The 57671-nt window shown below is 62.0% G+C and carries 46 protein-coding genes (2 of these 46 running past the window's edge); 35 read left to right on the top strand and 11 right to left on the bottom strand.

Annotated features, from left to right (window positions below; all coding sequences use genetic code 11):
• The 4 genes from QD208_RS05050 to QD208_RS05035 all read left to right on the top strand — a co-directional run.
• A protein-coding gene (locus QD208_RS05050) for an AI-2E family transporter (protein ID WP_043334110.1) crosses the window boundary here: on the top strand, positions 1 to 108 show its end. The gene continues 1002 nt to the left of window position 1, outside the view; the window shows 108 of its 1110 coding nt (coding positions 1003-1110); its start codon lies beyond the left edge, outside the window; the stop codon is at positions 106 to 108.
• A gap of 40 nt (positions 109 to 148) precedes the next feature.
• Positions 149 to 847, top strand: a complete 699-nt coding sequence (gene hda / locus QD208_RS05045; RefSeq protein ID WP_043334111.1) for a DnaA regulatory inactivator Hda — start codon at positions 149 to 151, stop codon at positions 845 to 847.
• Positions 848 to 949: 102 nt separating this feature from the next.
• Entirely contained in the window at positions 950 to 1423 is a 474-nt protein-coding gene (locus QD208_RS05040; protein WP_279835979.1) for a phosphate-starvation-inducible PsiE family protein, read from the top strand.
• A gap of 256 nt (positions 1424 to 1679) precedes the next feature.
• Positions 1680 to 2969 (top strand): hypothetical protein, encoded by a 1290-nt coding sequence (locus QD208_RS05035; RefSeq protein WP_279835978.1) that lies wholly within the window; start codon positions 1680 to 1682, stop codon positions 2967 to 2969.
• Between the two features lie 40 nt (positions 2970 to 3009).
• Here the strand turns inward: QD208_RS05035 and QD208_RS05030 are convergent, their stop codons facing one another.
• Positions 3010 to 3441 carry a secondary thiamine-phosphate synthase enzyme YjbQ gene (locus QD208_RS05030; protein ID WP_279835977.1) on the bottom strand — a complete coding sequence of 144 codons (432 nt, stop codon included), beginning with the start codon at positions 3439 to 3441 and terminating at the stop codon, positions 3010 to 3012.
• Positions 3442 to 3589: 148 nt separating this feature from the next.
• A complete protein-coding gene (locus QD208_RS05025) occupies positions 3590 to 4498 on the bottom strand; it encodes a LysR family transcriptional regulator (protein ID WP_043334115.1) in 909 nt (302 codons plus the stop codon).
• Positions 4499 to 5216: 718 nt separating this feature from the next.
• On the opposite strand from QD208_RS05025, the gene QD208_RS05020 reads away from it, so the two are divergent.
• From QD208_RS05020 to QD208_RS05010, 3 genes are all read left to right on the top strand, one after another.
• A complete protein-coding gene (locus QD208_RS05020; protein ID WP_279835976.1) occupies positions 5217 to 7238 on the top strand; it encodes a TonB-dependent receptor in 2022 nt (673 codons plus the stop codon).
• 365 nt (positions 7239 to 7603) lie between these two features.
• Positions 7604 to 8065: a flavodoxin domain-containing protein gene (locus QD208_RS05015; RefSeq protein WP_043334117.1), complete on the top strand. Its 462-nt coding sequence runs from the start codon at positions 7604 to 7606 to the stop codon at positions 8063 to 8065.
• 68 nt (positions 8066 to 8133) lie between these two features.
• Positions 8134 to 8550 (top strand): hypothetical protein, encoded by a 417-nt coding sequence (locus QD208_RS05010; protein ID WP_052384630.1) that lies wholly within the window; start codon positions 8134 to 8136, stop codon positions 8548 to 8550.
• Positions 8551 to 8704: 154 nt separating this feature from the next.
• Here QD208_RS05010 and ppnN read toward each other — a convergent pair whose 3' ends face one another.
• Together ppnN and QD208_RS05000 are read right to left on the bottom strand one after the other, a co-directional pair.
• A complete protein-coding gene (gene ppnN, locus QD208_RS05005; protein WP_277876238.1) occupies positions 8705 to 10117 on the bottom strand; it encodes a nucleotide 5'-monophosphate nucleosidase PpnN in 1413 nt (470 codons plus the stop codon).
• Positions 10118 to 10133: 16 nt separating this feature from the next.
• Complete coding sequence (locus tag QD208_RS05000) at positions 10134 to 10433, bottom strand: hypothetical protein (RefSeq protein WP_043334118.1); 300 nt, start codon at positions 10431 to 10433, stop codon at positions 10134 to 10136.
• A gap of 307 nt (positions 10434 to 10740) precedes the next feature.
• Here QD208_RS05000 and QD208_RS04995 point away from each other — a divergent pair, with 307 nt between their 5' ends.
• Both QD208_RS04995 and QD208_RS04990 read left to right on the top strand, forming a co-directional pair.
• A complete protein-coding gene (locus QD208_RS04995; protein WP_043334148.1) occupies positions 10741 to 11682 on the top strand; it encodes a LysR family transcriptional regulator in 942 nt (313 codons plus the stop codon).
• 462 nt (positions 11683 to 12144) lie between these two features.
• Positions 12145 to 13740, top strand: a complete 1596-nt coding sequence (locus QD208_RS04990) for an acetyl-CoA hydrolase/transferase family protein (RefSeq protein ID WP_347881990.1) — start codon at positions 12145 to 12147, stop codon at positions 13738 to 13740.
• A 72-nt stretch (positions 13741 to 13812) separates the two neighbouring features.
• Here QD208_RS04990 and QD208_RS04985 read toward each other — a convergent pair whose 3' ends face one another.
• From QD208_RS04985 to QD208_RS04965, 5 genes are all read right to left on the bottom strand, one after another.
• Positions 13813 to 14142, bottom strand: a complete 330-nt coding sequence (locus QD208_RS04985; protein WP_054556269.1) for a YkgJ family cysteine cluster protein — start codon at positions 14140 to 14142, stop codon at positions 13813 to 13815.
• 79 nt (positions 14143 to 14221) lie between these two features.
• Positions 14222 to 16696, bottom strand: coding sequence for a YjbH domain-containing protein (locus QD208_RS04980; protein WP_279835974.1), 2475 nt, complete (start codon positions 16694 to 16696; stop codon positions 14222 to 14224).
• A gap of 99 nt (positions 16697 to 16795) precedes the next feature.
• Complete coding sequence (locus QD208_RS04975; RefSeq protein ID WP_279835973.1) at positions 16796 to 17692, bottom strand: hypothetical protein; 897 nt, start codon at positions 17690 to 17692, stop codon at positions 16796 to 16798.
• A complete protein-coding gene (locus QD208_RS04970; protein WP_279835972.1) occupies positions 17686 to 18474 on the bottom strand; it encodes a YjbF family lipoprotein in 789 nt (262 codons plus the stop codon). Before QD208_RS04970 ends, QD208_RS04975 begins: the two co-directional genes overlap by 7 nt.
• Positions 18474 to 18914 (bottom strand): hypothetical protein, encoded by a 441-nt coding sequence (locus QD208_RS04965; protein ID WP_279835971.1) that lies wholly within the window; start codon positions 18912 to 18914, stop codon positions 18474 to 18476. The genes QD208_RS04970 and QD208_RS04965 overlap by 1 nt, the downstream gene beginning before the upstream one ends.
• Before the next feature lie 1457 nt (positions 18915 to 20371).
• Between QD208_RS04965 and QD208_RS04960 the strand changes: the two genes are divergently transcribed.
• From QD208_RS04960 to glmS, 11 genes are all read left to right on the top strand, one after another.
• Positions 20372 to 21571 (top strand): polysaccharide export protein, encoded by a 1200-nt coding sequence (locus tag QD208_RS04960; protein ID WP_279835968.1) that lies wholly within the window; start codon positions 20372 to 20374, stop codon positions 21569 to 21571.
• Positions 21572 to 21644: 73 nt separating this feature from the next.
• A complete protein-coding gene (locus QD208_RS04955) occupies positions 21645 to 24008 on the top strand; it encodes a GNVR domain-containing protein (protein ID WP_279835967.1) in 2364 nt (787 codons plus the stop codon).
• 198 nt (positions 24009 to 24206) lie between these two features.
• Positions 24207 to 25502 (top strand): sugar transferase, encoded by a 1296-nt coding sequence (locus tag QD208_RS04950; protein ID WP_279835966.1) that lies wholly within the window; start codon positions 24207 to 24209, stop codon positions 25500 to 25502.
• 2 nt (positions 25503 to 25504) lie between these two features.
• Complete coding sequence (locus tag QD208_RS04945; protein ID WP_279835965.1) at positions 25505 to 26572, top strand: EpsG family protein; 1068 nt, start codon at positions 25505 to 25507, stop codon at positions 26570 to 26572.
• Positions 26569 to 27975, top strand: coding sequence for a hypothetical protein (locus QD208_RS04940; RefSeq protein ID WP_279835964.1), 1407 nt, complete (start codon positions 26569 to 26571; stop codon positions 27973 to 27975). Before QD208_RS04945 ends, QD208_RS04940 begins: the two co-directional genes overlap by 4 nt.
• Positions 27976 to 28126: 151 nt before the next feature.
• Entirely contained in the window at positions 28127 to 29644 is a 1518-nt protein-coding gene (locus tag QD208_RS04935; protein ID WP_279835963.1) for a polysaccharide pyruvyl transferase family protein, read from the top strand.
• A 1-nt stretch (position 29645) separates the two neighbouring features.
• On the top strand, positions 29646 to 30920 hold the full coding sequence (locus QD208_RS04930; protein ID WP_279835961.1) for a glycosyltransferase: 1275 nt from the start codon (positions 29646 to 29648) through the stop codon (positions 30918 to 30920).
• Positions 30913 to 31668, top strand: coding sequence for a glycosyltransferase family 2 protein (locus QD208_RS04925; RefSeq protein ID WP_043334128.1), 756 nt, complete (start codon positions 30913 to 30915; stop codon positions 31666 to 31668). The genes QD208_RS04930 and QD208_RS04925 overlap by 8 nt, the downstream gene beginning before the upstream one ends.
• Positions 31652 to 32602 carry a glycosyltransferase family A protein gene (locus QD208_RS04920; protein ID WP_279835958.1) on the top strand — a complete coding sequence of 317 codons (951 nt, stop codon included), beginning with the start codon at positions 31652 to 31654 and terminating at the stop codon, positions 32600 to 32602. Before QD208_RS04925 ends, QD208_RS04920 begins: the two co-directional genes overlap by 17 nt.
• A 681-nt stretch (positions 32603 to 33283) precedes the next feature.
• Positions 33284 to 34630 (top strand): UDP-glucose/GDP-mannose dehydrogenase family protein, encoded by a 1347-nt coding sequence (locus QD208_RS04915; RefSeq protein ID WP_107336361.1) that lies wholly within the window; start codon positions 33284 to 33286, stop codon positions 34628 to 34630.
• 207 nt (positions 34631 to 34837) lie between these two features.
• Positions 34838 to 36784 (top strand): glutamine--fructose-6-phosphate transaminase (isomerizing), encoded by a 1947-nt coding sequence (gene glmS / locus QD208_RS04910; RefSeq protein ID WP_279835955.1) that lies wholly within the window; start codon positions 34838 to 34840, stop codon positions 36782 to 36784.
• Positions 36785 to 36909: 125 nt separating this feature from the next.
• Here the strand turns inward: glmS and QD208_RS04905 are convergent, their stop codons facing one another.
• A complete protein-coding gene (locus QD208_RS04905; protein ID WP_279835953.1) occupies positions 36910 to 37236 on the bottom strand; it encodes a hypothetical protein in 327 nt (108 codons plus the stop codon).
• Positions 37236 to 37997: a sulfite exporter TauE/SafE family protein gene (locus tag QD208_RS04900; protein ID WP_054556253.1), complete on the bottom strand. Its 762-nt coding sequence runs from the start codon at positions 37995 to 37997 to the stop codon at positions 37236 to 37238. Before QD208_RS04900 ends, QD208_RS04905 begins: the two co-directional genes overlap by 1 nt.
• A 688-nt stretch (positions 37998 to 38685) precedes the next feature.
• Between QD208_RS04900 and QD208_RS04895 the strand changes: the two genes are divergently transcribed.
• The 15 genes from QD208_RS04895 to QD208_RS04825 all read left to right on the top strand — a co-directional run.
• Positions 38686 to 39738 (top strand): glycosyltransferase family 2 protein, encoded by a 1053-nt coding sequence (locus tag QD208_RS04895; RefSeq protein ID WP_279835950.1) that lies wholly within the window; start codon positions 38686 to 38688, stop codon positions 39736 to 39738.
• Positions 39735 to 39881, top strand: coding sequence for a hypothetical protein (locus QD208_RS04890; protein WP_279835948.1), 147 nt, complete (start codon positions 39735 to 39737; stop codon positions 39879 to 39881). The genes QD208_RS04895 and QD208_RS04890 overlap by 4 nt, the downstream gene beginning before the upstream one ends.
• Before the next feature lie 222 nt (positions 39882 to 40103).
• Entirely contained in the window at positions 40104 to 41213 is a 1110-nt protein-coding gene (locus QD208_RS04885) for a glycosyltransferase family 4 protein (RefSeq protein WP_279835991.1), read from the top strand.
• Positions 41214 to 42833: 1620 nt separating this feature from the next.
• A complete protein-coding gene (locus QD208_RS04880) occupies positions 42834 to 43952 on the top strand; it encodes a polysaccharide export protein (protein WP_054556249.1) in 1119 nt (372 codons plus the stop codon).
• Between the two features lie 90 nt (positions 43953 to 44042).
• Positions 44043 to 46262: a polysaccharide biosynthesis tyrosine autokinase gene (locus QD208_RS04875; protein WP_279835945.1), complete on the top strand. Its 2220-nt coding sequence runs from the start codon at positions 44043 to 44045 to the stop codon at positions 46260 to 46262.
• Positions 46263 to 46317: 55 nt separating this feature from the next.
• The gene (locus QD208_RS04870; protein ID WP_279832778.1) at positions 46318 to 47628 is read left to right on the top strand and encodes an exopolysaccharide biosynthesis polyprenyl glycosylphosphotransferase; all 1311 of its coding nucleotides are present in this window, start codon (positions 46318 to 46320) and stop codon (positions 47626 to 47628) included.
• Positions 47629 to 47796: 168 nt separating this feature from the next.
• Positions 47797 to 48939: a DegT/DnrJ/EryC1/StrS family aminotransferase gene (locus tag QD208_RS04865; RefSeq protein WP_279835943.1), complete on the top strand. Its 1143-nt coding sequence runs from the start codon at positions 47797 to 47799 to the stop codon at positions 48937 to 48939.
• 2 nt (positions 48940 to 48941) lie between these two features.
• Positions 48942 to 49781, top strand: a complete 840-nt coding sequence (locus QD208_RS04860; RefSeq protein WP_279835941.1) for a WbqC family protein — start codon at positions 48942 to 48944, stop codon at positions 49779 to 49781.
• Positions 49772 to 51241 (top strand): lipopolysaccharide biosynthesis protein, encoded by a 1470-nt coding sequence (locus tag QD208_RS04855; protein WP_279835939.1) that lies wholly within the window; start codon positions 49772 to 49774, stop codon positions 51239 to 51241. The genes QD208_RS04860 and QD208_RS04855 overlap by 10 nt, the downstream gene beginning before the upstream one ends.
• A complete protein-coding gene (locus tag QD208_RS04850) occupies positions 51235 to 52359 on the top strand; it encodes a glycosyltransferase (RefSeq protein WP_279835937.1) in 1125 nt (374 codons plus the stop codon). Before QD208_RS04855 ends, QD208_RS04850 begins: the two co-directional genes overlap by 7 nt.
• Before the next feature lie 144 nt (positions 52360 to 52503).
• Positions 52504 to 53493 (top strand): phosphoribosyltransferase family protein, encoded by a 990-nt coding sequence (locus QD208_RS04845; protein WP_279835935.1) that lies wholly within the window; start codon positions 52504 to 52506, stop codon positions 53491 to 53493.
• Positions 53494 to 53607: 114 nt separating this feature from the next.
• Positions 53608 to 54405, top strand: a complete 798-nt coding sequence (locus QD208_RS04840) for a glycosyltransferase family 4 protein (RefSeq protein ID WP_279835933.1) — start codon at positions 53608 to 53610, stop codon at positions 54403 to 54405.
• 8 nt (positions 54406 to 54413) lie between these two features.
• Positions 54414 to 55532, top strand: a complete 1119-nt coding sequence (locus tag QD208_RS04835; RefSeq protein WP_279835931.1) for a hypothetical protein — start codon at positions 54414 to 54416, stop codon at positions 55530 to 55532.
• A gap of 192 nt (positions 55533 to 55724) precedes the next feature.
• Positions 55725 to 56891, top strand: a complete 1167-nt coding sequence (locus QD208_RS04830; RefSeq protein WP_279835929.1) for a glycosyltransferase family 4 protein — start codon at positions 55725 to 55727, stop codon at positions 56889 to 56891.
• Positions 56892 to 57591: 700 nt separating this feature from the next.
• Positions 57592 to 57671, top strand: partial view of a glycosyltransferase family 4 protein gene (locus QD208_RS04825; protein WP_279835927.1) — the 5' portion only. Its footprint extends 1027 nt past the window's final position; the window shows 80 of its 1107 coding nt (coding positions 1-80); its start codon is at positions 57592 to 57594; its stop codon lies off the right edge, out of view.

The following is a 57671-nucleotide window of genomic DNA, read 5'->3' as shown; positions in this document are numbered from 1 at the left end:
CTGCATGATCGCTATAAAAACAGTACTTTATATGACCAACAGCGTGATTCTCGCCCCGCGGTGGCAGCAGATCAGCCAGCGCCGCCGGCGGCAGAGGATACCCAGTGATCGAGAGACGAGATCACGGCAACAACAATCAGCATGACGGATGGCAATGACTCAGGGACAGATGGCACTCGGCGTCGGGGTACGTGACGCCGCGACCTTCGACAACTACCACTTCACCTCGACCTCGCTGGCGGAGGCCCTCAAGGGGCAGCTTGCCGACGGCGGGGAGCCCTTCGTCTATCTGTGGGGCGGCGAGCAGAGTGGGCGTAGCCACCTGTTGCAGGCGGCCTGTCATCTGGCGGGCGAGCAGGGCAAGCGTGCCTTCTATCTGCCGCTCAATGAGCTGGGTCACTTCCCGCCGCACATGCTCGAAGGGCTGGACGAGATGGACCTGGTCGCCATCGATGACCTCGATGTGGTGATCGGTCGGCAGCGCTGGGAAGAGGCGCTGTTCCACCTCTACAACCGCCTGCGCGACGGTGGGCGGCATCTGCTGGTCAGCGCCAGCTGCGCACCGCGGCTGCTGCCCGTCATCCTGCCGGATCTCGCCTCGCGGCTCTCCTGGGGCGTCACCTTCCACCTCTCGGGGCTGGATGACGCCCAGCGCCTCGAAGCGCTCAAATTGCGTGCACGTGACCACGGCCTTGCACTGCCCGACGAAGTCGCCCGCTACATCCTGCATCGCGGGCCGCGCAGCCTGCCGGGCCTGTTCGCGGCGATGAGCGAACTCGACAACGCCTCGCTCTCTGCCCAGCGCAAGCTGACCATTCCCTTCGTCAAGCAGACGCTCGGCTGGTAGGGCAGCGCCTGCGTGGGCCCAGTGGCCCAAACTTGCCTTCATCACGACCGCGGCACCGATATTGCAGTCTCTTTCCATCATCTCTGTCTGAGGACACGCGGCATGAACAGGTTAGACAAGCATCGGGAGCGCATGCACAAGCAAGCCAACTCGATCGGCAACTTCCTGGTTGAAGGCTTTCACTATCTCGGCCTGTTCGCCATCGGTGGCGCGATTGCCATCGCCTCGGTATCGGCCTTCTTCGAGATGTTCGCCAAGGGCTCGGCCAGCGTCGATGACATCCTGCTGCTGTTCATCTATCTCGAACTCGGCGCGATGGTCGGTATCTACTTCAAGACCAACCACCTGCCGATCCGCTTTCTGCTCTACATCGCCATCACTGCGCTAACGCGCTACCTCATCGGCGATGTCTCCCACCACAAGGCCCCCGATATCGGCCTGCTCTACCTCTGCGGCGGCATCTTCTTCCTCTCCCTCTCGGTACTCGCCGTGCGCTTCGCCTCCTACAAATACCCCTCCAGCAAAGCCATCGACCCGATGGGCGGCACGGTAGGGGACGAGGACTCTATGAAGTAAAATTATAAAAAAGAGGAGAGTTGTAGATATCTTTGCTTAGACTAAATATTGTTGTATTGATAGTGGCAGATTGTTTTGTAGAGGGGCTATAGTCTGCTCTACAGAGCTGCCATGGAGGAAGTTAATATTATTTCCTGTTCTGTGGAAAGTATGTTATTGAGTCTTGGCCTTTCTTTAAAGATGTATGCAGTATTTTGGTACTAATCCTTTGTTTTGGTGTCGATATAAACGATGTTACTATTTTTATGGAGGTTGTATGATCAGGTACGATCTTAAAGATGTTTTCACACCAACCAGTTCTGCTAAAGTTACTTTTGTCGAGCGAGTTAATCAGAATGTAGATACAAGACTGAGCAGAGCATTAAGGCTACCAGGTAATCAAGTGGTTATTTATGGGCATTCAGGTTCGGGGAAAAGCACTTTACTTGATAATGTTTTATTCAGGACGTATGAAAAGCATATAAGTACAAATTGTATGAGAGGAATGACCTTTGAACAGGTCGTTCTTGATGCATTTGACCAACTTAAAGAGTTTTACGTTCAAGAGGTAACAAGTAGTAATAGAGTTAAAGTGGATGCGACTGCTAAAGCTGATTACATGGCAATTAAAGCACAGATTGGAGCCGTTTATGAAAATTCAGAGGGACAAAAGCAGGTTCGCTTACTTCCACCTCAACTTACGCCACAAAACCTTGGTAGGCTATTAGGACAATCCGGTTATTGCTGGGTGTTGGAGGACTTCCATAAGATAGAAGGAGAGGAAAAAGAAAAGCTAGCACAGATGATGAAGGTCTTTGTCGATCTTTCGGCGAAATACCAAGACCTTAAGATCATAGCTTTAGGAGCCGTCAATACAGCAAGGCAAGTAGTTAAATCTGATAAAGAGATGCGTAAAAGGGTATCTGAAATTCATGTTGACCTAATGACGGATAGAGAGATTGAGGAGATAATCAGAAAAGGCTGTGTTGCACTGAATATAAAAATAGCAGATGACGTGCAAGAGGATATTATTAAATACTCAAATGGGCTGGCTTCAATATGTCATAAGATATGTTATTTTTTATGCGATTCTGCCTTAATTACTGAAACTGTTACTAGCCCAGTAGAGTTTATTTCAGAAGACCTCCAAAATGCTTTATCCGAATATATAAAGGATGAAGAGGATACTTTGAAAGACGCTTTTGATAGTGCCCTGAAGATAAAGGCTGTCGACCTAACATTAAGGGCTTTGATCGCTCAAGATCCGGAGGGCGCTCATATTGATGACATTTTTAGTTACACAAAAGATAATGGCATTCGTGTCACAAAGAAAAAGTTACAAGAAGATTTGCAGAATCTTGAAAAAGAAGAATTTGGTGAAATGGTTAAGCTAGAAGATAATTCTCAAAAATATTCATTCATCGATCCTTTTTATCGAAGCTTTGCTATGGCCTATTTTGAAGAGCGTGAAAATAGGCCTAAAAAATCAAAAGTTACTGATAAAGAGATGATCGAGTTGTTTAATGCTGTCATGAAAAATGTTAGAGCTAATTATAATATTGAGTAGAAGTCGTTTTTTATTGAACGGATGGCTCGTTAATATATAACTATGCTCCACTCAGTGTCAGACACAGCCTGCGGCTGCCGCCGTGATCGCGGTGTTCGCCGAGCCAGATGCCTTGCCAGGTGCCGAGGGCGAGGCGGTTGACGCCGCGGCGGGCTTCGACAGGCAGCGTGAGTTGGGTGCCGAGCAGGCTGGCGAGCACGTGGGCGGGCATGTCGTCATCGCCTTCCAGCGTGTGGCGGAAGTAGGGCAGGTTGCCAGGCACCAGGCGGCGCAGAAAGGCGTCCATGTCGTGGCGCACGTCGGGGTCGGCGTTCTCGTTGAGCGTCAGCGAGGCGGAGGTGTGCAGCAGCTGCACATGCAGCAGGCCGACACTGACCGGCGGCATTTCGGCCAATGCCTGTTCCACCTCGTCACTGATGAGGTGAAAACCGCGCTTGCGGGCGGAGAGGGTGAGCGTGTCGCGTTGCCACATGAGAAGCCCTGCCTGTCATTGATTCAGTACATGCTAAACATGACAAGCCAGAACGCAAAAGGCCAGCCCCTGAGGGCTGGCCTTTTTGCTGCGTACCGCGCTGATTCATGTCACCGCGAGGGTGAGAGTTAGCGTTGCACAGCTTGAATCAACCGGCAGTGGTAGCAGCTTCGCTGACGGTGCGGCGGGCGGCCTTGGCGGTGACGCGCTCCGGCTCTGACTTGCCGATTTCGCGGGCGAGCCAGTCGGCGAGCATGCGCACGCGGGTCGGGATCGGGCCACGCGGCAATAGCATGCCGATCTCGACCGGCGGGATCTCGCTGCATTCCAGACGCTTGAAGGACTGGCCGTTGCGCTCGCTGAGGGTGTTGACCCAGTCGGTCGGCAGCACGGCGCGAATCAGGCCATCGGCCACGTAGTCGGTGAGGACTTCGAGGTCATCTGACTGGATGTGATTCGGGCGCGGGTCTTCCGGGTGACGCGAGAGGGAGGTGCCGGACACCAGCGGTTCCAGCTCGCCCCACGGCAGTTCTTCCGGGTTCTCGACATGAGAGGCCGCGTAGGCCGCCTGATGCCAGTGGGTCAGCGGGCGGAAGACGTGGGTGCTGCCGGCCAGATGCGGGAAGCCGATCACCAGGTGCGGCTGATTCTCGAGAATCTCGCGGCCGTTGTGCCACAGCTTCAGCTTGATATCGACGCCTTCGTGCTCCGACAGGAAGCTGGTCAGCGCGTGACCCAGGAAGTGACGACCCAGCGACGGCGTGGCGTGGATACGGATGGTACCGGTGAGGTCTGACTGGCGGTCTTCGATGGCGCGGTGCGCTTCATCATCGAGATTGGCCATCGAGCGTGCGTAACGGTAAAGGGTCTCGCCGGCTTCTGACAGGCGAATGCCACGATGACCACGCTCGACCAGGCGAGTGCCGAAACGGCCCTCAAGGGCGTCGAGGCGACGGCTGACGGTGGACTTGGGCAGGCGCAGACGTTCTGCTGCGCGGGACAGGCTGCCGAGGTCTGCGACCATCAGGAAGGTGTTGTAGGCGTCGATATCGCTCATCGAATAGGTCCGGTTGTTCAGAGGGTCGGGGTGTGCCGTCAGGGAAACACCCACCTTGTACGGGCCAAACGGGCCCGTTGCAGCGCCAGTCGCTGCACAACGGATTGCCTGTCGATGACCGTGCCCCTCAGGCCGCAGGGGAATCCCCCGGGCAAAGACGCGCTCATCGATCAACAACCGTCACTGCCAGCCGAGCACCTCAGCGCGCGGCGACAGGTCTTGCATCTGCTGCAGATATCCTCAGGGCCGAGGCCATGAGAGGGCACTGCCTTGGCGTGACAGCAAGCGCCCTTAATCTGAGCACGCTAACTATATCACTCTGGATGTAGTGTTGCATCCAAAGTCGCATGCATTGCGCAAATCCGATCTCCGCAAGATGAAACCCTGCCGTGAAGCGAGAAATTTGCGTGGGCCAGGCACTTGTCGAGACACGTCGGCTAAGACGTCAGTGGCTGGCGATGGTTCCGTATCTGATGACAGACAGGTGATAAAAAAGTGAATTTGGTGACTACACGGGTGAAAAAGTGTGCAAATCGGGCCGTTTTTGGCAGTTGAGGCACAATCCGGCGCTGCAAGAGGCGAGAAATGACGCGGCCTGATTGCAGAAGTTGCGGAGCGGCGTTGCAGGAAGTGTTGATGACGCAAATGTGCAAACGCGTGCATTATCTCGTTCGCAAAGAGAATCATTATTATTATTAATCTTGGGAACCCTCCGCTCATGACCGATCGCCTCTCTCCGTGCGTGGCAGCCAGCGCTTCCCGCGCCACTGCTTTCACTCCGCGTCCGCTGGTGGCAGCCATTGCGCTGCTGTGTGCCAGTACTGCCAATGCAGAGACGCTGCAGATGGACACGCTGCAGATCGAGGACGATCGCCTCAACGCGACCGCGGTCATCGATAGCGAAGAGATCGCGCTGCATCAGGCGCATGACCTCAAGGATGTCTTCCGTGATACGCCGTCCGTCACCGTCGGCGGCACCACTGCCTCGTCGGAGATGATCTACGTGCGCGGTCTGGAAGACACCAACCTCAACATCAGCGTCGATGGTGCCAGCCAGAATGGCTACCTGTTCCACCACAGCTCCAGCTTCAACATCGAGCCGGAACTGCTCAAGCGCGCTGAAGTCCAGGCCGGACCGGGCGCCGCCGACAATGGTCCCAACGCCCTGGGCGGCAGCATCAAGTTCGTCACCAAGGATGCCCAGGACCTGCTCGAGCCGGGTGAGACCTTCGGCGGCATGGTCAAGGGCAGCACCGAGTCCGCGGCAGATGCCGTCAAGGGCACGCTGTCCGTCTACGGTGAAGTCGCGCCGAACGCGGGCCTGCTGTTCTCGACCAGCGCACGCAACAGCGATGACTACCGCACCGGCGGCGGTGATGAAGAGGAAGGTACCGGCGGCCATCAGCGCAGCTACTTCGGCAAGTTCAGCCTGCTCGACCAGGGCGCGCACAGCCTGCGCATCAGTGCCGAGCACAACGAGGACAGCGGCATCTACTGCACGCGTCCCAACATGGAATGTCAGCCGTTCAACAACGAGAAGGTCGACACCGAGCTGAGCCGCGACACCTATACCGCCAACTATGACTATGAGCCGGGCTCGCGACTGGTGGACGTGCACACCAACGTCTTCCACACCAAGACCGAGCTGGACCGCACCACCGTCTCCACCGGCGATGAGCTGAACGCCGATGTCGAGAGCTACGGCGGTGACCTGAACAACACCTTCCGTTTCGGCCCCGAGGACATGAACAACCGCCTGACGCTGGGTAGCGATTACGTCTACGACGAATCCAGCACCGGCAGCTTCGACGAGAAGGCGCGCAACCTCGCGCTCTACGCCCAACACCGCATGACGCTGGGCGCGGTGGACCTGTCCTTCGGCGCGCGTGTCGATGACTACAAGACCGAATATGCCAATGGCGAGACGCTGGATGACACCGATGTCAGCCCGAACGCGAGCCTCAACTGGCGTGTCGGCGGCGGTGTCGAGCTGTTCACCGGCTACTCCACGGCAGTGCGCGGCAACAAGGGCCGTGAAGCCATCCTGGCCGACGATGGCGTCGGTGTCGGCGAGACGCTGACCGTCGAACCGGGTCTCGAGGCCGAGACCTCGCGCAGCACCGAAGTCGGCGCGCGCTGGAAGGGCAATGACCTCCTCACCCAGCGTGACCGCGCTGGCCTGGAAGTCACCTACTTCGATACCCACTTCGACAACTACATCACCGATGAGACCGTCGGCAGCGAAACCACCATCTACAACATGGAAGGCATCGTCACCAGCAAGGGTGTCGAGGCGCGTGCCACCTACGGCATCGGCGGCTGGGACATGACGCTGGGCTACCTGACCATGGACCTGGAAGACAACCAGGGCGAGACCGTGGTCGATGACATGGGCCTGGGCAACCAGACCGGTGATCGCTGGAGCCTGGACAACCGCTACACCTTCGTTGACCCGCAGATGACGATCGGCTGGACCGTGACCGCCTATGAGCGCCTCACCGACCTGCCGGATGATCAGAGCGAGCGCGCCGGTTACGCCACGCACGATGTCTACGCCAGCTGGGTGCCGCGTGACATGCAGGACCTGACGCTGACGGCCGGTATCTACAACCTGTTCGACAAGGAATATACCGACCAGAACACCTACTTCCTGGAACCCAACAGCGCACGCGGCATCACGACGGGCGCCATCACCAGCCCGGGGCGTGACGTGCGTCTGTCAGTGGCGTATCGCTTCTGATCAGAAGGCTTTGAACCCGCAAGTTCGCACCTGACAGGGATTCATCGCCAGCGGTCGTGATCCAGGCTCGCAACGCAGGATGCTTCACTGGCAAGACCCTCGCAGCGCCATCGTGTTCTTCACGGTGGCGCTGTTCTCGTTTGTGGGGTGCTCAGAAGGGGGCTGCCAGCTCCTGCTGCCTGCTGCCTGCGTCTCGCGGCCACGCGGTGCTATCGATTCATCAGACCAGGCCCGCCTGCCGCCTGCGTCTCGCAGGCGGGCTGTGCTACCATCGCGACCAAATGTCGGAGAGCGTCTGCGCGACTCTTCGCACTGCACTCACGTTCCCGCCACTGGCGGGTGATCGTTCGAATAAGGAAGGATGCATGGCGCTTCTGAAGATTTTTGTCGGCACGATGTATGGCGGTTCACTGGATGTGGCCGAGCAGGTTCAGCCGTTGTTCGAGCAGGCCGGCTATACGGTCGAGGTGCTCGACCAGCCGACACTGGCTGACCTGACTGACGCGCGCCCTGATCTGGCGCTGTTCGTCACCTCCACCACCGGCAGTGGCGATGTGCCGGGCAATCTGACCGGCTTCCTCAATGCGCTGTCTGCCGAGTCCCCAGCGCTGGATTGGCTGCGTTACGGTCTGATCGCCCTGGGCGACAGCTCCTACGGCGAGACCTATTGTGGCGCGGGGCGTCATCTGGATGAGCGTCTGGCCGACCTGGGCGCCACGCGCCACGGCGAGCGCCTCGAGATCGACGCCATGGAAACCTTCATGGCCGACGACGCGGCGCTGCCGTGGGTCGAGAGCTGGATTCCGACCCTGCCGGCCACTGCCTGATTCTGCGGCGGTGGGCTGACCCGCCGCCTGCTTCTTCTGTTGTCCGTTCTTTCATCGAGACTGCTTCAATGCCGAAACTGAATCCTGATCATCCGCGTGCCCGCAACCTGACGCCGCAGCGCGTCTCCGTGCTGGCGGGTCTGGCGGTGGTAATGGTCGCCAATATTCCGCGTTTCCTGATGAGTGGCGAGAATACGCGTCTGATGCTGATCGTCGGCTTTGCCGTCGCCGTCAGCGCGCTGGGCATCTACATCTATCGCCAGCTGTCAGAGACCGCCAAGGCCAAGGTGCCGACGATGATGCGTCGTCTGCTGGTCTGGCTGGTGGTGGGGCTGGCGGCGATGGCAGCGTTCAACTTTGCCGCGCCGATGCTCAACCGCCCTCAGGAAGGTGCGCTTGAGGTGCTGGTCGATGGCCTGACGCTGGGTCTGCTGGCGCATGTGATCAGCATGTGGATGCAGCGCCGTCGTGGTGAGGAAGGCTGAGCCTCGATTCTTGCGGCTCATGAGATGCTGTCAGCAAGATCATCCCTATAAACAAGAACGCCCCGATCAGCGATGACCGGGGCGTTCTTGTGATGGCGCTCATGTGATGGCTGATGAGGTGACGACACGCCTCAGCGTGTCATCACCGGGCCATTTACTTGCACAGGGTGTAGCAGGGCACGTAATCGCTGCCTGGCAGCTTCATGCGGCCCTGGGCGACGAAGGAGGTGAGCAGGGCGTCGAGACGCTCCATCAGCTCGGCTTCGGCGGTCAGGCGGAAGGGGCCGTCGCGCTCGATCTCCTCGATGCCTTCCTTCTTGACGTTGCCGGCGACGATGCCCGAGAAGGCACGACGCAGGTTGGCCGCCAGTTCATGCACCGGCTGGTTGCGGTGCAGCGCCAGGCCCGACATGTTGGCGTGGGTCGGCGCGAAGGGCTGCTGGAAGTGCGGGGCGATATGCAGGCGCCAGTTGTAGTAGAAGGCATCCTGATGCTGGCGACGGAATTCCGCCACCTCGTCGATGCCACCGCGCATGGTGCGTGCCACCTCGACCGGATTGTCGATGATGATGGTGTAGCGCGAGCGCGCTTCCTCGCCCAGGGTGTAGGCGATGAACTCGTCGATCTGCTTGAAGTACTCGGCGCTGGACGCCGGGCCGGTGAAGATGACCGGGAACGGCAGCTCGCTGTTTTCCGGGTGCAGCAGAATGCCGAGCAGATAGAGAATCTCCTCGGCGGTGCCCACGCCGCCCGGGAAGACGATGATGCCATGTGCGGTACGCACGAAGGCTTCAAGGCGCTTCTCGATGTCCGGCATGATGATCAGTTCATTGACGATCGGGTTGGGCGATTCGGCGGCGATGATGCCCGGCTCCGAGATGCCCAGATAGCGACCTTCGGTGCGACGCTGCTTGGCGTGCGCGACGTTGGCGCCCTTCATCGGGCCCTTCATGGCGCCCGGGCCACACCCGGTGCAGATGTCGAGATCACGCAGGCCGAGGTGGTAACCCACGTCCTTGGTGTACTCGTATTCCTCGCGGTTGATGGAGTGCCCGCCCCAGCAGGTGACCAGACTCGGCTCACGCGAGGACTTCAGCGCCCCGGCGTTGCGCAGGATATGGAACACCGCATTGGTGGTGCCTTCGGTGGTCGTGAGATCGAAACGCGGAGTGTTCTGGATCTCGTTGGCCACATAGACGATGTCACGCAACACGCTGGAGAGATGCTCGCGAATGCCGCGGATCATCTTGCCGTCGACGAAGGCATCGCCGGGCGCATTGTCGAGCTTGAGGCGAATGCCGCGGTCCTGCTGCAGCACCTCGATCTCGAAATTCTTGTGTGCGTTGAGCACCGCGACGCTGTCATCGGTCTGGCTGCCGCAGTTGAGCACGGCCAGCGCACAGCGGCGCAGGATGTCGTGCAACCCGTTGGAGGAGGTATCGCGCAGGCGATTGACCTCATCCTGGGAGAGCACTTCCAGGCTGCCTTCCGGCGAGATGATGGTCGAGACCAGCATGGAGCTGGCATCACGTGAATAGGTCGTCGCTTCGCTGGTGACAGAATTCATGACTGTCTTCCTTGTGTCAGGCGCCCACGGTGGTCTGGGCGCGTTTCCGGGCTTCTGCCCAGAGTTCAGCAATGCGCTCGCGGTCGTCCACGCTCATGCTGTCCTGGGCAAAGGCGTGCTGCATCCACTCTTCAAAGGTGGCGTCAAAGTCTTCCGCGACCACATCCTCGGGATCGTAATCGGCGTTTTCCAGCACCAGTTCCACCTGGGGAATCATGTACCCCAGCGGGAACAGGTCATTTTCGGCACAGTCGCTTTCCATGGCGAGCAGCGCCTTGTGAATGGCTTCGCCGCGTGCAGCCAGAGCATCAGACATCTAGAGCATCTCGTGTTTCGGGCCAGTCCGAAGATTGGCCAGGACAGGGGTAAAGCGCCGGGCCCTGGCGCGTCGCCGTGGCGTTGAACACGGCAGACGCAGCCAAGGTGGCAGCTGGCATTGTCCATGATGCTAACACGCGAGAGTGGCGGGGCGCAGCGCTGCGCATGGCGGCCAGCTCTGGTAGAATCATGTGCTTTGCGGGTCGGTGACACCTGTGCTGACATGGCAGTTGCGTCATGCAGGTCGTCGCCGGCAACACGATGCGCCGAGTCGCGTCCCCCGTTCGTGAGTGGTCAGTGCCTTCATGTTCAACGCCCAGTATTTTCGTACCTTCATCACACTGGTGGAGACCGGCAGCTTTACCCATACCGCGCGCAAGCTGGAGATGACCCAGCCCGGCGTCAGCCAGCATATTCGCAAGCTGGAGCAGTATCTGGGCCGCTCGCTGCTCAATCGCCAGGGACGCAAGTTCTCGCTGACCGCAGCGGGGCGTCGCTGCTATGACTACTCCATCAAGCTGTTCGCCGAGCACACCCAGTTCATGCACTCGCTGGATGATGACTCCCCGGACAGCGGCGAATGTCGCGTGGCCAGCCCCTCAAGCGTCGGGCTGATGTTCTACCCGTTCACGCTGGGCTATCAGCAGCAGCACCCGGGGCTGACGGTCAGCTACAGCTTCGCCTTCAATTCCGAGATCGTGCAGGACGTGCTGGCGGGTCGCTTCGACCTGGGCATCGTCACCGAGCCGGTCAAGCATCCGGACCTGAACTTCGAGCTGTGGCATCAGGAGCCGCTGTGCCTGGTGGTGCCCGCCGATTTCGCCGGCAACAGCCTCAATGAGCTTATGGCGCTGGGCTTCATGAATTACGCCGATGGCGTCAACAATGCCAGTGCCTTGTTGCGTGAGAACTTCGCCGGCGAATTCCGCTCCATGAGCCACTTCCCGCAGCAGGGCTTCACCAACGATATCGGCATGGTGCTGGACGCCGTGGCGCGTGGTCTGGGCTTCACCGTCGTCTCGCGCACGGTGCTGGAGACCTCGCCGTGGCAGCGTCAGGTGCGCGAGATGCCGCTGACCGAAGCCGTCTACGAGAACCTCTACATCGTCACGCGTGACAATGCCGAGGTGCCGCGCCGCTACGAGCAGCTGCTGGGTGAATTCCGCCTGCAGCGTCGCAACACGCTCTACGGCTACGCCGATGCGCCGGAAAGCTTCGACAACATGGACTTCGACAGCATGGTGTAACGCCTCGCGTCATCATCTGCGCCTCCCGAAAGCCCGCTCTTCATGAGCGGGCTTTTTCGTGTCTCGCCGTCGCCATCTGCGCCGCGCGAGGCGTCGCCCTTTGTGCACCGCCTGGTTCCAGCCGCTGCCGCCGCCTTGCGACCAAGGCCTGATGCGGGGGCGGCGTACTGCGTGGGATGCTGAAAGCCAGCGCCTGGTTGTTACAGACCTGTTTATTACAGCCTTGGCTATTACAGACCTGGCTATTACAGCCATGGTTATTTCAGGCTTGGCTATGCTTGGCTCAGTCAGCGTCTTGCCAGCGCCTTGCTTGCTCATTTCGTGGTGTCTTGCCCATCAGGAGGTTCTGCCGTCGTGTCTTCATCCGGTTCTCGCTCCAGTGTCACGCCTCATGCTCCTTCAGCCTCCCCATCTCCCGAGGCGTCAGCTGCATCAAGCGAGGTCTTCTCGCTGCTGGCGCGCATGGAGGTCGGCGAGCTGACCCCGGAGCAGCACGCCGAGGTCGCGCGTCGCTGCCGCTGGCCTGACTGGCAGTCGCGCCAGATGAGCGCCAGCCAGGCCGCCGAATTGATTCACGATGGCATGACGGTGGGCATGAGTGGCTTCACGCGGGCGGGGGAGGCCAAGGCTCTGCCGCTGGCGCTGGTCGAGAAGGCGCGCCGCGAGCCGTTCTCCATCACGCTGATGACCGGTGCCTCGCTGGGCAATGACCTCGACGGCCAGATGGCGGACGCCCACATGCTGGCGCGGCGCATGCCGTTTCAGGTCGACCCGGTGCTGCGCCGTGCCATCAACGCCGGCGAAGTCATGTTCATGGACCAGCACCTGTCCGAGACGGTGGAGCTGCTGCGCAATCACCAGCTGAGTGACATGAATGTCGCGGTGATCGAGGCCAGCGCCATCACCGCCGATGGCGGCATCGTGCCGACCACCTCGGTGGGCAACTCGGCCAGCTATGCGATTCTCGCCGACAAGGTGATCATCGAGCTCAATCTCGAGTCGCCGGCGGCGCTTGAAGGGCTGCACGACATCTACATTCCGCAGATGCGCCCCAGCCGCCAGCCGATTCCGGTGGTCGCGCCGGACTCGCGCATCGGCACGCCGTATATCCCGATGGATCCCGCCAGAATCGCCGCCATCGTGCTGACCCGCGGCAGTGACAGCCCCTCGACCTGCACGCCGCCGGATGAGGGCACCCAGCGCATGGCGGGCCATCTGGTCGAACTGCTCAAGCAGGAAGTCGCGCTGGGGCGTCTGACACCGGCCATGCTGCCGCTGCAGGCGGGCATCGGCAGCATGGCCAACGCGGTGATGAGTGGTCTCAAGGAAGGGCCCTTCGAGCACCTGACCATGTACTCGGAGGTGCTGCAGGATTCCACCTTCGATCTGCTGGATGCCGGCAAGCTCGATTTCGCCTCCGGCTCCTCCATCACGGTCACCGAGGAGCGTGGCCGCACGCTGTGGAAGGACCTCGAGCGCTATCGTGACCGCCTGATCCTGCGCCCGCAGGAGCTGTCCAATCATCCGGGCATCGTGCGGCGCCTCGGCGTGATCGCGGTCAATACGGCGCTGGAATTCGATATCTACGGCAACGTCAATTCCACCCATGTTTGCGGCACGCGGATGATGAATGGTATCGGCGGTTCCGGCGATTTCGCGCGCAATGCCCAGCTGTCGGTGTTCATCACCAAGTCACTGGCCAAGGGCGGTGATATCTCGAGCGTGGTGCCGTTCGCCAGCCACGTGGACCACACCGAGCACGATGTCGACATCCTGGTCACCGAGCATGGGCTGGCGGATCTGCGCGGTCTGGCGCCACGCGAGCGGGCGGTGCAGGTGATCGAGAACTGCTCGGACCCGAGCTATCGCCCTGCGCTGCGCGCCTACTTCGAGGAGGCGTGCCAGCGTGGCGGCCATACGCCACATTGTCTGGAGCAGGCGCTGAGCTGGCATCGTGAGGTAGAGGTGAAGGGGCATATGCGCGCCATGCGCACGGCAGCCGAGCCAAGCCCGAACCTTGCAGGAGCGGCCCCGCCGCTGCCGGATGCCACTGCCTGATCGCACATTAGGCAGGGCGCTCTCAGGCAGGGTGTTTGGGAGAAACAACCAGGACGAGCGCTGGCAGGCGGACTACTGATCGAGGCCGTTTTCCAGGCGCTCGTCTTCGCATTCCGGGCTACCCATCTCGTAATCGCGGCACAGCTGCGGCCGGCGGTCGTAGATGGTGCACATCAGCGTCTCGCGGTCGACGGCGGCACACCAGCCATCGTCGAGGCGGCGCATGACTTCGCCGCCCCATTCATCCTCGTCGATCAGGTAGTCCGGCACGCCGGTATCGGTGAGCAGGATGACCTCAAGCCGGCAGCAGCAGGCCTGGCAGTTGCTGCAGGCGATCTCGTGATTGGCGGGTGTCGCAGCGCCGGCAGTGGCCGGCGAGACGTCGGTAATCGGAATATTCATCGGGACAGGGTCAGCCACAGTGAGTCAGGCACCAACATCGGCACGCTTCAGCCGGCAGTGAAACACACTCACGCGCGGATTACTTGTAGACCTTGTCGATGCCTTCCCAGTAAGTCTCGGGATCACGATCGCGCGTCATGTCATACAGCTGATAGCGGCGGTTGAGGCGTGCGCCACCATCGCGGGTCAGAGGTGCCCAGGCAAAGCCGGTGCTGCCCTTGCTGGAGGTGGTGAAGAAGGCATCCAGCGGGATGCTGACGTAGAGCCCCTTGTCGAAGCTACCCTCGCCGTAGTCATCGCCGGCATCGGTCAGGGTCGCCCAGGCGCCGACGCTGACCCCGTTGGAGAAGCTGCGCGACAGGTCCAGCGTCGCACCGACATCGCCGGCCAGATAGCGCCCCACCGAGCCCTTGACCAGCACATCGTGCCAGCCGGACTGCCAGTAGGCGGTGGCGTGACCGGTGGTGACCGAGTAGTCACGCAGGCCGAATTGCTGGTCGAACTCGCGCTGGCGGACGCGATTGATGTCCAGCCCCAGCGCCAGCGAGCTGTTCATCGGGCGATAGAGCAGCTCGGCACCGACCCCGGCATACATCATCTCGAGAATGCCGCCGTAGGCCTGGGCGTACCAGTCGCGCCCGAATTGATGGGTGCGGTTGTACTGCAGGCTGGTGATGCCCAGGTCGGTTTCCTTGATGTACTCCCCGACGTAGGTACGTACGCGCGGCAGCTCGGAATCGGCGATGTACTCGTAGCTGTCGAAGTTGTCGGCGAGCTGATAGGTCGCCACGCCGGTGAACCAGCCATTGCGGTCGGTGCGCCACAGGGCGTCCAGCTGCAGGTTGAGCTGATAGAGGTAGCCATCGGGACCGCCGAAGTTCTGCTTGAGGCTCGGCGAGAAGCCCCAGCTGAAGCCGAACGGCTCGCGTGCCAGCTTGACGCCATCCCCTGTCGCCTGGCGTGCCGCGTCATCGGCGCTATCGGACGAGGTGGCACGGGGCGAGGCGGCATGGGCGGTGATGGAGTGCTCGTATTCGGCGCCGAAGCGACGGTCATTGGCGGCGGCCACGAAGGGTTGGCGCGGATGCTCATCTTCGCGCAGCGCCAGACCATTGCTGCTCAGACGATAGCGGAAGGTGGTGATCTCGGCGGGCAGGCGGTTGTGCAGCACGCGGTTGGCGCGGCCTTCGGCCTGCAGGTCATCACGGAAGCGCGTCGCCTCGGCCTCGACGATCAGGGTGTCGCCCTCGACCCGCAGCTGTGACACCTCAAGTCCGCTCTGGGCACGCAGGGTATCGGCCAGCGCGTCCCAGTCGACGTCGGCAAGACGCGGGAGATCTTCTGCCTGCGGGCCATCAGTCGCGCCCGGCTCGAGCGGGGAGTCCGCGGGCGCGCCGCCGAACGAGTCGAGTGTCAGCAGACGGCCTTGCTGATCCTTATTCGCTGATGGCTCTCTGTTCGCTGACGGCTCTTCATGGGCTGACGGCTCTGCCGCCACGCCTGCCGGTTGGGCGGCGCTGGCGGCGCTGGCGGAGGGCGCTGTGCCCGAGGAGGCGTTCGCGTTGAGCGAGCGCACGCGGAAGGCTTCGGGTGTCTGGTCGTTGCGATAACGGCTGTGGGTGCTGGGGGTGACCGCTTCCGGCGTGCCGTCGTCCTTGGCCTGGGCGAGCCCGGCCAGATTGGTCGACAGCGACAGCCCCAGCATGGCGGTGTTGCCTCGCTCCCAGCCGCCATGCAGCGACAGGTTGTCATTGACCTTGACGGTCGCGCCCAGATTGACCGGCGAGTCCTGCTCGATCTCCACCGTCAGTGGCTCGTCGGAATAGTCGTTGCCTTCGTATTCCAGCATCAGGGTCAGCGGATCCCAGGGCGTCTGGTATTCGATGCCGCCGAAGACGGCCGGGCTGCCGCTGAACATGCTGCCGAGCTGGAAGTCGCCGCCGTCATCGCTGGTCGAGTCGCTGCGCGTCTCGAGACTGCTTCTCACCACTGCCAGCGGATTGCTGAAGTCGCCACGCGTGCCCAGATAGCCCCAGCCGAGGCCCAGGCTGAAGTCGAGGTCGCCGTAGCGCTTGCTGGCGACCAGGTACCCGGAACTGAACAGGCCCGTACCGCCGAGATCTCGCAGGCCCACCGCGACTTCGGGCTGATAGCGGCCTTCCTGCAGGAGGCGGAACTTGGTGTCGAAGGATTTATCCAGGTAGTCGCGGTCCGGGGCGGCCGCGCCATAGCTGACGGTTTCCACCGAGACATAGCGAAAGCCCAGCTCCATCCAGTCGAAGGGCGCCGCGTTGACGCTGAAGCGCTTGTAGGGCTGGGTGCGGCTGTAGGTGAAGCTCAATTCGCCCTGGGGCGCAAAACGCGCCGTGGGCGTCTGCATCAGGCCCACGCCACCGAAGTCGCTCTGGGATTCGCCGGTCGCCGCATGGGCGATCTGCGCACCCAGCAATCCGCCCGCCATGCCGAGTGCCAGCCAGCCATTGCGTGCCAGGGTAGGGCGCTGCTCGGGGCTTGAGTGCGTAACGTGATTGGCAGGGCGAAAAGGACTCGACATGGGCGTCTCGCATGCACGCAAGCCAGGGGCTCACGTACGTGAATAAGGGATTGGGTTCGCGGTCAGGCGCAGTGTGCTGCGCCGGGGCAGCCTCGACGGCTAGCGCGGGGGTGTCGGCAGCTTCGCGGCGTCCAGCTGCCAGCTCTGGCAGGCATGGCCCGGCAGGCGGCTGGCAAGCCAGGCCGGTAGCGCCTCGTTCACCCACTGCTGCGCGGTGTCGATGCCCGGCGTGCTGATCACTACGCTGGTGCCGGGGGCAACGGGCAGGTCGGCGTCGCCGCTGGTTAGACGATTCCAGCTCGCCACCGGGCGGGTCAGTACCTGGCCCTGCGGCGTCACCAGGCTGACCTCGACGGCTGGCCCGATACCGCCGGCAGCGGCGCGCTCGTCGATCAGCGCGTCAAGACTGAGATTCGGCGTCCACTTGCGCTCGTGAACGCCGGTGGCGTCCAGAATCACCACGCTGCGCGGCGCCTGACAGGCACCGACCACCATGCCCGGGGCGATGCGGATCGCCTGCGGGCCGTCGCGCATGTCGCGGCGCGGGTCGAGCTGACCCGGCAGGCGCGCCACCACGGCGTCAGTGTCCGGCGCGCGGCCCTGCTCGACATAGGCCTGCCAGGCCTGCAACGCCTCGGCGTAACGCGCCTGAGGGCTGTCGTCCTTCGCGCCGACGGCGTAGCGCGCCGCGATCAGCTCGAGCTCGGCGCTGACGCGGTTGGCCCGCGCGGCCATCTGCTGGCGAATCAGCGGCGTGCTGACGAAGCTGTAGCGCCAATCCAGCGCCTTTGACGGCGCCAGGCCATCCCATTGCGCCTGCAGCACCTGACTGGCCAGCGGCGTGCTCGCGGCGCTGAACGGCAGCGGGGTGTCATCGGCGCTCCCCAGGGGCGCGGCCAGCAGTGCGCTCAGTCCCAGTGGCAGCAGGAGGGCGGCACTGTTCAGGCGGGCCAGTGCTGACAGACGGGCCAGCGATGAGAAGACGGGGATCACCATGCCTTGGCGACCTCCCAACCGAACCGCGGGCCATCTGGCCAGGCCGTCATGTCGGCCGCCCAGACGCGATTCTCGTCGCGCCACAGGTCATTGCGCGTGGTGCTGCCGTCGTCCCAGCTCAGAATCTCGCGGCAGTGCTGCAGCGGCAGTTCTGCCAGCGGCAGCGAATAGGGGGCGGCGGCCTCGCATTCGAGTCGCGCCGTGGCCTCGTGTACCTGCATCACGGCGACGTCGTCCTGGCGCTGGCTGCCGGTGGAGGCGGCATCCTGACGCTCCAGCCGACGCGGGTAGGGGGACAGCGCACTGACACTGACCTGATAGGTCGTGCCACTGGCCATCAACCAGGCCGGACGCGCCAGAGCGCGCCCGGTAGTACTTTGCTCACGCCTGTCTGCCACATCACGCGCAAAGCCTGAAGTGGCGGACAGGACGCCATCGCGCAATTCGAGGATGCCGCGGTCGCGACTCTCGAAACGCGCGATGCGCCCATTGCCTTCCAGCGTCGCCAGAACCACCAGCGCGGTGCTGTTGGCATGCTTCAGCTTGAGAGAGGCATAGGGCAGCTCGCTGGCACGTGTGGCGTCAAACTCGTCCTTGCCCATCACGTCACCGAGCGAACTCGAGACGATCTGGGCGCAGCCGGAAAGCGACACCAGACACGCGAGGGTGCCGAATGCCGCCAACGACCTGCTGCGCAGAGCACGGGAGACCACCGAGGTAGCCGCCGTGCCCCGCGCAGGGCTTGAGAACGTGAAGCGTTGCGTCGCACGTGCCGTCTTCATCAGCGAGTCCCGGTCGAACCAGTGGTGCCGGTTGTCCCGGTGGTACCGGTCGTGCCGGTGCCGCCGCCGACGGTGCCGGTGGCCGCACCTGCAGCGACGCTGCCGCTGCTGGCGCTCGGCGTCACGCTGCCGGTGGCATTCTGGCTGGCAGTACCGGTGCCGGCTGCGCTACCTGTCGGCACAGTGCCGGTCGTGCCAGTGGTGCCGGTAGTTCCAGTCGTGCCGGTGGTGCCGGTGGTGCCGGTGGTGCCGGTGGTACCGGTCGTACCAGTCGTGCCGGTAGTCCCAGTCGTGCCGGTAGTCCCGGTAGTGCCAGTCGTGCCGGTCGTACCGGTGGTGCCAGTCGCACCCTGAGGCGCTTCTTCTTCCGCGATGGCATTGCCAGCGAGAAGCAGGGCACCTGTCAGGCCGATGATGGCTCCGAGATGTGTCTTGCGCATGGATAACTCTCCTTGATGAGCATTGTCGGCGGTCAGCCGACCAGGGAGGGATGTCAGACCACGGCGTGATGACTCAAGGACTGAGGCATCGGCGTCGAGGCTGCCAGCAGATGCTGGCGATCATCCAACCTGCTGCTGAAGATATCGATAGAGGAGAAGAGCGCCGTCCCTGACACCATCCCTGGCATCCTCCGTGGCGCGACCTCGTCCTGAGGTGTTCCTGTCATGACCGTATTCCCTGGTCATGCGCCTGCCGAAATTCATCGTTGCGCCTTGCTGTCTGCGTCTGACAGTCCTGTCAGGTGTCAGCCGTTGAGCGGTTGATGCAGGAAGTCCTTCTCCACACAGACACAAAGCCGATGAGTCGTGGCAAAGCGAGGCTCATGTTAACGAGAATATGTGAACTGTCTAGCGTGAAGCCTTGCGTATTATTCGCGTTGATCGCTTGAGGATTATTTATGTAAAAAAGAGTAATTGGGGTGTGGATGATTGGCGACGTGACTGTCGATGTTCCACCGGGCGCTACGCCAGACGGGGCCCGCGTGGCGACTGGAATCCTGCGCTTGAGTGTGTCGCATTGCCGACGAAATGGGACTTGGGGTGTCTGTCATCGGCAACGCGTCTTTCGTGGAAGTGGCGACATCGAGCGTACTTGCGGCGCTACAAACCAATGTTTTTATTGGATTTTTGTAACAGAGCGCTGATTGGCGGGAGACGTGTATCAGGTAAAATGCACGGCAGACAGGGTTTGGTCACCTTGCCAAAAACGCCACGAATGGCGTGATCCAATGCACGGCGATGCCACGGCATTGGCATTACTGATTCATCGGCAGATCCTCTGGCAGCTCCATGGGTCGTGGGCTGCGGTCGAAAGAGGTGTGCCGCATTTCGGTAAAAAAACTACAGAAAGTTCGCTCTGCAATGGCGCTGAAGATATTGCCCAAATGACAGCAAGAGTGGCATGAAGGCCGCCATGCAGAGAGTGGTGTCAGAGCCGCAAGTGGAAAGCACATTGAATGTACCTGCCGTCTGTGCATCGTCGGTTGCGGTTCAGGGTCGTGTTTCGTACATCTTGAGCGATGCGCCTACCCTTTGACTGGGGATGACGGCGGGATATGACAAGCCATGTGCATGATTCATATGGCGGAAATATCGCTGTAAGCGTTGCGGATCACACTGGCGCAGCGTGAATGAGATCGCAGCAGCCAGTCGAAAAACGCCAGTCGCAAGTCGCAAGACGCAAGACGCCGAGACCGCCAGGGTCCGGTACCTAAATGCACGAGGGCCCACCCTCGGCAGCCGCGTGACAGCCAGGCAAGGCCGGCGACACGCATGACGCAGCAGGAACTGAAGACGTTATCGAATCCATCCCGGCGGCCATGTGCGGCGGGGGAAGGCGCGATGATCATGGCACTGGGGTGCCGGGTCATCGGGCCTGTCGACTCAACGGACTTCAGATGAAAAATGCACTGATAGCACGACTTCTGGGCGCCAGCTTGAGCATCGGCGCCCTCACCGGGCTCGCCGGGTGCGTCTTCGCCCCCGGTGGCAACATCGACTACGACACCAGCGCTGCGCCGGTGGACGACATCGTCGATGTGGAACCGATCACCTTTGGCCTGATCAAGGCCCAGGCGCGCGCAGACGCCGAATCACGCCAGTCCAGTGGCGATGACAAGCAGCGTCGTGAGCTTGAAAAGGCGCTGGCCCAGGAGCTCAACAGCAGCACGCGCGCCAGTCTGGCACCGGACTATCAGTACCGTGTCGGCCCCGGCGACATCCTGACCATCATCGTCTATGACCATCCCGAGCTGACCTTGCCGACGGGTTCCGAGCGCAGTGCGCAGGAAGCCGGCAACGTCGTGCACGCCGATGGCACGCTGTTCTATCCCTATGTCGGTCGCGTCAAGGTCAGTGGCATGACGCTGGACCAGATTCGCCGTGATCTCGGCGAGAAGTTGCAGCCCTATCTCAACGCGCCGCAGATCGACGTCAAGGTCGCCGCCTTCCGCAGTCAGAAGGTGCGGATCACCGGCGAGGTCCTGTCTCCCGGCGTGCAACCGATCAGCGATGTGCCGCTGAGCCTGCTGGACGCCATCGCGGCGGCGGGCGGTCTGTCCGAAGACGCCGATTGGCACAACGTGGTGCTCAAGCGCAATGGCGAAGAGACCACCATCTCCCTCTATGAGCTGCTGGCCGAGCGCAATGGCGCCAACGATGAGGCAGGCAATGACCGCCTGCTCAAGGATGGCGACACCCTCTACGTGCCGGACGTCGGTACCCAGAAGGTGTTCGTGATGGGCGAGGTGGACAAGTCCATCAGCCTGCCGCTGGGCAGAAGCCCGATCTCGCTGACCGATGCCATCGCGCGTGCCGGCGGCATCAAGGAAAACTCCGCCGATGCGTCGGGCATCTTCGTCATCCGTCGTGATCGTGAAGACCCCGAGAAGCTGGCCACCGTCTATCAGCTGGATGCGCGCAATTCCACGGCGCTGATTCTGGGCGCGGACTTCGGCCTCAAGCCGCAGGACGTCGTCTATGTCACCGCCGCACCGGTCTCGCGCTGGAACCGTGTGATTACCCAGCTGCTGCCGACGGTGAGTTCCATCTACTACAGCACCGAAATCCAGGACAACCTCGATACCCTCGGCCAGTAAGGCGAGGGGTCGTCAAGGCGTCCCTGCCCGGCACCGCCGTGGCCGGGCAGGACACCAGGAGAGTGACCCAACGATGTCGAACCGCAATTCCCACACCACGCGTCAGGCCTCGGCCAGCGAGTCGTCAAGCGTGCCCGCGCGCACCAGTCTTGATCTCGGCCGCATGCTGGGCCAGCTGTATGACAGCCGTCTGACGCTGGCGCTGATCACCGGCACCTTCACCGTGCTGGCGGTGCTCTACGCGCTGCTGGCCACTCCGATCTACAAGGCCGATGCGCTGGTGCAGGTCGAGGAGGGCGGCGGCAACATGAACCCGCTGCGTGATGTCTCCAGCCTGCTGCGTGGCGAGGCGCCGCCGTCCGAGTCCGAGATCCAGATCATCACCTCACGCCTGGTGCTGGGCGAAACGGTCAAGAAGGAGCAGCTGGATCTGGTGGTCAAGCCGTATCAGTACCCGCTGATCGGCACCTTCCTGCGCACCCACGAATTCGCGCGTCCGAGCTGGCTTGCCGGCTCCAGCATGGTCTGGGCCGGCGAGTCGATCGACGTGGCCAGCCTCGAAGTGCCGGCGGCCTGGGACGATGTGCCGCTGACGCTGGTGTCGCTGGGAGAGGGCGGTGAGTACGAATTGCAGTACGACGGCGATGCGCTGGGCACCGGTGTGGTCGGCGAAGCCTCGCGCTTCGATGGCCCGCTGGGCGAGGTGACGCTCAAGGTCAGCGCACTGGACGCGGCCAGGGGCGCTGAATTCACGCTGATGCATCAGTCGACCCTGGAAGCGACCAACGCGCTGCGTTCGCGCTTCGCGGTGGCTGAGATGGGCAAGGAAACCGGTGTGCTGGGCCTGGCGCTGGTCGGCGAAGACCCGCTGCGCACCCAGCAGACCCTGCAGCGCATCACCGATACCTACCAGCAGCAGAACATCGAGCGTCAGTCCGCCGAAGCCGAGAAGTCGCTCGAGTTTCTCAAGAAGCAGGTGCCGACGGTGCGTGAGCGCCTCGAAGTGGCCGAGAACCGTCTCAATGCCTATCGCGGCAAGAGCGATAGCGTGAATCTGGATCTCGAGACCAAGTCGGTGCTCGAGCAGCTGGTCAATATCGACAATCAGATCAACGAGACCCAGCTGGAAGAAGCGGAGCTGTCCGGCAAGTTCAATCCCAGTCACCCCAACTACGTGGCGCTGCGCAAGAAGCGTGCGGACCTGCAGCAGACCCGCAAGGAGCTGGAGAAGCAGGTCGGTGACTTGCCGGACACCCAGCAGGAAATCCTGCGTCTGGAGCGTGAAGTCGAGGTCAATCAGCAGATCTACGTGCAGCTGCTCAACAAGACCCAGGAAATGAACATCGCCCAGGCCAGCACCATCGGCAATATCCGCATTCTGGACGAGGCCGTCGCACAGCCACATCCGATCAGCCCGCGCAAGGCGATGATCGTGGTGATCGCGACCCTGCTGGGCGGCATGCTCGGGGTGGTCTTCGTGCTGCTGCGCTCCATGCTGCATCGCGGTATCGAGACGCCGTCGGAGCTTTCTGACCTGGGCCTCAATGTCCACGCGACCCTGCCGCTCTCCGAAGAGCAGGCACGCCTCAACCGTCGTCTGGCGCGTGGCTTCAAGCGCTTCACCGGTCGCGGTGTCGCCACAGCGGCCAATGACAATGTCGCGCCGGGACTGTTGGCGATCCGCAATCCGGCGGATCTCTCCATCGAGGGTCTGCGTGGTCTGCGCACCAGCCTGCACTTCGCGATGATGGAAGCCCCCGACAATCGCCTGATGATCTGTGGCCCGAGCCCGGGCATCGGCAAGAGCTTCGTGTCCGCCAACCTGGCCGCCGTCTGTGCCCAGGCCGGCAATCGGGTGCTGGTCATCGATGCCGACATGCGCCGTGGCCATGTCCACCAGAGCATGGCGGGTGTCCAGCACAGCGACGCCGCGCCGGGCCTGAGCGACTTCCTGCTCGGCAAGGCCGACCGCGACAGCATCGTGCGTGGCATCACCGATCCGAGTCTGGCGATGTCCGAGACCGCCGCTGCGGCGCTTGGCGAAGTGGTGGCCGCCAATGGCGCGCCGAGCAACCTGTGCTACGTGGCGCGCGGTACTACGCCCTCCAATCCGTCGGAGCTGCTGCTGCAGTCACGCTTCAGCGACCTGCTGACGTGGGCCAGCGCCCACTTCGACATGGTCATCGTCGATACGCCGCCGATTCTGGCCGTCACCGATGCCGCCATCATCGGCAAGCAGTGCGGTGTCAGCGTGATGGTGACGCGCTTCATGCATAACTCGCCCAAGGAAATCGAAGCGGCGCTGGAGCGCTTCGCCTCCAGTGGCGTGCACGTCGATGGCGCGATTCTCAATGCCGTCGAGCGCAAGGCCACCACGACCTACAGCTACGGCTACAGCTATCACGATTATCAGTACCAGGGTGGCGCCAAGGGTTAGCGGCCACTTGCATCAGAGCCCGCGAACCCGATGTCCGAGACTGCGTGCCTCGTTGGCAGTGGGGATCGGCAGTCGAGGCGAGAGCCGAGGCAGTACGGGTGAAGCATCGGGTAGCACGCCGTCGAGCGACGGCACCAGCGGCTCCGAGCGTGATGAACGGAACCACAACACGAACGCAAGCCAAGGGGGTAACGGCATATGAATACCACGACGAACCATGCAAGCTCCGGGCTGGAAGGGCGTCAGCGCCACTCCCGCATGTACGAGCGACTGATGTTCAACTCGCTGTGTCAGGCCATCGTCGGTCTGATTCTGGCAGTGGGTGTCCCGCTGCTGCTGATCAATGGCCTGCGCCCGTGGGTCAGCGAGATGCGCATGCACAGTGTCATCGCCGCCAGCGGCGGCTTCCTGCTCGCATTGCAGGCGATTCGTCACATGTCGCGCTACCCCGGCGCCAAGGCCTTCGCCTACGTGCTGCCGGCCATCACCATCAGCTATCTGCTGGCGATGAGCGTGCTGATCGCGCTGGATCTGCGCTTCAGCCGCCTCGTGCTCGGCAGCTCGTGGCTGGCGGCGATGCTGATCTGCTCCATCGGCTTCTGGGCCGAGCAGCGCACCCGCATCCGCAAGCTGGCCGTGGTGCCCTTCGGTGACTATCGCAGCCTGTTCACCACCCGTGGGGCACGCTGGAACCTGATGCGCGCGCCGGACCTCGGCGAAGAGCGCTACAACGGCGTGGTCGCCGACCTGGAAGCCGAGATGCCGGCAGAATGGCAGCGTTTCCTGGCCAACTGCGTGCTGCATCGCATCCCGGTCTATGACGCCAGCGAAGTCCGCGAGTCGCTGACCGGTCGTGTCGAGCTCGATCAGGTGCGTGAGAACAGCTTCGGTCAGCTGGCCCCCAACAGTGAATATGAGCTGTTCAAGCGTCTGTTCGACATGCTGGCCGTGCTCGCCGTGGCACCGTTCGTGCTGCCGATCTGCCTGGTGACCGCCGTGCTGATCCGCCTCGATTCGCCGGGTGGCGTGTTCTTCGTCCAGGAACGTGTCGGCCAGGGTGGTCGTCCGTATCGCATGTTCAAGTTCCGCAGCATGTGCCACGACAGCGAGAAGACCGGCGCCCAGTTCGCCCAGGCCTATGACATGCGCGTGACCCGCATCGGTCGCGTGATCCGCAAGACCCGCATCGATGAGCTGCCGCAGTTCATCAACGTGCTCAAGGGCGAGATGAGCCTGATCGGCCCGCGTCCGGAGCAGGTCAAGTTCGTGAATGAATTCGCCGAACAGATTCCGTTCTACAACTACCGTCACGTGGTGCGTCCGGGCATCACCGGCTGGGCGCAGGTCACTCAGGGCTATGCCTCTGACGCCGACGAGACCCGCGAGAAGCTCGAGCACGACTTCTACTACATCAAGCGCTTCTCCGTGTGGCTCGACCTGCTGATCGTCGGCCGTACCATCAAGACCATGCTGACCGGCTTCGGGGCACGCTGAGCATGCTGACCGTCAGTGGCTATTACGTCGGCTTCATGGCCCTGCTGGTGGCAATCCTGCCGCTGGCCGCCAACGAGCGCACCCGCATGGTGGGTGCCTGGTTGGCCGGTGGGCTGTGTCTGGCGTTCATGGCATTGCGTTACGACGCAGGGTACGACTACTTCTCGTACCGCCAGATGGCCACCTGGCAGGTCGACCTGAGCTTTCTCGAGCCCGCACCTGCTGCCCTGGCACGCATGGCGCGGGCCTGGGGCGAGCCGCAGCTGTTCTTCATCATTACCGCCATCCTCTACGTGTCCTGTTTCGTCTCGGCACTGGTGATGAGCCGTCGCAATCTGGCCTGGTGCCTGCTGTTCTTCGTCTGTCTGCCGCTGATCTATCTGTCGGCCTTCGGGTTCGTGAAGCAGCACGTGGCGATTGCGCTGTTCATGCTGGCGATGGCGTGTCTGGAGCGCGGCATGCGGCTGCCCGCGCTGGTGCTGATGCTCGTCGGCACCAGCTTCCACTACACCCTGGCACTGTATCTGCCCCTGCTGGTGATCTATCCGCTGCTGCGTCGTGCCTACCCGTTCTGGCTCTACCTGGGGCTGCTGCCACTGTGTTTCGTGGCCGGGCCGCTGGCCAAGAGCGTACTCAGTGCGCTGGGCCTCTATGCGCATTATTTCGAGGATTTCTCCGGCGGTGGCGAGAAGCTCTACGTCATCTACCTGTTGATCTGCCTGGGCACCCTGGTGCTGTGGAAGCATTTCCGCCTGTCACTGGACCCCTGGGCCTTCAACCTGATGTTCATCGGCGTGGCGCTCTATACCCTGTTCATCACCTACGGTGAGCATGTGGCACGTGCCAGCTATTATTTCCTGCCGTTCGCCATCTTCGTCATCTGTGACGTGATCGAGCATTTCCGCGACAAGCTGTTGCCCAGCCTGATCAGCGGCGTGCTGATGATGGCGCTGTTTTTCATGTCGCTGAAGGTGGCGGCCGGCAATCAGGACCACGATTTCTTGAACAACTACGAGTTCTATTTCCTCAGCGATGAAGCCCTGGTCGTCGGCAACGGAGGCCAGTCATGAGCGAAGCGCTGATCTTCTCGCTGTTCAATCTGATGGCGCGCGGCCTGTCCTCCGCCGCGGGCCTGCTGCTGGCGCGTGCCGTGGCGCCGGAGGCCTTCGGTGAATACGCGCTGGCCCTCAACTACGCGGTATTGCTGGGCGTACTGGCGCGCATGGGCGGCAACGAGGTGTTGCTGGTCACCCGCGACGGCGCCAGCGCGTCGGCACTGCGCCGCTGGATGGGCGTCGGCATCTCGCTGTATGCCTTGCTGGCGATCGGCTTCGCCGTCGGCATCGCGCCGCTGCTGGGCCTGTCGGCCTTCATCTTCGCTTTCTGTGCGCTGCGCGCCGCGGCGGAGCAGGTCGGCCTGCAGATGATCAACTCGCGCTTGCAGCGTCAGGAGCGCCTGGGTCGCGTCAATCTGATGACGGTGCTGATCTCGCTGGCGGTGGCGATCGCCGTCGCCTGCGCCGCTGGGCCGGCGCTCTATCATCAGGGCGTCGAGCTTGTGACCGGCGCCGAGTTCAGCGCTGACCTGACCACCCCCGCTGGCATGTTCGGCCTGGCGCCGGTGCCGACCTTCGTGATGGTCAGCGCCATCGCGCTGGTCATCGTGATGGTGCTGGGCATGTGGCTGTCGCGTGATGCGCTAGCGGATGCCCGGGCCGAGGCCGACGCGGCGGCGGGCCATGAGGGCGCGGACCAAGAGGGCGCGGGCCAAGAGGGTGCAGGCCAGCGTCGCCTGCCGAGCAAGGCGGATTTCGCGCGCGGTCGCGGCTTTCTCTACAACAACCTGATGTCGTTCGCCTACCTGCAGGCCTGGGTGATTCTGGCCGGGCTCGCCTTTGCGCCCGCTCAGGTGGCCAGTGTCTCGGTGGTGACCTCCATCGTGTTCGCGCTCTATGTCTTCCCCACCAGCCTGTATCGCTACTACCTGCCCAAGCTGACCCACGGCGATGCGCGCCTCAAGGAGTACCTGGTCATCGCCAGTGGCTTCGCGCTGCCGGTGGCGGGGGGACTGGCGCTGATCGCGCCGTGGCTGGCGGAACACTTCCTGAGCGGCGCCTACCCGCGCCTGACCCTGACGCTGCGCGCCTTCGCGCTGGTCTATCTGGTGCACGCCTTCGTCACCTGCGCCTTCACGCGCCTGGCCGCGCTGCGCCTCAACGGCAAGCGCCTGCTGTGCCAGAGCACCGGCGCCACCCTGGTGGTCGGCGGGGGCCTTGCGATCGCGGCGCTCAATCACTCGCTGGGCAACGCGTCCGGCGACACCGGCAGCCTTCTGGGCGTCGATCTCTACAGCCTCTTCCTGTGTGTGCCGGTCGCCGCCGAAGTGGTGATGCTGGCGATGGCGATCCTCTTCCAGCCATCACTTTCCCGCGGTGGCAAGGCACACGAAGACAACGCTGCGGCGAGTGCCTGAGCCTGACCGGGCTTCACGAGCGCAGCAGGAATCGGAAGGTCAGCATCTGTGCCTTCCGGTTGATGACATGACGGCGATGCCGGGCATGTAGACACAGCCCTCAGGCATCGCGCGTTCGAATCGCGACATTACGGACAGAAGGACGAACAGCATGGCCAAGATATGCATGACGCACGGATGGCATGACGACAACAAGGGCGACTCCGCCATCCTGATGGGCACCATCGACTTCCTCGATCAGCTGATCGATGCCGAACAGGGCCGCAGCGATGTCTCCGGTGCCGGTGTGGCCAAGGCCGAAGGCCACCGCATCGACATCCTGCCCATCGATGATCAGGTGTTCGCCACCGAGCGCGGCCCGTTCCGCCATATCCGTCGCCGCTACCGTGAACGCGTCACCGTCGGCCAGCCGCTGATGCCGCCGATGCGTGACAAGCTGCGTTTCGTGACCTCGCTGCTCGGCCTGGGCGCCAAGATGATGTTCGGCAAGCAGGGCAAGAGTGGCAACGACATCATCGACGCCGCGGACCTGGTGGTCGTCAAGGGCGGCCATATCTTCCACAACGGCAGCTTCAAGAAGACGCTGTCCTCGTGGCTGGCGCTGATCGGCTATCTGGCGCCGGTGATGCTGGCCCGCAAGGCCGGCAAGCGCGTCTTGCTGCTGGGTCACTCCTTCGGCCCGTTCAAGACCCCGGCCCAGGAGCGCTTCTTCCTGCGCACCCTGAGCGATTGCCTGGTGGTCTCGCGTGAGGAAATCACCCACGCCATGACCCAGAAGGCCGACCCGAAGCTGCCGCACGCGCTGCTGGGCACTGACATGGCCTTCGCCATGGCACCGCGCGCCAGTGACGAGCATGCCGCGGTCAAGGCGCCGAATGGCGTGGCCTCGCCGTATGCCGTGATCACCCTGCGCGACTGGTGGGGCCTGGATCAGCAAGCCTTCGCCGAGCGTGTCGAGGTGCTGTCGCGCTCACTGCTGGAATCCCGCGAGCGTCTGGGCATCGAGCGCCTGCTGGTGGTGCCGCACGTGCTGGGCCCGACCGATATCGAGAATGACCAGCGCATCTCCCAGCTGGTGTTCGATCATCTGCAGAAGGCCTTGGCCACGGCGGACGGTGAAGACCTCGCCACGCGTATCGAGCTGGTGCAGGGCGACCCGAGCCCGGATGCGTTGGTCGATCTCTACCGCGATGCCCGGTTCCTGGTCGGCACCCGCTTCCACTCGGTCATCTTCGCGCTGATGTCCGGCACGCCGGTCTACGCGCTGTCCTACTGCGGGCCCAAGGCGCCGGGTATCATGCGTGACTTCGGTCTCGGCGACAGCGTTCAGGACATCGAGAACTTCGACCCGGCGCGCATCGTGGCCGATATCGAACAGTTGGTCGCCGACAAGGCCTTCCCGGCGCTGGCCGAGAAGGTCATCGCCGAGAAACTGGCCATCACCGCCGACATCACGCGCGACTTCCTGCGTCGTGCACCGGGACGTGCCGGCGTCTGGGGTCAGCGTGAGCTGAAGCTCAATGACACTGCCTTCCCGGCACCGGTGGCGCCCAAGCCAGCTGCTGCCGAGGCGGCCGCGCCGGACGCTGCCATGGCCGCGGATGCGCCTGCCGGCGACAACAGCGCGACTGCCGCTCATGACAGCGAGCCTGTCGTGCGAGGAGCCTGATATGGCACATGTCGCTCTGTTGATTCAGGACATCAGTGCCTGTGGTGGCGTCGAGAAGGTGATGCATGGTCTGGCGCGAGACCTGAGCGCCAGCCACCGGGTCACGCTGGTCTCGGTGCGCGAAGGCGAGCCCTACTGGGGGCGTCTGGAGGGTGTCGAATATCGCACCCTCGGGCTGCCCGCCACCGGCACGCGCCAGAACTTCCGCCATTGGGTGACGCATCTGCGTCGCCTGATGCTGGAGGAGCGGATCGAGGTGATGGTCAGCGGCTACTTCGCCTTCCATCTGGCGGCGCAGCTGGCGGCACGCGGCACCGGTGGCGTCGATGGCGAGGGGCGTCCGCGTCCGCGCACGCGCATCATCGCCCAGGAGCACAGCGCCTATCATCACGACCGCCGTGCCAAGCGCATCGTCAAGCAGCTGGCCTATCGCCACCTCGACGTGCTGCAGGTGCTCAATGAGGTCGATGCCGAATGCTGGCGTCGCCGCGGCCTCACGCCGACGGTGATTCCCAATTATCTGGATGACCAGCAGGCGGACGAGGCACGCAGCGGCTGCGAGCATCAGGTCGATGTGGTGATGGTCGGGCGTCTGGCGCCGATCAAGCGCCTCGATCTGGCGATTCGTGCCTTCGCGGATTCGGGCTATCGTCGCGGTCGCCTGGTGGTGGTCGGTGACGGCCCGGAGCGTGAACGCCTGCTGGCGCTATGCAACGAGCTGGGACTGCGCGTCTTCCAGGGCGCCAACGACAGCACAGTGCCTGCCGGCACTCAGGTGCTGTTCACCGGCGCGCTCAGGAACGTCTCCCACGAGCTGCGGCGTGCACGCCTGTTGCTGCTGACCTCGGAGCGCGAATGTCTGCCGATGAACGTGATCGAGGCCAAGCGTGAAGGGCTGCCGTGCCTGTCGCGCCCGGTGCGTTCCGGCCCGCTGGCGCTGATCGAGCATGGCCGTGACGGGATGCTCAGCGCGGAGCCGGATGGCAGTGAGGATGCCGCCATCATCGCGGAGCTGGCCCACGAGCTGGCGCGCCTCGAGTTCGATGACGAGCTTCTGCTGCGCCTCTCAAGCGGTGCCTGGCAGAGCTTTGATCGCTACAGCGCACACGCGGTGCTGCCGCAATATCAGCGTCTGATCTCGCGTCTTGCGCCGCCGACGCCCGGCGATGCGGCGACTACCGAGCAGGCGCGTCAGGACTCATCCGCAGACACGTGCCCAGACACACACTCGCGTCGCGTTCAGCGACAGCCGCTTGAGGAGAAGGCCCATGGCTGATGTCTCCGTCATCATGCCCAACTACGGCTATGACCGCCGCCTGCACGCCGCCGTCGACTCGGTACTGGCCCAGAGCGAGCCGGTACGCGAGATCCTGATCAGCGACGATGCCTCGCCGGATGGCGCCGCCAGTCGTCTGCGTGACGACTTCGCGGCGCTGGACACCGCTGGCGTCGAGATCCGCGTGCTGGAAACCGACACCAACGGTGGCCCGGGCCGGGCACGCAACCGTGCCATCGCCGAGGCCAAGGGCCGCTATATCGCCTTTCTGGATGCCGACGATGCCTGGCTGCCCGAGAAGATCGAACGCCAGATCGCCTTCATGCAGGACACCGGCGCCGGGCTTTCCTACACCGGCTACGAGATGGTCGACGAGCAGGGCGAGCACGTCTCGTACTTCGCGCCGCCCGAGCGCCTGACGCGTGACGACATGCTGCGCTCCAACTCCATCGGCTGCCTGACCGCCATCTATGACGCCGGTCGTTATGGGCGCTTCTACATGCCGACGATCCGCAAGCGTCAGGACCTGGCGCTGTGGCTGATCATCATCGGTCAGCTGGGCCCGGCGCAGGGCATGCCGGAACCGCTGGCGCGCTATACGCGTCGCGAGAGCAGCGTGTCGTCCAACAAGTTCAAGGCCGCCGCCTATCAGTGGCGCCTGTATCGTGAGGTGCTGGGGATGGATGTGATCAGCGCCAGTCGCAACTTTGTCCATTACGCGGTGAACGGTTATGCAAAACATCGTTGAACAGGGTGTCGCGGCGTCCGCGACACCTTCCACCGAGTCCACGGCGGCTTCCCGCCATGCCGATGCAAGCGCGCAGCCGACCCTCGGTTCGCGCCCGCGCGTGCTGGTCGGGGCACGTCAGGTGGATGACAGCGCGCGTCGTCAGGTGCCGGAGCTGACCTTCCTGATCTCGACCCTGGATGACGGCCTCTACAGCGTGCCGCGCCATGATGCGCTGCCCGGGGCGCGCTTTTTGATCGTGCATCAGCTGTCAGACCCTGCAAGCCGCGAGCAATATCGCGAGTACGCGCTGGCCAATTTCGATAGCCGTTTCGAGTACCTGGCGATCGACGGGCGGGGGCTGTCGAAGAGTCGCAACACGGCGCTGGCCGCCTGTGCCACGCGCTACGCCTATGTGCTGGATGACGACATCGAGCTGCATCCCCAGGCAGTCGCGCTGGTGATGGAAGCCTTCACCTGCACCGAAGCGGCCGCGATCAGCTTCCCCCACGTCAAGGCCTTCCCGCTGCATGAGCGAGACCCGGATCGGCCCGCGCCGCCGGTGTCCTTCAAGACCCACAGCCTGATGTCACTGGCGCGCGTGCGCTCGGTCGACATGGCGCTGGATCTCTGCCAGTTCCATGCACGCTTCGATGAGCAGTTCGGTCTGGGCACCGATCAACCCTCCGGCGAGGAGTTCATCGTGCTGAGCGATGCGCGTCGTCAGGGCGCGCGTCTGATGCGTGCCAATCTGGGCATCGTCGCTCATGCGGGGGTCACCTCCGGCAGCGACTTCTACAGCACGCCGGCCAAGGCGCGCACCAAGGGGCGCATGTTTGCCCGCGCCACCGGCAGTCGTTTCTCGCCGTTGTCATTGGCCTTTTTCCTGCGCAAGGCGCCGTTCGCCATGAAGCATGGCCACCTGGCGACCTTCGCGAAGCATTACTTTCGCTGATGGCAGCCGCGCCGCTGATGGCTCTCATTGACTGACGGTTCTGATTTGATGACGGCTCTAGCGCGAAGGAATGGCCGCCCATGAGGTGGCCATTGCCGCCCGGGTAGTCAATTGATCAAGCGGCATATCAGGGAAGTTGCGACAGGCAGGATCAGAAAGATAAGTCACAAGTTATATAGGGTCATGTTTTGGATCATATTGCGCCCGACAGGATGACTTTTCACGAAGTTGCTTTATAACAGAGCCACACTTCGGGCAGCGATGATTGCCCGTCACTGACTCAAGCGGCGCGTCTTTTCCCTGCGAGCTACCTGCAGTCTACCTGCAATCACCTGCGAGCCTTCTGGCCCGTGGGTTGGGTAACCTCGCGCCGCTGTCACGAAATATCGCTGTTCAATGGGGGGGATCCTCTTGCACAGGACATTGTCGGCATTTCTTTTTCGGCCAATGAAGGCGGGGAATTCCGCCTGCGAAGACATCTCTTGAGAGAGATCCGAGGGAAACCCGAGGGAGTCATGAGGGAGTCTTGAGGGAACAGAACTTCACGGCGAAATGCTCTGAAGTCCACCTCGATTGCCGCTGAAAAGCCGTCAGATGTGCACAGGATTCAGCCGTCATTGCCTCGTTTCACTTTGAGTATCACGACACGATCTGGCGACAAGGCCAGCAAGGATGACATCAATGAAGATCACGATTTTTGGAAGCGGTTATGTCGGTCTGGTCACGGGTACCTGCCTGGCCGACGTCGGCCACGACGTAGTGTGCATGGATGTGGACGCCGCCAAGATCGAGGGTCTCAAGCAGGGCGAGATTCCCATCTATGAGCCGGGCCTTGAAGGCATGCTGCTGCGCAACGTGGAAGCCGGTCGCCTGAGCTTCACCACCGACGCGCGTGAAGCCGTCGAGCATGGCGTGCTGCAGTTCATCGCCGTGGGCACGCCGCCGGATGAAGACGGCAGCGCCGACCTCAAGTATGTGCTGTCCGTTGCCACCACCATCGGCGAGCACATGAATGACTACAAGGTCATCATCGACAAGTCCACCGTGCCGGTGGGCACGGCAGACCGCGTCAAGGCGCGGGTCAACGACGTGCTCAAGGACCGTGGTGCAAGCGTCGATTTCGATGTCTGTTCCAACCCGGAATTCCTCAAGGAAGGCGCGGCGCTGGACGACTTCACGCGTGGCGCGCGCATCGTGGTCGGCACCGATTCCGAAGCGGTGCGTGAGCGCATGCGCGAATGCTACGCCCCCTACAACCGCAACCATGAAAAGCTGATGTTCATGGATGTGCGCGCCGCCGAGCTGACCAAGTACGCCGCCAACGCCATGCTGGCGACCAAGATCAGCTTCATGAACGAGATTTCCAACCTGGCCGAGCGTCTCGGCGCGGACATCGAGGAAGTGCGTCGCGGCATCGGCAGTGATCCGCGTATCGGCTACCACTTCATCTATCCGGGCTGTGGTTATGGTGGCTCCTGCTTCCCGAAGGATGTCCAGGCGCTGGCACGTACTGCCAGCCAGATCGGCTATGAAGCCGAGCTGCTGACCGCCGTGGAATCCGTCAACAAGCGCCAGAAGGTCACCCTGTTCGACAAGCTGTCACGGGCCTTCGATGGCGACCTCAAGGGCAAGACCATCGCCGTCTGGGGTCTGGCCTTCAAGCCCAATACCGATGACATGCGCGATGCGCCGAGTCGCACGCTGATGGAAGCGCTGTGGGCCGCTGGCGCGACCGTGCAGGCCTATGACCCGGAAGCGATGAAGGAATGCCGCCGCATCTACGGCGAGCGCGATGAGCTGGTACTGGTCGCGGACCGTCAGCAGGCGGTCAAGGGCGCCGATGCGCTGGTGATCTGCACCGAGTGGAAGGAATTCCGCACCCTGGATGGCGAGTGGCTGAAGTCTCAGCTCGGCTTCCCGGTGGTGGTCGATGGCCGCAACCTGTTCGAGCCCGCCGCCATGAAGGCCGCCGGCCTGATGTACTACGCGGTCGGCCGCGGTGACACCCTGCTGCTGAATCAGGCTTGAGCTTGCGGCTTGGCATCACAGCCCGGGCGTCAGTGCTCAAACGTCAGTGCTCAAGCGTCAATGCTCAGACATCAATGCTCAAGCAGGCATTGAACGTCGCTGAAAGATTCAGCACGCGTACCTGATCTGCGTACGCACTCCCTGATAGACATCCATTCAGTCGTGCCACGCTCCCCATGAGGGTGGCACGCAGTAGAGGAATTTCTCATGTGTGGCATCGTTGCCGGTCTGGCTCAGCGTGATATCAGCAAGATTCTGATCGAGGGGCTGCATCGCCTCGAATACCGTGGGTATGACTCCGCCGGCGTGGCGGTCATCGACCCTGCCGGAGAACTGCGTCGTGCGCGTGCCGTGGGCAAGGTGCGTGCGCTGGAAGACGAGCTGCGCGAGGCGCCGCTGTCCGGCGCCATCGGCGTGGCGCACACCCGTTGGGCGACCCACGGGCGTCCTGCCCAGCACAATGCGCACCCGCATCTCTCCAGTGAGCGGGTCGCCGTGGTGCACAACGGCATCATCGAGAACCACGAAGCGCTGCGCGGCGAGCTGGAAGGCGCCGGTTATGTCTTCACTTCCGAGACCGACACCGAGGTGGTCGCGCACCTGGTCGATCGCGAACTGTGCAGCGGCCTGGCACTGCCGGAGGCCGTCAATGCGGTCACCGCGCGTCTCGATGGCGCCTTCGCGCTGGCGGTGATGGAACAGCGCAACCCCGAGCTGCTGGTCGGTGCCCGTCAGGGCAGCCCGCTGGTGGTCGGCGTGGGGATCGATGAGCACTTCATCGCCTCTGACCCGCTGGCGCTGCTGCCGGTCACCGATCGCTTCATCTATCTCGATGAAGGTGACATGGTCGCCATCACGCCGGCGGGTATCCAGGTGCTGGAACGGACCGGCGACCGCGATGAGCTGACGCCGGTCACGCGTGAAGTGGTGCGTTACGAACACAGCGTCGAAGCCGCCGGCAAGGGCGAGTATCGCCACTTCATGATGAAAGAGATCATGGAGCAGCCGCGTGTGCTGTCGCGCACGCTGGCCGAGCGACTGGACCCGCAGGGCGTGCGTCTGGAGGCCTTCGATGTCTCGCGCCATTCCTTCCTAGCGGCAGACAATGGGGCTGAGAAAGGCAAGCAGGTCGTGGATGTGGCCCGCCTGACCCAGCTGTTCGCGGATGTGCGTCAGGTACAGATCATCGCCTGTGGTACCAGCTATCACGCCGGCATGGTGGCGCGTTACTGGCTGGAAGAGGTCGCCGGCATTCCGGCTCAGGTCGAGGTGGCCTCGGAATTCCGTTATCGCGAGCGGGTCGCGGCGCCGGGGACGCTGTTCCTGACTCTGTCCCAGTCCGGTGAGACCGCCGATACGCTGGCGGCGCTGCGCGACATCCAGAAGCTCAACCGTGAAGGCCCGCAGGCCGGTCACTATCTGGCAAGCCTTGCCATCTGCAACGTGGCGGGCAGCTCGCTGGTGCGTGAATCCGACCTGTCACTGCTGACCCACGCCGGGCCGGAAATCGGGGTTGCCTCCACCAAGGCCTTCACCACCCAGCTGGTAGCGCTGATGCTGACCACCCTGGCGCTGCGTCAGGCCAAGGGCGATGGTCAGACGGATGACCTGCTGAGCCGTCAGCTGCTGATGCGTCTCAAGGACCTGCCGCACGTGATCGAGCAATCCCTGGCGCTGGATGGGGAAATCGCGCAGCTGGCCGAGAAGTTCATGCACCGTCACCACACCCTGTTCCTCGGCCGTGGCAGCCAGTATCCCATCGCCATGGAAGGGGCGCTCAAGCTCAAGGAAATCTCCTACATCCACGCCGAAGCCTACGCGGCCGGTGAGCTCAAGCACGGCCCGCTGGCGTTGATCGATGAAGACATGCCGGTGGTGGCGGTCGCGCCGATGGATGACCTGATGGAGAAGCTGAAGTCCAACCTGCAGGAAGTTCGCGCCCGCGGCGGTCAGCTGTTCGTGTTCGCGGACCCGGAAGTCAGCCTCAAGGCCGGTGAAGGCGTTCACGTCGTCACCGTGCCGGGCGTCTGTCGCTTCCTCGCGCCGATCGTCTACGCGGTGCCGCTGCAGCTGCTCTCCTATCACGTCGCCGTGCTCAAGGGCACCGACGTCGATCAGCCGCGCAACCTGGCCAAGAGTGTCACGGTGGAGTGATCGACTGCGCTTGAGGCCATGAAGCAAACAAAAGGGACTGCCCATGGGCAGTCCCTTTTTTGTTGCAGGCTGTATGGAGGGCTTTATCGCGAGCTTTCTCGAGGGCTTGGCCTTGGGAAATCCCGTCAGCGCTTCACGCGCGCCAGCAGACGCTGCCAGCAGCGAATAACCAGTGACTGGCGATGCGTGTCAGCGTCTGGCTCACACTCGTCATCAGAGTCTTCGTCAGTCTCTTCATCAAGGGCTGGGCCGGAATGGCGAATGCAGAAGCGCTCCCCCGACGGTGCCATCATCCAGCGCGAGCTGCCCGCAGGAAGGCGTCCCGCCTGCACATCCTCATCGAGCTTTCTGCCCGCCGCCTTGATGGCGTCAATCGTGCTCTCCGACAACTCGATGAAGCCTTCATCGCCCGCTGGATCAGTCGCGTCCAGGGCTGGTGGAGTCTGAGTCATCAGATCAGGCCCTTGATGATCAGATTGACGCTCGAGACCAGCAGAATGGCATAGGCGACCTGACGCAGGCGATTGTCACTCAAGGGCGGTGGGAAGCGACGCGCCAGCTCGGTGAAGAGCATCACGACGAGGGCGCCCGACAGACCCACGAGCAGCAGCTGGGGCAGGGTGTCGCCGATACGCCCCGGGGCCGCGATGCTGAGGCCCATGCGCACGATGCCGGTGACGATGAAGACACCGAATAGCGTGCAGCGAATGGCGATCAGGGTCATCGGCTGACGATAGAGCACGACCACCAGAGGCGGGCCATTGGCCGCGAACAGCCCCCCCATCAGGCCTGACAGCACACCCGCGGTATGAAAGTGCCAGCGTGGCGATGTCGTGGCACGCGGGCCCGGTTGAGCCAGCAGGGCGAGACAGGCAATCAGGATGACGATGCCCAGCAACATGCCCAGCAGGGGGGCTCTTTCGCTGCCCAGCCAGACCGCCAGGAAATAGCCCACCGGCAGCATTGGCAGGCTGGTGACCAGCAGGCGGCGTGCCAGGCGCGGATTGATCTCTCGCCAGTGCCCGCGCATGGCCATCCCGTTGTTGAACAGGCCCAGCAGAGTACACAGCAATGCGGCGCTCTCGATGGGCAGCACATCGAGGGTCGCCAGCAGCCCCATCACGATCAATCCGAAGGCGAAACCGGTCAAGGTCTGGATATAGCTGGCGAGTGCCAGACTCATCATGATGGCGACAAGTTGCCAAGGCTCCATGAAGTCTCCGTGGGCAAGGGGGATAGAACAGAAAGGGCAGGGCGGCGCTGGCTTCAACATGCGCGAGGCCTGGCGCTGGCAGGCAAGGGAGCTTGAGAGCGGGCGCCGTGGGCGTGCGGGGAGGCCGACCAATGTCTGCCATCATAGCCTGCATCGCGCTCTGGCAGTATGACACTCGCGCAAAGTGCTCACGTTGATGTGCGTCACATAAGGCCGCGGGCATGACGGCTTTGATCGTGTTGGCTCAATTGGCTCAGTGGGCGGGGCGTATTTCAGTAGTCACTGATTCTCAGTATCTGGCATGAGTTGCCGGAGGATTGGCGCATAAGCGCTCATGATTTCGGCTTTTGGCGACAGCGCAGCTTGTTTGGGCTGAGGGGGATTATTAGTCTGTGGTCAACGGCGGGGCAGGAAGTGTCGCCATTTGCTGCCACTTTCTGCCACTACCTTTCTCACGAGCGGACATCCCTCCAGTGTCCACTCCTCAGGGTGACGTCGCTCACCTGTCATCTTCAGTCCAGGGTCAGCTTCTGGCGGATGAACGGGACTCAAGCACTAAAATATAAGAAATTGCGAATAAGAGTCAGTCGCAAGAACTGACCCACTCTTCAGTGCAGTGTGTGCTCTGCTTCGAGGGCGCTGGTCGGCTGTGCTGGTCAACGACAGTGAACAATAAAGAAGGCAGGGCATGGAACGCTATACAGGGAAGTCGCCTTACTTTTCCATCGTGACGCCAAATCACAATTCAGGGGATGGTCTTGCGCGCTGTATCAACAGCTTGCGTGACAACCAGGCATCCTATGAACACATCATCATTGATGATTGCTCGACGGATGATGGATTCCTGTGGGCTGAGCGACAGGCGCAGCAGCAAATGGAGCAGCAATCCTCAGTGTTCACGCCGCCCGGCGAGACGCCTGATATCCCCGGGCGGCTGGTTCTGCGCCGCAATCCTCACAACATGGGGCCGGGTGGCACGCGCAATCATGGTCTGAGCCTGGTCAGCGGCCGCTATGTGCTGTTCTGTGACGCCGATGATCATTTCGCGCCTGGCGCGCTGGATATTCTGCAGGCCCGCATCGAGACGTTCGACTCGCCCGAGGCGGTGGTCTTCCGCTACTGCCTGCAGGGCCCCAAGGGCGATCACGACAGCCTGGCATTCTGCCAGCAGGCCGAGGAGCGTCCGCTGGCCCGGGCCTTTCGTGACTTCATGCATGACACCATCGTGTCGTCTCCCTGGGGCAAGGCAATCCGCGCCGATCTGGCCTGCTCGCTGAGCTTCCCTGATCTGCCCGTGTCGCAGGATGGCCTCTATAACCTGGATCTGTTCGGACGCGCAGAGCGCGTGCTGTATCTGCCCGAGGTGCTGTATTACTTCGACAAGCGCAGTGACGGCTCTCTGACGCGCAAGCCGTTCAGCAACCAGGAACTGGACAAGTTCCACCGCAGCTGGCGGGTCTTCGCGGAGCATTATCGTGAGCATTTCGCCGCGACGCACGGCATGGCCCTGCTGGAAATCCGCGGCCTGCGTTTCGTCGGCGTCAGCTTCATCATGCGTCAGGCGATCAACAAGACGGCGGATGATTCGCGGGTGCGCAAGGTCGTGCTCGACCAGGTGCGACAAGCGTCCTGGTCATCTCTGCGCCAGCTCTCGCTGAAGGAGCAGGCGCTGTTGATGATCTATGCAGTGAGCCCGGCATTGTCCCGGCAACTTGTCCGCCGGAGCCAATACGCCTCATGAGCACTCATAAACATATCCTGTTCTATACCGGTGCCCAGTCACGCACCGGCGGCACCGAACGTGCCTGCGCCGATACCGCCAACATGCTGGCCGCCAGTGCTGGACGAACCTCGGAATCCCAGACGCCACGTCGCCTGAGGTGACGTGACCGTCGGCCGTCTTGATCTGCTGTTTGAGGTCCGCTCGACGCTTCCTGGGGCGAGCCGTGATGGCTGTGCCTTGTGTACCGGAGAGGGGGAGAGCGCGTGACGTGACGCGCTGACGGCGACTGATTGGTTGACTAGAAGAATGGTGAACTGACAAGTGAGGGCGGCCGCCCTCACTTTTTTGATGAACGAGAGCAGGAGGCTTTCGCCGTGAGAATCATGCATGTCATCTCGGCTCCCGCTTCTGGTGGCGCCGAGGTCTACGTGAAGGACCTGAGTCTTGGGATGGTGGCCGCAGGGCACAGTGTGCATATCACCTTTCTGGAAACCGCTGCGGAATGTGGCCGTGATCTCGAATACGAGCATCGCTTTCTGAACCAGCTGACTGCCGGCGGTGTCAGTTATTCGTTTCTGGGCACCGAGACGCGCCGGCGCCCGTGGCGAGGCGCGGCGAGGCTGCGCAGGGAAGTGATGCGTTTCGCGCCGGACGTGGTGCACTGCCACCTGTATTACGCGCTGATGTTCGCCTTCCGGCTGCCTAGCGCGCTTCCGGTGATCATGACGGTACACAACATCGAGCTAGGGGCGCCGAACTGGATGTTTCGGCTGTTTGATCGTCGCGTGACGGCCTACGTCGGCATCTGTCGCGCCTGCACCGACAAGCTTGCGCCGATTGCGGCGCGTCCGGTGGTGCAGATCGACAACGCCGCATCCGGGGCGCGCCTCAAGGCCAGTGGCTGGCGCGAGGCGAATCAGCAGGCCCCGGTACAGCTGGCGGCGATCGGTCGTCTGACCGATGCCAAGCAATACCCCCTGATGCTGGAAAGCTGCGCCAGACTCAAGGCGCAGGGCCTGGCCTTCACGCTCAGGATCGCCGGCGAGGGGCCGCACAAGGCACAACTGATTGCGCAGATCGAGGCGCTCGGACTCGCTGATGAGGTCAGCTTGCTGGGCAATATCTCGGATGTGGCGGGGCTGCTGGCCAGCGCCGATGCCTTCATCATGTCATCCGCCTGGGAAGGGTTGCCGATCTCGCTGCTGGAGGCGACGCTCAGTGGCCTGCCGGTGCTGGTCACCGATGTCGGCGGCTGTGCCGAGGTGGTGCATCGGGTCGGCAATGGCCTGGTGGTCGACCAGCACACGCCTGAGCGCTACGCCGAGGCGTTGGGGCGACTGGTGGGGGATGCTGAACTACGGCGTGCCTTCGCCCGCAACGCGCGCCGTTACGGGGCGAGTTACCACATCGATACCGCCCTGAGCGGGCATCTGGCACTGTATGGCAGCCACCAACCGGCGCAGGACGCCTCGGGGCTGGAGGTGACGCCCTGAGTGTCCCCAGCGAACACCGAAGTGACGGAAAGGCATGTTCAGGAAAGCCGGCCACGTTGCGTCGCTCATGATCGCTATTGGAAAGGCCAGGGGGTGTCGCTGACACCCCCTGGCCTTTTCGCCTTTGGGGCGTGTCCAGGCGTGGTCGAGGCATCTGCGCGGTATCTGCGGCGCGTTTGCGGGGCATATCCAGGGATCTGCGGAGCGTATGTGGGGCCTGTGCAAAGTGCAGTTGGGATTTCTCATTCTGCGAAGGTGAGTCAGATGATAAGTTGTTGCTAAATTAAAGTAGTTTTATTTCGCAATATGCATTAGATGCGCTAAGGGTAATCTGTCGTCTGTCAGGTACCTGACTGCCAATGATGAGGATTAGGGGAAACAGCTTAAAGTTACCACCGCCAGTACAATCGTCTCGACGACCCGACAATTCCTTGCTGTTGAAGTCAATTGATTTATTATCAGCCCTGTTGAAGAGGGGACAGTCATGTCGCTTATTGGCGAATCAGACGTCGCCGGTAAAGCGCCGGGTTCTCTTCGCTGCGACGTGCGTCATGTCACGGCCTATCGAGGTCGTCGGGCATGGCCAGGGCATGCAGACAGCATGTGCAGGAGTCGAGCGACACAAGCGCGATACAAGCACGAGACAAGAGCAGGCCGGGCCTCGCAGATGGGCAGTCAGGCGGGTAGAGGTACCGCTCCAGCGTGCGACACCGGGTACGGCGAAATGCCTCATGAGAAGGCATCAAGTCCCGGGGTCGAGTCTGGAGACGGGGTCATTGCCGCTGGGTGGTCAGTCAGACCCGAGCTTGCCACAGACGTACAGGATAGTGCGTCAGCTCAGGCAGAGAATGTCAGTAACACATTGTATTAAATGGATTTGATATATTGGACGTGATTGATGAAGCCGTCGGTGCCTTACGCGCCAGCGGCCGTGTCCCTTGCCTTGCGGGGCATTGGGCGGTCGCCTCATTCGAGGTCGCGCTACCTGCCAGGTCGGGCAGATGGCGCAGGCGCATCCGGGCGATCGAGCGTTGCACCTCAATCATCGCACCTCTCCATGGAATGCATGCGGGCATGAATTCTCATCCCGTTCTGACGCTGCCGTGCCAGTTGACTCACCAACGAGATGGACAGATCTCGCCTGCTTGAAGGGGCTGCACAAACCTTCCGTCGACAGTGGCTCCTGACAGGTTCAAGCAGCGAGTCGCTTGAACAGAAATGTCAATAAAAGTGCAAGAAAGAAGCAATCAGTAATGTTGGCGAGATCAATCTTATAAGTAGCGGTTAATCAAATTAGTCATGTTGTCTTGATTGATGAGAAAGTCGATCAATACAATATGTTTCATGTGTTAGATACCTGGTAATGAATTACTAAAATACTAATAAACGTTCCATTTCGGAGTTCGGTCATGGGCATGTGTCATGGACACATGCCTGACGTGTGTCCGGTGATATCGCAGGGGTATCGAAGGGCAGGCGTGACCACTCCATGACAGATGACATGTACGCCAACAGGGCGCCGCTATCGGCAGCAGGGGAGAACGCCAGTTCCTCGGGGCGGTAGCGTGCCGAAACAGCGCCTGGCGGTAGCGGTCAGGATCACAGGGGAAGAGACAGGATATGGATATACCGGTCAGAACGACGCTCCGGGCGTTCTCATTTGCCGCCGTGGTATTGGCGATGAGCGGGTGTGCCTTCGCGCCCGGTGGGCACATGGATTATGAAGCCGAGGTCGCGCCGCTGACCGACCAGGTGGAAGTCACGCCGATCACCCCCGGGCTGATCTCCAACTATCGCGCACGCCCCGCCCAGACCGCTCCCGCGCCGCCTGAGCTGGTCGATGACATCAAGCAGTACGTCTACCGCGTGGGCGGCGGCGACATTCTGGCCATCAATCTGAGCACGCCGCTGGACCTGGCTCAGGAAAGCGGTGTGCAGCGTCAGACGGTCGAGGCACTGACCTACATCGTCCAGCCGGATGGCACGCTGTTCTACCCCTATGTCGGGCGCATCAACATTCGCGACATGACGGTGGATGAAGTGCGCGCCGCGCTGGTCGCGGGGCTGTCCCGTTACATCACCGAGCCGCAGGTCAATGTCTCGGTGGCGCAATTCCGCTCCAAACGCGTCTATCTGAGTGGCGCCGTGACCGAGCCAGGCTTCGTGCCGGTCACGGATGTCCCGCTGACCCTGATCGATGCCATCAGTGCCAGCGGCGGGGTCACGGCACTGGCCAACACCCACAACATCACGCTGACGCGCGACGGCCAGCAGGAGCACCTGAGTCTCTATCAGCTGCTGCAGCAGGGCGACATGCGTCAGAACCGTCTGCTCAAGGATGGCGACGTGATCAATGTGCCGGTGGCGGAAGACCAGAATGTCTTCGTGCTCGGTCAGGTACTCAAGCCCGGCAACATGCCGGTGGGCAATGAACGTCTGAGCCTCACCGATGCGCTGTCTCGGGCCGGCGGGGTCGATGAAGACCGCGCCAATCCGTCAGGCGTCTTCGTGGTGCGTGAAAATTCGCCGGAGTCCGACAAGCTGGCCACGGTCTTCATTCTCGATATCTCGGATGCGACCTCGCTGATGCTGGGCGCGCGCTTCCCGCTGCAACCGCGTGATGTGGTCTACGTGACCGCCGCACCGGTCAGCCGCTGGAACCGTGTGCTGAGCCAGCTGCTGCCGTCCGTGACCAGTACCGGGGCCTTCGTCTCGGTCATCGATGACATCGAGGATTGAGGTCATGTCCCACTCCCGCATGGCAGGTCGCGTCGCGACCTGCCGTATCACCTGCCTGCCGGGCCTGAATCGTTTACTCAAGGCGGCGTCATGAATCAGTACACCTCTCCCATGCCATCCTCTTCTGCACAGCCTGGCAAGGACACCACGCGCCGACTCGATTTCAGCACCATTCTCGCCTTGCTCTGGCATCGACGCTGGTGGCTGATCGGCAGCACGCTGCTGTTCACCCTCCTGGGCATCTATCTCGTCGGTAGCCAGCAGCGCATCTACCTGGCCGATTCCCTGATCCAGATCGAGGACAAGGGCGGCAGCGCCAGCCTGCTGGGGCCGCTGGCCGGTCAGGCGACCGGCAGCGACGAGAGCAGCACCAGCGATGAGCTGGAAATTCTCGCCTCACGACTGGTACTGGGCCAGGCCGTGGATCGCGAGCGCCTCAATATCGTGGTCTCTCCGGTGCGTTACCCAGTCATCGGTGACTGGCTCTCCAACCGCCATCTGCGCCTGCCGGCAAGCCTGGGCGGGCAGGAGTACGCCTGGGGCGATGACACCCTCAAGGTCACCACGCTCGAGCTCAGTGGCCCGTGGCAACAGCAGACGCTGACCCTCGAGGCCCTGGGCGATGAGCGCTACCGCCTGCTGGATGCCGAGGGTCAGGCGATCGTCGATGGCAAGGTAGGCGAGAACGCGCTGGCGGAGGGCATCAAGGTCTTCGTGCGCGAGTTGTCAGCCGAGCCGGGGGCACGCTTCACGCTGACCAGCATCTCGGATCTGAGCGCCATCAACTCGCTCAAGTCGCGCTTCACCGCCGTGCGCAATGGCACCGACACCGGGGTGGTCACGCTGAGCCTGTCCGGTAGTGACCAGACCGCCATCGTCAACACCCTGGACACCATCACCAATGTCTTCCTGCAGCAGAACATCGAGCGGGAATCCGCCGAGGCGGACAATCAGCTCGGCTTTCTGGGCGACCAGATCCCGACGCTGCGTGGCCAGCTCGATGAGGCCGAATCGGCACTCAACGACTATCGCCGCCGTCGCGACTCGGTCGATCTGACCGCCGAGAGTCAGCAGGTGATGGAGAATCTCGTCGGGCTGGACAATCAGCTGACCGAGATCAAGCTGCGCCTGGCCGAGCTGTCCCGAGCCTACACCAGCGAGCACCCGGCCTATCGGGCGCTGGTGGCACGCCGTGATTCGCTCAATCAGGAGAAGGCGCGCGTGCAGAAGCAGGCCGAGCAACTGCCGGCCGCCCAGCGCGAGGCGCTCAACCTGAATCGCAATGTCACCGTCAGCCAGGAAATCTATGTCGCGCTGCTCAACAAGCGCGAGGAAGTGCGCCTCAAGAAGGCCGGCACCGTCGGCAACGTGCGCATCCTCGACTCGGCGGTACTTCAGCCAGTGCCCATCTCGCCGAAGACGTCCCTGATGCTGGCCGTGTTCTGCATGATCGGCCTGATGCTGGGCGCGCTGGTAGTTCTACTGCGTCATGCGATGCGCAAGGGCATCGACACCGCCGAGCAGATCGAGGCGCTGGACCTGCCTGTCTACGCCACGGTGCCGCTGTCGCCACTGCAGCAAGACATGATGCGTCGCGTGCGTCTCAAGGGAGAGAGGAGCGGTCGCGAGATCTATCAGGGGGTGCTGGCCACCTCCCAGCCGTCTGACATCAGTATCGAGGCCCTGCGCAGCCTGCGTACCAGCCTGCACTTCGCCCTGCTCGACAATCGTCGCAAGTCGGTGATGTTCACCGGACCGAGCCCGGGCATCGGCAAGAGCTTCGTCAGCCTCAATCTGGCGGCGGTGAGTGCCGAGGCCGGCCAGCGCGTGCTGCTGATGGATGCCGACATGCGCCGTGGCCACCTGCATCACGCCTTCCAGCGTACCTCCGAGCAGGGTGGCCTGTCGGACATTCTGAGTGCCAGCAAGTCACTGGATGAGGTGCTGTATCGCTCCAATATCGACAATCTTGATTTCCTGGGCCGTGGCGTCGCGCCACCCAACCCGTCGGAGCTGTTGATGCAGCCCAATTTCGCCGAACTGCTGGAGCAGCTCGGTGAGCGTTACGACCTGATCATCATCGACACGCCGCCGGTGCTGGCCGTGACCGAAGCGCTGATCATCGGTCGTCACGTCGGTGCCAGTCTGATGGTGGCGCGCTTTGGCATGAACCAGGTGCGCGAACTCGAGCATGCGCGCAAGAAACTCGAGAACAATGGCATTCACGTCAAGGGCGCCATCCTGAATGCCATCGAACCGCAAGCCGGCGACAAGCATGGCTACGGCTATTACAACTACAGCTACGCCTGACACCGTCTCGCTTGGCAGCTCTCAAGACGCTTGAATCACGGAGGAGGTAAGCACGATGAGCGGTATACCCTTGTCGATGGAGCACCAGCGGCGTTACTCCCATCACTACGAACGCTTGCTGGCCAGCAAGCGATTGCAGCTGATCTTCGGGATGCTGGTGGTGGTCATCGCACCGGCACTGTACCAGGCCGGGCTGAACCAGCTGATGCCGGGTGACACCCACTGGTGGCTGACCAGTGATGCCCAATGGCATGCCCTGTTGGGCACCGGCGCGGCATATACACTATCGGTAACGGCGGTCAATCGCCTATCTCGCCTGCCGGGCACGCGCTCCTACCTCTATGTCGTGCCGGCGATCGTCATCTCCTATCTGACCTTGATGATGGTGCTGGGGGTGCTGGGGCTTGAGTATTCGCGTCACCAGGTCGGCCTGTCCTTCCTGCTCGCGGTGAGCCTGTGCACGGTCTACTACTACATCGACACCCGGGTGCGCCGGATGCGCTTCGCGGTGGTGCCCTACGGCAAGGCGCCGAGTCTGTGCACCCGTCCGGGCGTCGAGTGGCTGTCGTTGCGCGGACCGGATCTGGTCGGCCTGCCACGCATCGATGGCGTGGTGGCGGACCTGCGCGGTGAACTGCCCAGCGAGTGGGAGAGCTTCCTGGCGGACTGCACCATCCACCGTATCCCGGTCTATCACGCGACCCATGCCCACGAGATGATCACCGGTCGAGTACTGTTGGATCACCTCTATTCCAACGAATTCGGCTCGCTGACGCCGCGGGAAGACTATGAGGTCATCAAGCGCTGGATGGACTTCACCGTCGCCGCGCTCATGCTGCCGCTGCTGGCGCCCGTCATGTTGCTGACGGCGCTGGCGATTCGCCTCGATAGCCCCGGGCCGGTGATCTTCCGCCAGCCGCGCATGGGCTTTCACTGCCGTCCCTTCACCGTCTACAAGTTCCGCAGCATGTATGACGGCATGAAGGGCGCAGGCTTCACCCAGGAAGGCAGTGATCCACGCATCACGCGAGTCGGGCGCTTCATCCGCAAGTGCCGTCTCGATGAGCTGCCCCAGCTGTTCAATGTGCTCAAGGGCGACATGAGCTTGATCGGCCCGCGCCCCGAGTCGATGAATCTGGCCGACTGGTATCGCAAGGACGTGCCGTTCTTCCACTACCGCCATGTCGTGCGCCCGGGCATCACCGGCTGGGCACAGGTCGAGCAGGGTTACGCCGCTGAAGTGGAAGGCATGATCCGCAAGCTGGAATACGACTTCTTCTACATCAAGCACTTTTCCTTCTGGCTCGATCTGCTGGTGGTGATCCGCACCATCAAGATCGTGATCAGCGGCAACGGCTCGCGCTGAGCGAGCCTTCACTATCTGTAGACGAGTGTCTCCGCAGGCGAGTGTGCGGCCATTCTCTGAAACGTGTAGCGAGTCGCTGCCAGAGGACCCCGGCAGCGAACGCACTGCACCGTCACTCGTCTGCTGTCAGAGCCAACCTTCATCTGATGTACGAAAGGAGTCGATATCATGATTACGGTGACGCGTCCCTACTTCCCGGAGCGGGAGAATTTCGACCGCTATGTGGATTCCATCTTCGAGGGGCGCTGGTTGACCAACCACGGCCCGCTCGAGCAGGAACTCACTCGGCGCCTGGAAACCTACCTGGGCGTCGAGAACCTGCTGCTGGTCAGCAATGGCACCCTGGCGCTGCAGATCGCCTATCGCGCGCTGGGCATCGCCCAGATGCCGGGCCAGTACGAATCGGCGGAGGTCATCACCACGCCCTTCACCTTCATCGCCACCGCCAGCAGCCTGAAGTGGGAGGGCATGCAGCCGGTGTTCACGGATATCGACCCCGACACCCTGTGTCTGGACCCGGCACGCATCGAGTCGGCCATCACGCCACGCACCCGTGCCATCGTGCCGGTGCACGTGTTCGGCAATGCCTGTGATGTCGAGGCCATCGATTCGCTGGGCGAGGCGCATGATCTGAAGGTCATCTATGACGGTGCCCACGCCTTCGGCGTGACCTATCGCGGCAACAGCCTGCTGTCACATGGCGATGCCAGCACCCTGAGCTTCCACGCCACCAAGCTGTTCCACAGCATCGAAGGCGGCGCGATCATCTTCAAGCGCAAGGAAGACCTGGAGCGTGCCCGCAAGTTGATCAACTTCGGCATCACCGGCCCGGAGTGCATCGAAGAGCTGGGCATCAATGCCAAGATGAATGAGTTCCAGGCGGCGATGGGGCTGTGCGTGCTGGATGAGATCGAAGGCAATCTGGAGAGCCGGGCGCTGGTCTGGCATGCCTATGCCCAGGCGCTGCGCGGCAATGTCCAGCTGCAGACCCGCCAGACCGGCGCCAGCCTGAATTACGCCTACTTCCCGATCATTCTCGAAAGCGAAAGCATGCTGCTCGAGGTGATGCAGCGTCTGCAGCAGGAAGGCTATCTGGCACGACGTTACTTCTGCCCGTCGCTGGAATCGCTGTCCTTCCTCGGGCGGCCCGCCGCCGAATTGCAGGATGAGGATGTCATCACCCCGCAGATCGTGCATTCCACCGATATCGCCAGTCGTATCCTGTGTCTGCCGCTCTACTCGGGGCTTGAGGTCAGCGAGATCCTCGGGGCGGTGCGCATCATCGTCAATCGCCACGTCAAGGCCGCCTGATCATGAACATCGCGATCATGCAGCCCTATCTGTTCCCGCATATCGGCTATTTCCAGCTGATGCATGCCTGTGACGAGTTTCTCGTCTATGACGATGTCGCCTTCATTCCGCGTGGCTATATCCATCGCAACAATGTGCTGCTGGGCGGCAAGGCACATCGCTTCACGCTGTCGGTACCCAAGGCGTCGCCCAACCGTTTGATCAGCGAGCTCGTCTTCGGTCCGACACCGGACAGCCTGCTGACAATGCTGCATCACGCCTATGCCAAGGCACCGTATTACGCAGAGGTCATGCTGCTGCTGCAGGCGGTGTTCCAGCATGAAGATCGCCGCATCGGGGCGCTGTGCAAGTACAGCTTCGAGCGGGTGTGTGACTACCTGGGGCTGGAGTGCCGCTTTCTGCTCACCAGTGAGCTTGAGCACGATCGCAGTCTCAAGGCCCAGGACCGTCTGATCGAGATGTCACTGATGCGCGGGGCCGAGGGTTACATCAACAGCATCGGTGGCCGCAAGCTCTACCAGGCGGCCCCCTTTGTGGCCAATGGCATCACGCTGTCATTCCTCGCAAGTCAGCCGAGTGACTACTGCCAGACTCCGCTTGATTCGCGTCGCTCAGGGCGTCAGGCGGAGTTCGTCGCCGGCCTGTCGATCATCGATGTGCTGATGTGGTGCTCACCGGGCGAGGTGCGCGCAAGACTCGCCGAGTACCAGCTGTTGACGGAAGACCGGGAGCTGCTGCGCGCCGCGGGCAATGCCACTGGTAACACGGCTGCTGTGCCGGGACAGTTGGCGCGCGATGTCACGGCCCACTCGGTTCAGGGAGGCCTCGCCTCGTGTCACTGAGCAACAAGACCACCATCGGCATTCTGTGGAATTTCATGGATCAATTATTGCGGCGTGGCATGGCCAGTCTGGTCACGCTGCTGCTGGCGCGGTTGCTGGTACCGGAAGATTTCGGACTGATGGCGATGGTGCTGGTCTTTCTGACCATTGCCTCGGCCATGATGGATTCCGGTCTTCAGCAGGCCATTCTGCGCATGCCGACCCTCGGTCCGCGCGATGCCAGCACCGCCTTCTTCAGCAATATCGCCTTCGGGGTGCTGGCCTACGGCCTGTTGTATGCCAGTGCTCCCCTGATCGCCGACTTCTATACCGAACCACGCCTGATCGCGCTGGTGCGTATCGGCGGCATCGTGGTGCTGATCAATTCCTTCGAGGTCATTCAGGGCGCGATGCTCAACCGTGCGCTGGATTTTCGCACGCGCATGAAGGCTGGCATTCCCGGCAGCGTGGTGTCGGGCGGGGTGGCAGTGCTGGTCGGATGGCTGGGCTTCGGTGTCTGGGCGTTGGCTGGGCAGATGCTGACGGCAGCGCTGGTCACTACCGCCTTGATGTGGTGGTGGGGCAGCTGGCGCCCGCGGCTGGAATTCGATGTGGTGTCGTTCAAGGCGATGTTCCGCTTCGGCTACAAGATGTTCCTGTCACGCATGCTGGATGTGGTGTTCGTCAATCTCTACGTGTTGGTGATCGCCAAGCTGTTCTCTGCCTCGGTGGCGGGGCTGTTCTTCTTCGCCGAGCGACTCAAGGAGCTGGTGATCAACCAGTTGGTGACTGCCATCCAGAACGTGACCTTCCCGGCCTTGGCGAGTATCCAGCACGACTCGATACGCCTGAAGGGAGCCTATCGTCGCATCCTGCAGGTCATGGTCTTTCTGCTGTTTCCAGGGGTGCTGCTGTTGGCAGCCCTGGCGGAGCCACTGTTCCTGACATTGTTCCCCAGCCGTTGGCTGGACGCCGTACCGTATCTGCAATTGATGTGCATCGCGGCCGTCATGCATCCGCTGAGTGTGCTCAATCTCAACGTGCTGCAGGTCAAGGGGCGTTCGGACCTGTTTCTCGGACTCGAGATCGTCAAGAAGGTATTGATCTGTGCGGTACTGGCGGTGACCTGGCGCCATGGCGTGATGGCGATCCTGTTCGGCCAGATCGTGGTGGCGGTGGTGTCCTACATCCCCAATGCCTGGTTCTCGCGGGAATTGATCAACTACAGCATCCGCGAGCAGCTGGGCGATTTCCTGCCGGCTCTGTTGCTGGCCAGTGCGGTGGCGGGCATGACCTGGTGGGCCGTGCCAGCGCTATTGGCCATCTGGCCGGCACCGATGGTACTGGTGGTGTCAGGTCTGCTGGCAGGGGCGGCCTATCTGGTGCTGTCCTGCTGGCTGCGCTTCGCAGCCTGGCAGTACGGCGCAGGCTGGATCCAGGAGCGTCTTTCACAACGGAAAGTGGGGAATACTGCATGTTAGAGCTGAGTTATGCCCGGGCACTCGCGACGCCCCTCATGAATGGCATCCCGCAGACGGGGCCCTTGCTTGTACCGCCGGCACCCGCCGAGGAAGCCGCCATCATGGCGGAGTGGGAGGGCGATCTCAGCGCCCCGCGCGTCTCGGTGATGTGCTTCGCCTTCAATCATGGCGACTACATTCGCATGGCGCTGGATGGCTTTCTGATGCAGCGCACGCGTTTTCCGTTCGAGATCGTCGTGCATGACGATGTCTCGACGGATGGCACGCGGGAAATCATCGAGGAATATGCGGCCCGTTACCCGAACATCGTGCGGCCGATCCTGCAGGACGTGAACCAGTACTCACAACATATCTGGCCGATCACCTTCTGCATGCCGGTGATGCGCGGCGACATCATTGCCTACTGCGAAGGCGATGATTACTGGATCAAACCCGACAAGCTGGCCCGTCAGGTCGCCTTGTTCGACGCCAATCCCGAGGCGACGGTCTGCTTCCATCCGGCGCTGGAATTCAATGAAGCCACCGACGAGCATTCGCTCATCTGCCGTTATGCCGATAGCGTGAAGAAGATCTCTGCCGAGGCAGTGATCGGGCTGCGCGGTGCCTCCATTCCATCACCGGCCTTCAGCTTCCGACGCATCGACACCACCGTCGACGCGATGATGGCGTCCTGTCGCGGCGCCCCGATCATGGACTTCTTCCTGCAGTCCTACATGGCACTGCAAGGCGAGACTCTCTATTACGAAGATGCTGCCTGTGTCTATCGCCGCAATGCCAAGGGTTCCTGGACATCGCAGCAGCAGGAAAGCGAGGTCGAACTGCGCTATCAACGCGACATGATCTCGGCCATCGACGTCTTTCATGCCCATACTCGGCATATGCCGCATTCCGACAGCCTGTATATCCCGCTCTATCACTATTTCAAGCAATATGTGATGGCGCCCGCGAGCGCCATGCAGCGCCTGGCCAACTTCCGCCAGGGGGTCGCGCTGCTCTCGCACATGGACCGTAGTCGGCTGCTGCGCCTCGTGCGCCAGGATGTAATGACCAGATTGACAGGGGCTCGTCGCCGTCGTGTGCCAAACGACAGCGCAGCGCAGAAGCGTAAAAGCGCCTGAATGCCCCCGGCTATCAGGGTGTGATGAGGGCGATTGAAGCATTTGATGACAGGGCGTCGTCAAGATCACCAGAAAGCGCTGCAACACACAAAAGCGCGAAGGATATCGGCCTGGGGCCGTCATGAGTCGCAAGGGGACCGCAACATGAATTATCGCAGTTATGCCGACCTGAGTTCGGATATCGCCAGGCAGTTGTCGCGCCTGCAGGCCGGGAATTTCGATCTGATCGTCGGGATCCCGCGCAGTGGAATGGTTCCGGCCTACATGATCAGCGCCATGCTCAATCGGGCCTGCACGGATCTCGACACCTTCATCGCCAACGGCTCGCCCGGCAAGGGAATGACGCGCAAGCTCCGGGGTACGGCGCAGAGAGCCTGGGAAAATCAGCGCGTGCTGCTGGTCGATGACAGTTTCAACAGTGGAGCCTCGCTCAAGGTCTCCCTGGCGCGTATTCCGACAGAGTGTCCCTGCGAGATCACCACCTGCGTCATCTATGCCAACCCGGCACCGGTGGTGGGGGTGGACATGTATCTGGTCGAGTTGGAGCATCCACGCGCCTTCCAGTGGAATCTGTTTCATCATCCGGCGCTGGCCGATAGCTGCCTGGATATCGATGGCGTGCTGTGCCTCGACCCGACGCCTGAGCAGAACGATGATGGCCCACGCTATCGCGACTTCCTGACCAGCGCAGCGCCTCTGCATATCCCGACCTACCGGGTGCACTCGCTGGTCACCAACCGGCTGGAAAAATATCGTCCCGAGACGACCGCCTGGCTGGCCCGTCACGGTGTCGAGTATGACCACCTGATCATGCTTGACCTGCCCAGCAAGGAAGAGCGGCTGCGCCAGAATCGCCATTCGAGTCACAAGGCGGATTACTACCGTGACTCCGGCTGTCGCCTGTTCATCGAAAGCGAGGTGGGGCAGGCCACCAACATCACGCGCATGACCGGCAGGCCCGTCTATTGCGTGGACGCCCACCAGATGATGACCCCCGAGTGGGCCTCGATGTCAGCGCAGAAGAAGGGTCAGGTGCTGGTGTGCACGTTCAAGCGCATGGCGCGCCGGGTCGTGACCTGGTTGCCGGCGCCGCTGGCCCGCCAGGCGCGCAGTGTCTATCAGCGCCTGGCCTGAACGCACCGAAGGAAGTGGGGCTGACGTTGATCGCCATGTGCAGATGGCATGGCGGTCATCGTGAACTGACTCGATCGAGCCTGGCTCAAGGCAAACAATGGCGAAGGAGTGGCAATGAAGACGCATCGGATGGCGCTTTTGGTCATGGCACGGCAGATGACCCCCGAGACTCGCCAGATGCTGGCGTTGGCGGCAGGGCTTACGCGCCTGGGTCACGAGGTGGACCTCATCGTGCCCCAGGCCCATGAGGAGTTGATCGAAGGTCTGGCACATGGGGTGCGGCTGGTAGAGCTGGGCGTGCACAGTGAGTTGACGGGCGTGCTGGCCCTGACGCGCTATCTGGCGCGTCATCGTCCGTGTGTACTGTTGTCCAGCGGTCTGGAAGCCAACCTCAATGCGCTCAAGGCGCGCCGTCTGGATCGCTGGCGCGTGCCGGTGATTGCGCATCATGCCGTGGCGCCGGCCAGTGAACTGGTGGCCGCGGGCAGCAAGGCGCGGGGCCTGAGACGCAGAATGGCGCTCAAGTATCCGCATGCGGCACTGGTGCTGGTCGAAAGCGATGAAGCCGGCTGCCAGGCACGCTACGAGGGCGGCATCGAGGCAGCGCGCGTCGTGACGTTGCCGTTGGCCCCTGATGAGGAGACGGGCGCGCTGAGCGAGCATCAATTGATGCAGTGCCTGTCGCTGATGCTGTCAGCAGCCGAGGTCGAGGGCGCATCACCCTTCTCGTCCCAACGCTGGCAGGTCAGCAGTGGGGGAGCTGCGGCTGGCCTCGCGCAGTCCTCATCAACGCTTGACACCCCTGGCGTGGTGAGTCGGCAGGCCACCAGCGCTGATACCGGCGCGTCCGCGTCCCTCATGCCATCCGCCGAACTGCAGGCCGAACTGGCCAACAGCGGCGCACGAGAATAAGTCTTTCCATGGATGCCATACTGCTCGACCTGCCCAATCTGCTTTTCTGCCTGCTACTGGTAATGGTCGGCTTCGTGCGCGGCTGGGTGACGCGCAATGTCGCGATCATCCTGGGCCTGAGCAGCCTCGTGCCGTACCTGCTCAACAATGTGCTGTTCTCACCGGAATACATGCCTGACCAGTTTCGCTACTGGAAGCAGGTCATGGCATTTCGCGCCATGGATTGGGACACGATAGACCATGCACTGACCGTCTCATCTTCTTCGGGGCTGCTGGCGCTGCTGCCGTTGCCGTTGGTTGAGACAATTTCCAGTCTGGGTTTCTTCAACAAGTTCCTCTACATCGGCGGCCTGATGGTCATGTTGCGTCGCGGCATCATCTCCCACGCGGTGTTGCTGTTCTTGCTGTGCTACCCGAGTCTGGTGCTCTACAGCTCGCTGAGCCTGCGCGATACTCTGGTGACGGGGTTCATGCTCACCAGCTTCCTGCTGGCCATCGAGCGTCGGCCGGGTTGGGCGCTGTTGATGCTGATGCCGCTTTGGCTGATCAAGTTCCAGAATATGCTGATCATGCTGATCTTCCTGAGCGTCTACGTGGTTTATGACGTAAGCCGCCGTGGCCTGTCCACCAAGCGCTTCTGCTGGTTGCTGGTCGGGTTGGTCGCCAGTGTGATGATCATCTACCCACTGGCGGTGGATCAGATCAACTTCTTCCGTGCGGCCATGTACATCGAGGATGGCGGCAAGAAGGAAGATATCGAAATCATCCAGGGCTTCGGGGATTTCCTGGTTACCGGCATACAAGGGGCACTGTACTTCCTGATCAAGCCGCTGCCCTGGGAAGCCGCCAATGCGCTGCAGCTGATTCAGGCGGGTGAGAATCTGTTGGTGGTCGCCTTCCTCGTCTGGCTGACCCTCAAATGCTGGCAGGTCCAGCGCGAGAAGACGCTCTTCTGGCTGCTGTATCTGATCGGCGCCTTCACCATCTATGGGCTGGTCGTCTTCAACTACGGCACCGCGGTGCGCTATCGCTTCCCGTTCCTGGTCATCTATGTGGTGTGCATGGCGCATGACACAGGGCTGGTACGTCTGTGGCAGCAGCAACGCCGGCCGGCGTTGCTGGACTGACCTGCTGGACTGAGTTGCCGGCCTGAGCTGCTGGACTGAGCCACGACGTCTTTCCTTTCGTGCTGGTGTCGCTTCTCGGTCGTTTCTCTTGTTGTTTGTTTCTCTTATCGAAGGTCTCTCTTCCGGATGCTTCCGGTCGCGCGCTCAAGCTCGCGCGATGTTCTTCTTCGCATGACACGCAAGGAATGCCCCATGCCAACACGTGACGCCCAGCCCTCCACGGTGGTGCTGGTTTCCAACTCGTCGTTCTTTCTCTACAACTTCCATCGCGGTGTCATCGAAGGGCTACGTGATTCGGGCTATCGCGTGGTGTGTCTTGCGCCCACCGATGCCCATAGTGAACGCCTGGTGGACGAGCTCAAGGTCGAGCATCGTGCGCTGGGCATGGAAGGCAAGGGCACCTCGCTGATCGGAGAGGGCAAGAGCCTGCTGGCACTGCTGGGGACATTGCTGAAACTCAAGCCGCGCTATGTTCTCAACTTCACCATCAAGGCCAATGTCTATTCGGGACTGGCCTGTCGTCTGCTCAAGATTCCCTATACCAACAACGTCTCGGGGTTGGGCACCGCCTTCATACACGACAGCTGGCTGTTTCGTCGCGTGCGTGCGCTGTATGGCTTCGCCAATCGTGGCGCACGTTGCGTGCTCTTCGAGAACCGCGATGACCAACGCCTGTTCATGCGCCTCGGGCTGCAGAAGTCCACGCCGTCTGTCGTGCTGCCCGGCGCCGGTATCGACCCGCAACGCTTCGTCTTTGCGCCGCAGCCGCAGACGCCACCGCTGACCTTCGTGATGGTCGCACGCCTGATCGGCGACAAGGGGGTGCGGGAATACGTGACGGCGGCCGAGCGTCTGCATGAGCGTTATCCGCAGGCACGCTTCTGGTTGATCGGCCCGTCGGGAATCAGCAACCGCACCGCGATCAGCGATGAGGAAATCGCTGCCTGGCGCGAGCGCGGCATATTGCACTACCTGGGCGAACAGCGGGATGTACGCCCCTTCCTGGCCGAGGCCAATGTGCTGGTGCTGCCGTCGTACCGGGAAGGCATGCCGCGCACGGTACTGGAGGCGGCCTCGATGGGGCGTCCGGCGATCGTCAGTGATGTGCCGGGCTGTCGCAGCTCGGTCAATCCCGGCGTCACTGGCTGGCTGTGCGAAGCGGCCAATGTCGAGTCTCTTGAGCAGCAGATGCAGGGCTGTCTGGACATGCCACATGCGGCGTTGATCGAGATGGGGCAGGCGGCGCGCTTGCGTATCGAGCGTGAATTTGATCAGCAGATCGTGGTGCGTGCCTATCTGGGCTGTCTGCAGCACACACTGGATATCGAGTCACGTAAGTCAGTACTCGCTACTGCGTGAAGAGTGTCTGTAAGATGGTGAATTAATAGTGTTTTCTTGATGATAATGAAGAAATTCGTCATCGACAGTTGGGTGAATATCAGAAATTCCCCAATAGGCAAGCGTGCATACTAGCCCCACCAGGGAATAGTGATCATGGTGCATGGCTCGCTGTCTTGCGCGGTCAACAGCGATACAGCGATGAGTTTGTATCTTCCAGCACGACCCCAGCCTTTTCTCCCTCATCATTTCACTCGTATGAGAGCATCTTGATATGCCTCGAGTGATGCCAGTGAAGATAGTCGACAAACAACAGAGAGCCGGCATGAACGGATATCGCTTTTGTGTCCAATGTGGAGGTGCCAGCGTCCATCGCGTCAAGCGACATTGGTGGCAACGATTGCTCAAGAGCTCGCCTAGGTACCGGTGTGAGGATTGCGGCATCATCAATGAGGTGTCGACTGAAGCATTGCGGCCGACTGGTAAAGCCGGTCAGGACACGATCGAAACTATACGTTAGCGCTATCAGAGCCGAAATCAGAACCTTTCGGCCGAACGCTTCCCTCCCGTTTTTTGATATCCCCCCCTTTCTCCCGCCATTGACTCCTGTCGGTGGCGGTTTTTCTGCGCCGCAGTTGTGCATCGCGACGATGCAGTGCGACATTTCGCATGCCGAGTGTATGCCTCGTGGCGAGCATTTCCCTTTGGAGCGTATGAGCCAATGAAGATTCTGTTTGTCGTCGGTAATCTTTCCAGCGACGGGGGCACGGAACGTGTCACATGCGAAATCGCCAATGGACT

Origin of the sequence: Cobetia sp. 29-18-1 (assembly GCF_029846405.1) — a bacterium.
GTDB classification, from domain to species: domain Bacteria; phylum Pseudomonadota; class Gammaproteobacteria; order Pseudomonadales; family Halomonadaceae; genus Cobetia; species Cobetia amphilecti.
Note: the sequence above shows the minus strand (reverse complement) of the source record. Positions and strands in the feature narration are given on the sequence as shown.

Excerpts from the sequence above, each read along its gene's own strand:
- hda (WP_043334111.1), top strand. The coding sequence starts at position 149 with ATGGCAATGACTCAGGGACAGATGGCACTCGGCGTCGGGGTACGTGAC.
- QD208_RS05040 (WP_279835979.1), top strand. The coding sequence starts at position 950 with ATGAACAGGTTAGACAAGCATCGGGAGCGCATGCACAAGCAAGCCAAC.
- QD208_RS05035 (WP_279835978.1), top strand. The coding sequence starts at position 1,680 with ATGATCAGGTACGATCTTAAAGATGTTTTCACACCAACCAGTTCTGCT.
- QD208_RS05030 (WP_279835977.1), bottom strand. The coding sequence starts at position 3,441 with ATGTGGCAACGCGACACGCTCACCCTCTCCGCCCGCAAGCGCGGTTTT.
- QD208_RS05025 (WP_043334115.1), bottom strand. The coding sequence starts at position 4,498 with ATGAGCGATATCGACGCCTACAACACCTTCCTGATGGTCGCAGACCTC.
- QD208_RS05020 (WP_279835976.1), top strand. The coding sequence starts at position 5,217 with ATGACCGATCGCCTCTCTCCGTGCGTGGCAGCCAGCGCTTCCCGCGCC.
- QD208_RS05015 (WP_043334117.1), top strand. The coding sequence starts at position 7,604 with ATGGCGCTTCTGAAGATTTTTGTCGGCACGATGTATGGCGGTTCACTG.
- QD208_RS05010 (WP_052384630.1), top strand. The coding sequence starts at position 8,134 with ATGCCGAAACTGAATCCTGATCATCCGCGTGCCCGCAACCTGACGCCG.
- ppnN (WP_277876238.1), bottom strand. The coding sequence starts at position 10,117 with ATGAATTCTGTCACCAGCGAAGCGACGACCTATTCACGTGATGCCAGC.
- QD208_RS05000 (WP_043334118.1), bottom strand. The coding sequence starts at position 10,433 with ATGTCTGATGCTCTGGCTGCACGCGGCGAAGCCATTCACAAGGCGCTG.
- QD208_RS04995 (WP_043334148.1), top strand. The coding sequence starts at position 10,741 with ATGTTCAACGCCCAGTATTTTCGTACCTTCATCACACTGGTGGAGACC.
- QD208_RS04990 (WP_347881990.1), top strand. The coding sequence starts at position 12,145 with ATGGAGGTCGGCGAGCTGACCCCGGAGCAGCACGCCGAGGTCGCGCGT.
- QD208_RS04985 (WP_054556269.1), bottom strand. The coding sequence starts at position 14,142 with ATGAATATTCCGATTACCGACGTCTCGCCGGCCACTGCCGGCGCTGCG.
- QD208_RS04980 (WP_279835974.1), bottom strand. The coding sequence starts at position 16,696 with ATGTCGAGTCCTTTTCGCCCTGCCAATCACGTTACGCACTCAAGCCCC.
- QD208_RS04975 (WP_279835973.1), bottom strand. The coding sequence starts at position 17,692 with ATGGTGATCCCCGTCTTCTCATCGCTGGCCCGTCTGTCAGCACTGGCC.
- QD208_RS04970 (WP_279835972.1), bottom strand. The coding sequence starts at position 18,474 with ATGAAGACGGCACGTGCGACGCAACGCTTCACGTTCTCAAGCCCTGCG.
- QD208_RS04965 (WP_279835971.1), bottom strand. The coding sequence starts at position 18,914 with ATGCGCAAGACACATCTCGGAGCCATCATCGGCCTGACAGGTGCCCTG.
- QD208_RS04960 (WP_279835968.1), top strand. The coding sequence starts at position 20,372 with ATGAAAAATGCACTGATAGCACGACTTCTGGGCGCCAGCTTGAGCATC.
- QD208_RS04955 (WP_279835967.1), top strand. The coding sequence starts at position 21,645 with ATGTCGAACCGCAATTCCCACACCACGCGTCAGGCCTCGGCCAGCGAG.
- QD208_RS04950 (WP_279835966.1), top strand. The coding sequence starts at position 24,207 with ATGAATACCACGACGAACCATGCAAGCTCCGGGCTGGAAGGGCGTCAG.
- QD208_RS04945 (WP_279835965.1), top strand. The coding sequence starts at position 25,505 with ATGCTGACCGTCAGTGGCTATTACGTCGGCTTCATGGCCCTGCTGGTG.
- QD208_RS04940 (WP_279835964.1), top strand. The coding sequence starts at position 26,569 with ATGAGCGAAGCGCTGATCTTCTCGCTGTTCAATCTGATGGCGCGCGGC.
- QD208_RS04935 (WP_279835963.1), top strand. The coding sequence starts at position 28,127 with ATGGCCAAGATATGCATGACGCACGGATGGCATGACGACAACAAGGGC.
- QD208_RS04930 (WP_279835961.1), top strand. The coding sequence starts at position 29,646 with ATGGCACATGTCGCTCTGTTGATTCAGGACATCAGTGCCTGTGGTGGC.
- QD208_RS04925 (WP_043334128.1), top strand. The coding sequence starts at position 30,913 with ATGGCTGATGTCTCCGTCATCATGCCCAACTACGGCTATGACCGCCGC.
- QD208_RS04920 (WP_279835958.1), top strand. The coding sequence starts at position 31,652 with ATGCAAAACATCGTTGAACAGGGTGTCGCGGCGTCCGCGACACCTTCC.
- QD208_RS04915 (WP_107336361.1), top strand. The coding sequence starts at position 33,284 with ATGAAGATCACGATTTTTGGAAGCGGTTATGTCGGTCTGGTCACGGGT.
- glmS (WP_279835955.1), top strand. The coding sequence starts at position 34,838 with ATGTGTGGCATCGTTGCCGGTCTGGCTCAGCGTGATATCAGCAAGATT.
- QD208_RS04905 (WP_279835953.1), bottom strand. The coding sequence starts at position 37,236 with ATGACTCAGACTCCACCAGCCCTGGACGCGACTGATCCAGCGGGCGAT.
- QD208_RS04900 (WP_054556253.1), bottom strand. The coding sequence starts at position 37,997 with ATGGAGCCTTGGCAACTTGTCGCCATCATGATGAGTCTGGCACTCGCC.
- QD208_RS04895 (WP_279835950.1), top strand. The coding sequence starts at position 38,686 with ATGGAACGCTATACAGGGAAGTCGCCTTACTTTTCCATCGTGACGCCA.
- QD208_RS04890 (WP_279835948.1), top strand. The coding sequence starts at position 39,735 with ATGAGCACTCATAAACATATCCTGTTCTATACCGGTGCCCAGTCACGC.
- QD208_RS04885 (WP_279835991.1), top strand. The coding sequence starts at position 40,104 with ATGCATGTCATCTCGGCTCCCGCTTCTGGTGGCGCCGAGGTCTACGTG.
- QD208_RS04880 (WP_054556249.1), top strand. The coding sequence starts at position 42,834 with ATGGATATACCGGTCAGAACGACGCTCCGGGCGTTCTCATTTGCCGCC.
- QD208_RS04875 (WP_279835945.1), top strand. The coding sequence starts at position 44,043 with ATGAATCAGTACACCTCTCCCATGCCATCCTCTTCTGCACAGCCTGGC.
- QD208_RS04870 (WP_279832778.1), top strand. The coding sequence starts at position 46,318 with ATGAGCGGTATACCCTTGTCGATGGAGCACCAGCGGCGTTACTCCCAT.
- QD208_RS04865 (WP_279835943.1), top strand. The coding sequence starts at position 47,797 with ATGATTACGGTGACGCGTCCCTACTTCCCGGAGCGGGAGAATTTCGAC.
- QD208_RS04860 (WP_279835941.1), top strand. The coding sequence starts at position 48,942 with ATGAACATCGCGATCATGCAGCCCTATCTGTTCCCGCATATCGGCTAT.
- QD208_RS04850 (WP_279835937.1), top strand. The coding sequence starts at position 51,235 with ATGTTAGAGCTGAGTTATGCCCGGGCACTCGCGACGCCCCTCATGAAT.
- QD208_RS04845 (WP_279835935.1), top strand. The coding sequence starts at position 52,504 with ATGAATTATCGCAGTTATGCCGACCTGAGTTCGGATATCGCCAGGCAG.
- QD208_RS04840 (WP_279835933.1), top strand. The coding sequence starts at position 53,608 with ATGAAGACGCATCGGATGGCGCTTTTGGTCATGGCACGGCAGATGACC.
- QD208_RS04835 (WP_279835931.1), top strand. The coding sequence starts at position 54,414 with ATGGATGCCATACTGCTCGACCTGCCCAATCTGCTTTTCTGCCTGCTA.
- QD208_RS04830 (WP_279835929.1), top strand. The coding sequence starts at position 55,725 with ATGCCAACACGTGACGCCCAGCCCTCCACGGTGGTGCTGGTTTCCAAC.